The organism is Undibacterium sp. RTI2.2, from assembly GCF_035018705.1.
Classification (GTDB): domain Bacteria; phylum Pseudomonadota; class Gammaproteobacteria; order Burkholderiales; family Burkholderiaceae_D; genus Undibacterium.
Window position 1 is genome coordinate 57,672 of the sequence record NZ_JASJXN010000016.1, and the last position, 52,594, is coordinate 110,265.

The following is a 52,594-nucleotide window of genomic DNA, read 5'->3' on the forward strand; positions in this document are numbered from 1 at the left end:
TGGTGGATGCTTCTGCGATGGCGCAAACCGTCGGTGCTGTGGTGATGGGGTTGCGTGATTTTGGTCCGGTACCGATGGCCGGCGTGATTGCTAATCGGGTAGCATCAGTAGGGCATGCCCGGATGGTGGCTGACGCGATGCAGAAAATTCCTTCACCTGCGATGTCGATGCTGGCGAGCTTGCCGCGCCAAGAGCAAGCTTTACCTGAGCGTCATTTAGGGTTGGTCTTGCCTGATGAAGTCGCACAAATCGAACAAATTTTAAATGCGCAAGCCGATCAGCTGGTATTGGATTTGGATGCATGGAATGCTTTGCCACTGACGCAATTTGAGCAAATCATATCGTCTGAAAAAACACCGGAGCTTTTAAAAGGTAAGACCATCGTCATCGCTCGAGATGTTGCTTTTGCGTTTATCTATCCCGCCAATCTAGTATGTCTGCAAGCCCTGGGCGCACAGATAATATTCTTCTCACCGCTGGCAAATCAATCCGTGCCGCCAGATGTAGATGCGGTATATCTGCCCGGCGGCTATCCTGAACTTTATGCAGAAACCTTGAATCAAGCTGAGCAATGGCAAACGTCGATACGCGCCGCGCATGCGCAAGGAATGCCAATTCTGGCGGAATGCGGTGGCATGATGGCATTGACCGATAAGCTTATTTATCAGACGAGTGAAGTAATGAACGATCAGCCAAATAGTCCGCAAAATACCGCACAAAAAAACACTTGGAACATGGCAGGCATCATCCGTGGTCAGGTTGTTATGCAAAAACGCTTGGCGGCCTTGGGCGCGCAAGCATGGGTGAGTAAGCATGGTGAATTACGCGGGCATACTTTTCATTATTCACGCTTTGAGACCAGTTTGGCGCCAGCACATCACACGATCAAGCATGCTAATCAAGAGGCAGGTGAGGCAATTTATCGTGACGGTAATTTATTTGCTTCATATTTTCACGCTTACTTCCCATCAAATCCAGTCGCCGTTGCCCACCTGTTTTTAGGAGAGCCGATATGACGCGCACTCTGGTTTTTGGTGGTGCCCGTTCCGGTAAAAGTGCTTATGCCGAACGCCTGGCAAGTGCTTCTGGCAAACCAGTAATTTACCTCGCCACTGCACAAGCGGGCGATGCCGAAATGCAGAGCAGGATCGCACACCATCAGGTACAGCGCCCGGCTGAATGGGTGACGGTGGAACAAGCTTTATTACTTGCAGATGCGATCACCCGGCACAGCACAGCAGACAATCTTATTCTGGTAGATTGCCTGACCCTGTGGTTATCGAATTTATTATTCGCCGAGCAGATCGACTATCCTGATGTTGGAAAAATTATGCCGCCGGATATCTTTACCGAGCAACGCAGCTTGTTTTTAAACATCTTGGAAGCTTGCGCCGGAGATGTGATTATGGTTTCTAACGAAGTCGGTATGGGCATCATTCCCCAAGGTGCAATTTCGCGTTGGTTTGTTGATGAGGCAGGGCGCTTGAATCAAGCTGTTGCCGCGCAGTGCGAACAAGTGACCTGGGTCGCCGCAGGTTTGCCGTTGCATTTAAAATCTAAACATTAAATTCGGTTTCTTTAACCCGATATCACTAATGTTACCAATACCAACAACAACGCCGATTACGCCAATAACCCCAATATCATGTTAATGCTGACTTCCAGTCTGGTTTTACTTTGCGTTGCGCTAGGCCTGGCGTTGGACACCTGGTTGGGAGAGGCGCGGCGCTGGCATCCGCTGGTGGGGTTTGGCAACCTGGCAAACCTGTTTGAATCTTACTTGAATCGTCCCAACGCCAATCGACTGATCGGTGCTTTGGCTTGGTGCTTGGTGGTCTTGCCGATTGTTGGTCTGGCACAGGCGCTGCTAATCTGGTGTACGCACTTCAACCTTTGGCTGGCTGTGGTAGCGCATACCGTCTTGCTGTATTTATGCATAGGCTTACAAAGCTTGCGCGACCACGCTGAGCCGATTTTCCGTGCGCTGATCAAAGGTGATTTAGCCGAGGCCCGACTCCGCACGTCTTACATCGTCAGCCGCGATACAGCGCAGGCGACCGAGCAGGATTGTTCTAAAGCGGCGGTAGAGTCGGTGTTAGAAAATGGTTGTGACGCCGTGTTCGGCACGCTGTTTTGGTTTGTGCTTCTGGGCGGCGCTGGCGCAGTGTTGTATCGTCTGGCAAATACGCTGGATGCTATGTGGGGTTATCGCACGCCGCGCTTTTTACGCTTTGGCTGTGTCGCCGCTCGCATTGATGATGGTCTCAACTGGATACCTGCAAGACTCACTGCGATCTCTTACGCTGTTTTGGGCAATACGCAGCTCGCGTGGCAATGCTGGCAGAAACAAGCACCTCAATGGCCTAGCCCCAATGCAGGGCCAGTGATGGCAGCCGGAGCCGGTGCGCTGGAGGTCACGTTAGGTGGTCTGGCTAGTTACGACGGCGTGCCAGAACAACGACCAACTTTAGGTGCGGGTAAACCGCCGATGGCGCGGGATATTCCAAGAGCATGGCTGTTGGTGCGCAACGCCAGCTTGTTATGGCTGGGTTGTTTGACCATCGCCGCGACTCTGCTGAATAGATAACAAGGCACATTTTGGTATGCTAGAACATGGCGGCAATCTACGTGATGCGATTACTCATTTTGGTCGGCCGCTAGCGGAGTGGTTAGATTTATCGACTGGCCTGAATCCGCATTTTTATCCGGTATCGCCAACATTATTGACCGCGAATGCCTGGCACCGTTTACCTGAAAAATCTTTGGCATTAAGCCAGGCTGCCCAAGCATTTTATGGCGCGCCAGCGATGCTAGCCGTAGCGGGAACGCAAGCCGCAATTCAGGCTTTGCCCTATCTTCGGCCAGCATCTAAAGTCGTAATATCGGCTCCGTCATATGCCGAGCATGCACATCAATGGCGGCATGCGTATAGCCTGAACGGGTATAACGAATATCAACGACATGAGGTCCGTGAGCTAGCTTACGACCAATTAGCAACAGCAATTGCCGACGCGGATGTAGTCGTAGTCTGCAATCCTAACAACCCGACTGGCGCAACTATCACGCAAGATATTCTGTTGGACTGGGCAGCACAATTAGCACGTCGGGGTGGGTGGCTGATCGTGGACGAAGCCTTTGCTGATACGACACCAGCCATCAGCGTTGCTGTCTTTGCCGATCGTCCAGGTTTGATCGTACTGCGCTCCATTGGTAAATTTTTTGGTCTGGCAGGATTGCGACTCGGCTTTATCGCCGCACAAATAGATTTGCTCCAAGCTTTAGAAAATCACTTAGGACCTTGGACCATCAGCGGCCCCGCACAAGCGATTGCCTGCGCCGCATTCAATGATCACGACTGGCAAAATTCAACCCGCATCCGCTTAGCTGCACAGGGCGAACGTCTGAGAAGACTATTGCAGTCACATCACATCAACTGCAGCGGCACGGATTTATTTCAATGGTGTAGCGAGAAAAGTTTAAGCTGCGATGCCGAATTATTTTGGCAGCGCATGGCAGAGCAAGGTGTATGGCTGAGACTATTTCGCACATCGGCGCGCGGAGTGCGTTTTGGATTGCCTGCTGACGAGGCTGGTTGGCGGAGGTTGGAGCAGGCGTTGCAAGTAATGTAAAGAATATACGTCTTGTATTAGCGTTATAGTAATATCTTGCATCGCACAACGGTAGCCATCGAAGGTGATGTGTTTTGATGTGTTTTGATGTGTTTTGATATGTTTTGATATGTTTATAAGTAACATTCAAATCACTCTATCGTAAATTGATAGTTATAAAAATCTGCCTAATCTATTTTCTGAAAACAAGAACAACCAATGACCCAAACCTCCAACAACTTAGCCACAGAATCTTGGGCGATTGCCGATCTCCTGCGTGGTGATTTCAAACAAAGCCAGTATGGGCGCATCATTTTACCGTTTTGCCTATTACGTCGCTTAGAGTGCGTATTGGAAGCGAGCAAAGACGCGGTACTGGCTGAGTATCAAAAAGTGCAGGGGATGAATTTGCCGGAGGAGGCGCAAGAGAAATTAATATTGCGTGCGACTAAAATCGGTACTGAATCACTAAGCTTCTATAACACCTCCAAAATGGATTTGTCCAAGCTTGGCGAGAGCGGTATCAAAGCTAATCTGGAAAGTTATATCCAAAGCTTCTCCAAAGATGCCCGCGAGATTTTTGAGTACTTTAATTTTGCTGAATTCATCGGTCAACTCAACGATGCGAACTTGCTCTACAAAGTGGTACAAAAAGTCCGTACCATCAATCTCAGCCTTAACGCCGTTTCCAATCATGATATGGGTCTGGTGTTTGAAGAACTCATCCGCCGCTTCGCTGAAGGCTCCAACGAGACAGCGGGTGAGCACTTTACCCCACGCGATATTGTCCGCCTGACGACTTCTCTAGCGTTTATGGAAGACGATGATGCGTTGACTAAGCCCGGTATTATCCGCACTATCTACGACCCTACAGCAGGCACAGGCGGCTTCTTGTCAGCAGGGATGGAATACGTGCATGAGCTGAATCCTAACGCCGTCATGCGCGCTTATGGGCAAGAACTCAACCCTGAAAGCTACGCCATCTGTAAAGCCGATATGCTCATCAAAGGGCAAGAGGTCGGCAATATCAAGCTTGGCAACACGCTCTCCAACGACCAGCTGTACGCCGATAAGTTTGATTACATGCTGTCCAATCCGCCGTTTGGTGTTGATTGGAAAAAGATCGAACAAGAGATCATTGACGAACACCATCACAAAGGCTTTGATGGTCGCTTTGGTGCGGGTTTGCCAAGGGTATCGGATGGCTCCTTATTATTCCTCCTACATCTCATTAGCAAACTACGCGACGCCAAGGACGGCGGTGGCCGTATCGGTATCATTCTGAATGGTTCACCGCTGTTTACGGGTGGCGCAGGTTCGGGCGAATCAGAAATCCGTCGTTATATTCTGGAAGCCGATCTATTAGAGGCCATCGTCGCCTTGCCGACTGATATGTTCTACAACACCGGCATCGCTACTTATGTCTGGGTACTATCGAATAAAAAAGCCAAAGATCGCAAAGGCCAGGTGCAACTGATCAACGGCGTTAACCTTTGCGGCAAGATGCGCAAATCCTTGGGCAGCAAGCGCAATGAGATGAGTGCCAATGACATCGCCACCATCACCCAATGCTTTGGCAAGTTTGAAGTCGTCGATGCGCGTGAACTAGATAAACCTGCCGAAGTCAAAAGCAACCGTGGCCGCCAGTCAGCAAACCCAAAGACTGAGGCTGCCAAAACCTTTGCTGCCAAGATTTTTAAAACCTATGAATTTGGCTATCGCCGCATTACGATAGAACGTCCCTTACGCCAGTCCTATCAATTCTCAGACGACCGCATCGCCACGCTGCGCTTTGAGTCAGGCGCACTCAACAGCATCATGCAATGGGCTTATGCCGAGTTTGCACAACTACCGGCTGCAACGTGGAGCGATGCCCCAGATTGCCCTCACTATGGCGATCTAAGCCAGCACGAAGAAGCGATCCGTCGTTACATCAAAATCCATTTCGCTGATCTTAAAGAAAAGCAAATCAAAGACCTGCTCAACCGCACTACCTGGACCAGCGCCAAAGCAAGCCTGCTCAAAGCCCAAGCACTGCAAGCACAAATCGGGAGTGCACAGTTTGATGATATGAACGACTACGATGATGCGATTGCCAAAGCCGCTAGGGCAGCGGGGATCAGCCTCGATGCTAAAGATAAAAAAGTGATCGAGTCTGCCGTTAGCTGGAAAAACCCAGAAGCCAAAGCAGTCATTAAAAAAATTCATAAGACCAAAGCCGACCCGATTTACGGCTTGTTTAACGTCGATGGCAAAACCATCGAATACAAAGCCGATGGCGACTTGCGCGATTTTGAAAACGTTGCCCTCGATCCGTCTAAAACAGTCAACGAGATCAACGAAGCCTACTTCAAAAAAGAAGTTCAGCCGCACGTACCAGACGCCTGGATCGACGCCAGCAAAAAAGACGATAAAGACCAGCAAATCGGCATCGTCGGTTATGAAATTCCGTTCAACCGCCATTTCTACCAATACCAACCACCGCGTAACCTAGCAGAGATTGACGCCGATCTGGATGCTGTGAGTGCGGAAATCATGAAGCTGTTGCAAGAGGTGCATTCATGAGTAAAAACCTTGCAAAGGAAGATCAGCCCGACTTCTCCGAAGTCGTCCACCTGATCGCCGCAGCACGCCAACACGCCTATCAAGCCGTCAATACCACCCTGATTGACTTGTACTGGCAAGTAGGTGCCTATATTAGCAATAAGATCAAAGCAGCAGAATGGGGCGATGGCGTGGTGGATGCGCTGGCGAAACATTTAGCGGTGACCCAGCCCAACTTGAAAGGTTTTACGCGCCCTAATTTGTTTCGCATGCGCCAATTTTATGAGGCTTATCAAGGTGATCAAATTGTCTCGGCACTGCTGAGACAATTGCCATGGACACACAATCTCATCATTCTGAGCCGTAGCAAGCATCCTGAAGAACGGGTTTTTTACCTCAAGACGGCGGTACAAGAGAAATGGTCGAGTCGTGAACTAGAGCGACAATTCAACACGGCTTTGTTCGAGCGCATGGTGTTAAATCCCGCAAAACTCTCAACAAGCTTGAGAGAAACGCAACCAGAAGCCTTCAGCGTTTTCAAAGACAGCTATGTCGTTGAATTTCTCAATCTGCCGCAAGACCATAGCGAAGCCAACTTACAGCAGGGCTTAATCAGCAAGCTCAAGCAATTTCTGATCGAACTCGGGCGCGATTTCTGTTTCGTTGGCAGTGAATATCCCGTGCAAGTGGGCAAGCAAGACTTCGCGCTCGACCTGCTGTTCTTTCATCGTGGCTTGAATGCCCTGGTCGCGATTGAATTGAAAGTCGATCGTTTTAGTCCAGCCCACTTAGGACAACTCAACTTCTACCTCGAAGCCCTGGACCGCGACCACAAAAAGCCGCACGAAAACCCTGCCATTGGCGTATTGCTGAGCGCCAGCAAAGACGATGAAGTGGTCGAATACGCCTTAAGCCGCAGCTTGTCACCTGCAATGATTGCCGAATACCAAACCCAGTTGCCCGATAAAAAACTACTGCAAACGAAATTGCATGAGTTTTATCTGCTCAATGTTGCGCAGGGGGAGGGGCTATGAGTCGGTATAAGGCTTATGCGGAATATAAGGATTCTGGGGTTGAGTGGATAGGTAATTATCCCAGCGAATGGGAATTAACTCGCGTTAAATTTGAGTCGTATGTAAAAGCTAGAGTAGGTTGGCACGGGTTGAAATCTGACGACTTTACAGATGAAGGCCCTTATTTAGTTACAGGTTCTGATTTTAGAGGGCCACAAATTAAATGGGAAGATTGCTATCACTGTGATTTGTCTCGCTAAGAACAAGATCCCTATATTCAGTTGAAAAATGGCGACTTATTGATAACAAAAGACGGAACAATAGGCAAAGTGGCTTTAGTTTCTAATTTGAACGGAGATGCCACACTTAATAGCGGGGTTTTTGTTGTCAGGCCATTAGGAGGTCGCTATATAAGTAAATTTTATTTTTGGCTTCTTCATTCGAGCGTGTTTACCGCTTTCGTTGATTTTAATAAAACTGGCAGCACAATTGTTCACTTATATCAGGACACTTTTGTAAATTTTCGTTTTGCAATGCCTCATCTAATCGAGCAAGAAAAAATCGCCAATTTCCTCGACCACGAAACCGCCAAGATCGATACGCTGATCGCGAAGCAGCAAGAGTTGATCAAGCTGCTGAAAGAAAAACGGCAGGCGGTGATTAGTCATGCCGTTACCAAAGGCCTCAACCCCAACGCCCCCATGCGCGACTCCGGCGTAGAGTGGTTGGGTGAAGTTCCGGCGCATTGGTCAGTTTCGTCTATTGGATATCATGCTCAAATTTCGACGGGCGCGACTCCTGATCGAACAAATTCAGAATATTGGAATGGTGATATTCCATGGATAAAAACTGGCGAGGTGCGGTATAACGAAATATTTGAAACCGAGGAATATATTACTGAACTTGCGATTTCAAACTCATCAGTCAAAGTGTCGCCAGCAGGGACTCTCCTCATGGCGATGTACGGCCAAGGTGTGACACGAGGTCGTGTAGCAATATTGGGAGTTCCAGCGACATACAATCAAGCGTGCGCCGCAATAAACGCTAGTGAGAGATTTTTCAATCAGTATTTACGGTACTACTTCATGAGTGCGTATCATGCAATTCGAGATGGCGGGAACGAAACTAGCCAAATGAATCTAAACGCAGATATTGTTGGCAAGTTCAAAGTAGCGATTCCTGATCTTGAGGAGCAGCATCAAATCGTCGAATTTCTAGACAGGGGGTTGGAGAGATTGGATAGCTTAATAGAGCACGCTGTATCCGCGATTGATCTCATTCAAGAACGCCGCACAGCCCTAATCTCCGCTGCCGTCACCGGAAAAATCGACGTACGCGATTGGCAGTCACCCAGCGATGCGGCCACCGCCGTCTAAACATGTTTAATTGATTGAAGCATTTATCAGAGATTTGATTCATGAGCAAAGCCAACGAACTTACCTTTCAAAACGACATGATCGCCCAGCTACAAGCCAACGGCTGGCTACTCGGCAAAGCAGAGCAGTACAACCGCGAACTGGCTTTATATCCCGAAGACGTGATCGGCTTTGTCAAAGATACGCAAGACGAACAATGGCAAAAGTTTTGTGCTTTGTATCCGGTGCAGCCTGAGCAAAAGTTTTTGGAGCGCTTGGCGCAGCAATTGAATAAGGCCGACCCGAATGCTGCGAATAAAGAAATCCGCAGCTTTGGTACGCTGGGTGTATTGCGGCATGAACTCAAAGATCGTGGCACGCGCTTTTCTTTATGCCAGTTTGCGCCTGAACATGATCTTAACCCCGATACGCTGGCGCGCTACAAGCAGAACCGCTTGCGCGTCGTACCTGAGGTGACTTACAGCCCGTGGGCGACCGCTGCGCATCTGGCAGAAACGGGTGTCCAAGCCAAAGAATGGCGTATTGATCTGGTGTTATTCGTGAATGGTATCCCGGTCGCGACGCTGGAACTGAAATCGGAATTTAAGCAAGCGGTACACAATGCGATGAAGCAGTACCGCAGCACGCGCTTGCCTGTTGATCCCGTCACCAAAAAGCCAGAACCGCTGCTGACCTTTAAGCGCGGTGCGTTGGTACATTTTGCGGTGAGTCAGTACGAGGTCTATATGACGACCCGTCTGGAGGGCGATGTCACCTTCTTTTTGCCGTTTAACAAAGGTACGCATGATGGCGGCGAGGGGAATGATGTACCTGCTGACGTCAATCAATATGCGACCGATTATTTGTGGAATGAAGTTTTAGTCCCTGACAATCTGCTAAAAATTTTGAGTCGCTATGTGCATTTGCAGATTGAAGACAAAGAAGACTGGGAGGGGCGTAAGTATAAAAAAGAAAGCCTGATCTTCCCGCGTTATCACCAGTGGGATGTAGTGAACAAATTACTGGCCGCCGCCAAAAGCGAAGGGCCGGGGCAAAAGTATTTGATCCAACATAGTGCGGGTTCGGGTAAATCTAATTCGATTGCCTGGGCTGCGCATCAGCTTTCGTCTTTGTACGACGCCAATGGCGATAAGTTATTTCATTCGGTGATTGTGGTCACAGACCGTACTGTGCTGGATGCGCAATTGCAAGACACGATTGCCCAGTTTGAGCAAACTGATGGCGTGGTTGGTCGTATCAATAACCAAGAGGGCGATGGTTCTAAATCAGAAAAACTCGCCAAAGCCTTGGAAAGCTCGCAGCCGATTATTATCGTCACTATACAAACCTTCCCGTTTGTGCTGCGTGCGATTGAAAACAGCGTCAGCCTGAAAGAACGTAACTACGCCATCATCGCTGACGAGGCACACTCATCACAAACCGGCTCGACTGCAAGACAGCTTAAAGAAGTATTGATGGTCGATGGTACGGCCACCGACGAGGACGAGTTGACGACAGACGATATCCTTGACGCGGCTGTTGCCTCGCGCCGTGCGTCGAAGAATCTGACTTACTTAGCTTTTACCGCCACCCCTAAAACCAAGACCTTGGAGCTGTTTGGCCGCCTACCTCGCCCGGATGAAGCACCTTCTAAAACCAATAAGCCCGAAGCCTTCCACGTCTACAGCATGCGCCAGGCGATTGAAGAGGGCTTTATTTTGGATGTCTTGAAGAACTATACCAATTACAAAGTCGCCTATAACCTAGCGATGAAGATGAAGGACGCTGACCAAGAGGTCGAAAGCAAAAAAGCCAAGGTCAAACTCAATCAATGGGTGCGTTTGCATGATCACAACATCAGCCAAAAGGTGATGGTGATTGTCGAGCATTTCAAAACCCATGTGATGGGTTTGCTAGGCGGACAAGCGAAGGCGATGGTAGTGACTAGCTCACGCAAGGAGGCCGTGCGTTATAAGCAGGCGTTCGACAAATACATCACCCAGCAGGGCTACCAAAAAATCCATGCTATGGTGGCGTTCTCGGGCGAAGTGGAATTTAACGATAAAGATCCAAATTCAGATTTCGTGATCGGCGCGAAATTCACCGAAACGAATATGAACCCCAATCTCAAAGGTCGCGATATGCGCAAAGCCTTTGATACCGACGATTACCAAGTGATGATTGTCGCCAATAAGTTCCAGACCGGTTTTGATCAGCCTAAGCTGTGCGCCATGTATGTGGATAAGAAGCTGGGCGGCGTCGAATGTGTGCAAACCCTGTCGCGCTTGAACCGTGTTTATCCCGGCAAGGCGGCAACGGGTACGTTTGTGCTGGATTTCTTTAACGAGCCACAAGAGATTTTAGAGGCGTTCCAGCCTTATTTCCAAACCGCCGAGCTGGCCGATGTCTCTAATCCGAATCTGATTTTTGATCTGTACGACAAATTACGTGCTGCGGAGATTTTTACCTGGTCCGAGGTCGAGCAATTCTGTGAGGCCTTTTTTGTTAAGAGCAAGAGTAACGCCGCCATCGCCAATATCTGCAAGCCCGCGGTCGAACGCTGGCAAAAGCGGTATAAGCACGCTATAGAGGCATATAAGCAAGCCAAAGAGATGTTTGAACGCACAAAGAAGTTTAACGATGCGGTATTACTCGCGAACGCAGAAAACAGCTTCAAAGACTGCAAGAAGGCCAAGGATGCCTTAGAGATATTTAAAAAAGATCTTGGTACCTTTGTCCGCTTCTACGAATTTATGTCGCAGATCGTCGACTACAACGACAAAGACCTGGAAAAACTCAGCCTCTATTCCCGCAATCTACGTCCTATGCTGCGCGAAACGATGATGGATGAGGATGATATTGACCTGAGCAGCATCGTTTTGAGCCATTACCGTGTATCTAAAATCCGGCAGCAGCATTTGATCATGCAGGAGTCGGATGAGTATAAGTTGCTACCGGGCGACGAGGCGGGTACGGCCAAGGCCAAAGACAAGCAGGTCGAGTTTTTATCGCATATCGTGCAACGCCTCAACGAGTTGTTCATTACCGATCAACTGACCGAAGCAGATATGGTGAGCTACGCCAACACCATCAGCGACAAGGTACGCGAGAACGAACTGGTGATGCACCAGATAATGAGTAATAGTCGCGAGCAGGCGATGCTGGGCGATTTTTCTAAGGCCGGGTACAACGCAATAATGGACAGTGGCGCAGCGCATCATAATCAGATGATGCAGCTCTTATCTGATCCTGTGAAGGGGAGCAAGTTTCTTAATGTGGTTTTTGATATTTTGACTGGGACACTGAAGTGATTCTAGTGATGAGTCGGATATGAGTTTGAAGTTTGAACATTAAAAAAGGACTGACAGAAATAAATCTGCAGTCCTTTTTCTAATTGGTCGGGGCGAGAGGATTCGAACCTCCGACCCCGTGCACCCCATGCACGTACGCTACCAGGCTGCGCTACGCCCCGACACTGAGGGGAAGATTATAGTGCATGCTTAGTTTTTTTTCCATGACAAATTTGGGTCGTTTTTGCGAGGTTTAGTTTGTGGATACGAAAGACCTTGAATGAAGTTGCTGGCTTTCGCTTACTATTGAGTGGGCCTTAATTTAGCTAAATTTGACTAAATTATTTTCACGCTTAAGCAAAACCTGTGACAATAGTGTTCTTGTTGCTGCATCTATATTGCGGCCTTCGCCGATCAATTTTAAATATGAAAGTGTAGAACAAAGTATGTCCATCAAAATTAGTCAAAACTTTGACGCGGGTGCTATTGAGGTTGTGAGCGCGGTGCAGGCTGATGCGATTGAATTGAAGTTGCGTAAAGATTCGCATGCTGATATCGCACAATGGTTTTACTTCCGCTTGCAAGGGGCACGTGATCAGGATGTGGTGATGCGTGTATTGAACGCGGGAGACTCTACTTACCCGGCGGGTTGGCAAAATTATCGTGCGGTAGCAAGCTACGACCGCGAGAACTGGTTCCGTGTGGACACCGAGTTCGACGGTAAAGTGATGACGATCAGCCATTCACCAGAATTTGATAGTGTGTATTACGCTTATTTTGAGCCGTATAGCTGGGAACGCCATTTGGCGGTATTGGGTAGCGTTGAGCAATCACCTTTGGTTCGTGTAGAAGATTTAGGGAGCACTGTCGATGGCCGCGATTTGAATATGATCGTGGTCGGCGATCCTGCTGCGACAAAAAAAGTCTGGATCATCGCACGCCAGCATCCGGGCGAGACAATGGCCGAGTGGCTGGTAGAGGGCACTTTAAACGCCTTGATCGATGTTGCGAATCCGATTGCGCGCCGTATTTTGGATCAGGCCGTTTTGTATATCGTTCCGAATATGAATCCAGATGGTTCTGTACGCGGTAACCTGCGCACCAATGCAGCGGGCGCTAATTTGAACCGCGAGTGGATGACCCCATCGTTAGAAACTAGTCCGGAAGTTTTTCATGTGAAAAATAAAATCCATGAAATTGGTTGTGATTTGTTTTTGGATATCCATGGTGATGAAGCCTTGCCATATAACTTTGTCGCTGGCAGCGAAATGTTGGCGGGCTTCAGTGAAAAACAGGCGGCTGATCAGCAAGCATTTGTAGATAGTTTTGTGGCCGCTAGCCCAGATTTCCAAACCAAGTTTGGTTACGAGGCGAGCAAATATAACGAAGATGTATTGAAGCTGGCTTCCAAGTACATTGGTCACACTTTTAAATGCGTATCTCTGACTTTAGAATTGCCATTTAAAGACAACGCTAATTTGCCAGATTTAGAAGTCGGCTGGGATGGTGCTCGTAGTATGAAATTGGGTGAGGCGATGTTGCAACCAATTTTAACCGCATTAAATAATGTAAAGAAATAGGCTTTAACACCAAGCTTGAACAATAACCGAAATGATCAGGGTACAGTGACAGTATGGGCATAGAGATCGAACGTAAGTTTCTGGTAACGAATACTGACTGGAAGCAGCAAGGGCAGGGCGTTCATCTATGCCAGGGATACATATGTTCAGACCCTGGTCGTATCGTGCGGGTCAGGATAGAAGGTGAGCAGGCAATGCTCACTATTAAGGGCAAGACTGAAGGGATTTCTCGCGGTGAATGGGAATACCCCATCCCTGTTCAAGATGCTAGAGAATTACTCTCTGGTTTGTGCGCACAGCCTTTAATTGAAAAATACCGTTACCGGATTTTGTACCAAGGTTTGATGTGGGAAGTCGATGAATTTTTGGGTGACAATGCCGGGCTGATTGTGGCAGAAGTCGAACTGGAATCTGAGTCGCAAGCGTTCTCGCGTCCAGCGTGGTTAGGTGAGGAAGTTAGCCATGATCATCGCTATGCGAATGCGAATTTGCTGAAACATCCATTCTGTCAGTGGTAACAATGGCGCCCTGGCGCGCCTGCTCCTATGTTTGAGCGAGCGGCGGGGCAAAAGTCCGGCAAGCTGCTCACAGACCAATTTTTATGGCGTTTGAATTCTAAAAAATGCCATAAATCAATATACTCCCCTTAACAATTGGTAAAATTCATCTACAAGCCAGATTTTATATGGACAACTAGAATATACCTAGTGGGAGTATATTTATTGGGAATATTCTTTTATCACGTTATTTATTACGCAAAAGTACAATCATCTGCATTAATAACGGCGAGAAATTGACTCTGCAACGCAGGCAGGCCGGTCGCTGCTTTCACGTTCTATGGTGACTTCCCAAGTCATTTGCGCCCCATCTTTGATGTCTTCTACGCTGAGCAAACGCATTTTTGCGCGGACTTTGCTACCGGCTGGCACAGGCGAAACGAAGCGTACTTTGTTTAGCCCGTAATTGACTCCCATTTTGACGTCGGTCATGGTTATCGCATTTTGCATCAGCATCGGCAGCAACGATAAAGTCAAAAAGCCATGCGCGATCGGGCCACCAAATGGCGATTCACGCTTGCTGCGTTCGACGTCGATATGTATCCATTGCAGATCACCAGTCGCTTCGGCGAAGGTATTAATTCTTTGTTGGGTAACTTCTACCCAGTCAGACGTCGCTACTTCTTGACCTACCAAGGATTTCAGTTCGGCTAAATTGTGTATCTCACGCATGTTGTCTCCTATCAGTTTTATTGTTTTAGTTAATTCAATGACGTAGGTATGTTTTTTTCGAATTGCTACTCGACTATTGTGTCACAGGACGCCTGCCAAACATTCCCATTCCCTTGACCGTACAGACCAGCTGGCCGTGCTGATTTGTCGCACGCCACATGGTAACGACAACGCCACGATCTAGTTTGGAACTTGATGAGCGACTTTCTAATGTCTCTGCTGTGACGGTCAATGTATCGCCGGGTCGCACTGGCAGTATCCAGCGTATTTCATCCAAGCCTGGAGAGCCCATGCTAGTAGAGTCGTTTAAAAAACCATCGACTACGAGGCGCATGATGATGCCGCAAGTGTGCCATCCACTTGCAATCACACCGCCAAAGATGGACTCGCTAGCGGCGTCTTTATTGATATGAAAAGGTTGGGGGTCAAATTGTTGTGCGAAGTGAATAATCTCTTCCTCAGTCAAGGTGCGTTGACCTAATTGAATGACATTACCGGGGATGAAATCTTCGAAGTACCATTTGTAGGTTTTTGCGGTCATGTGCGTTTCCACTCAGGGTGATATTGCAATTCATGCTGACAATAGATAAATAACAGAAAAATCGACGACTTTGCCCGAGGTTTTTTTCAGAGCAAAGTCGTCAACAATGTCAAATTCGCGCAACGTTATTATGCAGCATGTTTAAAACCAGGCTGTGCGACAAATCGCGCAAGGTGGTGATCGGTGTCGCCCAAAGAAAGTTCTATCATCGTCAAGCGCTTAAACATGTGCGCAGCTGGCAACTCATTGGTAACGCCCATACCACCATGCAATTGCACAGCGCTTTGACCGACAAATCGCGCCGCCTGACCGACCCTTGCTTTCGCGGCAGAGACGGTACGACGACGTTCTTCTATATCGCTGGACGATACTTTAACAGCGGCCAAGGTTGCCATTGAACGCGCTTGTTCCATCTCCATAAACATCTCAGCCATGCGATGTTGCAGAACTTGGAATTTACCGATAGGCACGCCAAACTGCTGGCGGGTTTTTAAGTAGTCCAAGGTGGCGTTGGTGATTGCTTCTATCACACCAACTGCTTCCGCGCACAAAAGTGTAATGCCATAGTCCGATGCCGCATCCAATAATTCCCAGCCTGCTGCTTCTGTACCTAACAGGGCGCTCGCTGACACTTTGACGTGGTCAAAACTGATATCCGCCGCGCGATACCCGTCTATTGTGCGGTAATCACGACGACTGATACCAGCCGCTTTAGCATCGACGATAAACAGACTGATACCGGCTGTATCGCGCTGATTACCGCTACTACGAGCAGAAACGATTAGGTGATCGGCTTGCGCTCCATGCAAGACGATCGTTTTTACGCCGTTCAAGACAAAGCCATCTGCATTTTTAGTGGCGGTGGTAACGATATCGAACAGGTCGTGACGCGATTGCTTCTCTGCCAGAGCTGCGGCTAATTTGACTTCGCCACCAGCAACTTGCTCCAGAATTGCTGCATGTGAGCCAGCTTGCTTTAAAAATTCTGCACCTAATACAGTCGCAAAATATGGCTCAATCACGATGCCACGACCGAGCTCTTGCATTACGATCAGCATATCAATCGCGCTACCGTCAAAGCCGCCTTGTGCCTCTGGAATAGGCAATGCCATAGCGCCCAATTCTGCCAATGCGGACCAGGCGGTATCTGATACACCAGCCTCGGATCGAATGATGTGCTTACGTTGTTCGAAGTTATAGTCTTTGGCGACCCATCGTTTGATCGCATCGGCAAACTGTTGCTGTTCTTGCGTTAAGCTGAAATCCATAGTGTTCTCCTCACAGACCCAAGATCATTTGGGTGATGATATTTTTTTGTATCTCGTTAGAGCCGCCGTAGATCGATGTCTTACGGAAGTTGAAGTAATACGAGGCCAGCGGGGCAGCATCGTCGTCACCCATGACGCTGTTTTCTGTCTCACCGTGCATAAACGCAGGATCAAACGGCAAGCTGTAAGGGCCGACAGCTTCGATCATTAATTCAGTCAGACGTTGCTGGATTTCTGTACCTTTGATTTTGAGTAATGAGGCTTCTGGTCCCGGACGGCCACTGTCTTGCGAAATCACACGTAGAACGGTGATTTCTAAGGCCATCAATTCGATTTCTAAACTAGCGACTTTGCTTGCGTACACAGGATCGTCGATTAACGGCTTACCATTTTTTTGATGTTCGGCAGCGACGCGCTTCAGGAACTCTAATTCACGTTTCGCACGTCCCACCGCCGCGATATTGGTACGTTCGTGGCCGAGCAAATATTTGGCGTAAGTCCAGCCTTTATTTTCTTCGCCGATCAGGTTTTGTACTGGCACTTTAACGTTATCGAAGAAGACTTCATTCACTTCATGATCTTCATCCAGCATGATGATAGGGCGAACGGTAATGCCTGGTGTTTTCATGTCGATCAGCAGGAAAGAAATACCTTCTTGCTTGCGACCACCGGAGTCAGTACGCACCAGACAAAAAATCATATCGGCATGTTGCGCCAAGGTAGTCCAAGTTTTTTGGCCGTTGACGATGTAGAAATCACCATCACGCTCGGCACGAGTTTTGAGTGAGGCTAAATCGGAGCCTGATCCTGGCTCGGAGTAACCCTGACACCACCAGTCATCACAATTCAGAATACGCGGTAGGTAATGGTCTTTTTGTGCCTGATTACCAAAGGCCATAATCACCGGAGCGACCATATTGACGCCGAATGGCAAGATCGCTGGTGTGCCAGCGCGGGCGCATTCTTCTTCAAAAATATGACGTTGTGTTGCAGTCCAGCCTGTGCCGCCAAATTCTTTTGGCCAACCAGTGCCAACCCAACCTTGCTTGGCAAGGATTTTGTGCCAACGCACAAAGTCTTCACGTGACATACGCTTGTGGTTGAGCACTTTTTGCTTTAAATCAGCAGGCAGATTTGCCTCTAAATAGGTTCTTACTTCATCACGGAAAGACAGGTCTTCCGCCGTGTAATTCAAATCCATGTTGTCTCCTCTTGTTATCGTAATCTGGTGCAATTTGCTACTGTTGGATTGGCGTGCCCGGTCAATGGCATGCAGAAAAACAGAAAAAAGCACGACCGTTCCAAACTAATTGTACAACGGAATCAAAATAAGGTGGAAAGCAAATAATCGGTTTTTTTCGGGTCACATTATTCTTAAAATTAGCTTCAAATTAACTTGAAATTATGTTGATATGGTAATGAAAACGGTAATAAAAAAGCGAAACATCTGTTTCGCTTTTTTAACTACTTCATCAACTATTCTTAACTGACAATTTAGATTTTCAATGAAAATGCTCAGACCCTTGCGGTGGAGCATCGTCCGGCATCTCTGCATGCACCAGTTCTGCTTCGGCATCTGCAAACAGAGGTGCGTGACAATCGTCGCAAAATTCCATCGCAAAAATATCCTCGATTTTATGAATATCGGTAATTCCGCATTCAATCAAAATCTCTGGGATTTCGCCTATGCATAATTCGCCTGTCGGATTATCGATTGCATTGACCTGGTCATCCGGTTGATACATCGGCCAGACAGCGCCATAGACAACCTCGGGTTCTTTTTTGAGGATAAAGCTGATGCGATATTCGTCTACTTGCGCCGGGCTATCTTCTTCACTAAAACCCGCCACAACCACTTTTAGTTCGCTGGCCTCTATCTCTAAAGTTTGCGTTAAATAGAATACGGCAGAGCGTATCAACGCAGGACGGATTTTGATATCAGCCTCACGGCAAGCGGTATAAAACGCTTCCGGCATCAGTAAATCAATATTGCACCCTGGTAGCAAGCGAGTCATGATTGGTGATACTTGCTGTTGCCATTGATCCAGTGCGGTCGCTTTGGCTTGTACGCAATCAAACGGTGATTCTATCGCTTGCCATTGGAATAAAGGCTGTCCTTGCGGCACAATCACTGCGGCCAACAAGAATCGTATATCGGCTAAAAACGGAATCACCGAGAGCAAATCTGTCGGATGTTGCGGTGGCAAGCCTTTCAATTGCGCCATCACCAAACGCTCTAGCAAATCGGATGTTTCGCTATGATTACGTGGTAACTGATCTAGTGAGTACAAAGTCGGTACCAGATGCAGCTGTGCCTGATTGGTCAATAAATGGGTCTGCAAATTTTTTGCTAACAACGCAGCCTGCTCTGAAGGGACCACACCGTGCGCCATTTCAAAACGCGTCCATGCCAACACCGGTGCGGTAATTAGTAAAGCTTCATACATTTTGCCTTCGTACTCAAAAGGATGCGAGGTACTCAGCGCCTCTAATGTCTCGATAAAGACTTCGTAGGCTTCTGGATGATGCTGGAATAAATGTTCAGCCGCTGCATCGAGTATCGGATGATGGTTCTTGAGATTTTTTGTGACCAGATCATCCAGCTGAGCTTGCCAGGTATAGTCTTCAATACGGCTGGCAGACTGCGCGACAGCCACGGCCAGATTAATCAGGCGTTGGCTTTCTACAGATAATTTACTACGTTTTTTTTGTGGTGGTCGGCGCATCAGATTCTTAAGTTTTCTTGTTGTATTGTGTTTTACCAAATAAGGCTTCTTTGGCTTTGTCGTCTAAAAGTGGTTTGCGTAAATCGGCTAATACTTTAACGCCGCGTTGCACCGCAGGGCGGGCATCGATCGTATCAAACCAACGTTTTGTGTTGGGGAAATCAGCCCAGTCTATCCCTTGATTGGCCGCAGAACGCGCCCATGGATAAGTCGCAATGTCAGCAATAGTATATTCATCACCAGCAAGATAAGCCGTTTGGCTTAATTGTTTTTCTAGCACACCATATAAACGTTTAGCTTCATTAGTATAACGATCCACCGCATAGGCAATTTTGGTCGGTGCATAAATGCGGAAATGATGGGCCTGCCCTAGCATAGGGCCAAATCCACCCATCTGAAACATCAGCCATTGCAAGGTCTGGTATTTTTCGCGGTCAGTTTTACCAAGTAATTTACCGGTCTTGCCAGCCAGATATAACAAAATTGCACCAGATTCAAATAGAGAAATCGGCTGTCCGTCAGGTCCATCCGCATCCACAATCGCGGGAATTTTGTTATTTGGAGAAATCGCCAAAAACTCAGGCTTAAATTGGTCTCCGGCACCAATATCAACAGGAATCGCCCGGTATGCCAAACCACATTCTTCCAACATGATATGAATTTTGTGACCGTTAGGGGTAGGCCAAGAGTAGACATCGATCATTAGTGTGCTCCATCAGAAAAGGTTAGCCAGCTAAAAAACTTTGACCCTATTATGCAGAGGTTTGTGATTTTACGCACCGATTTGAATCAGCAATGTTTTTTGAGTAAAAATTTATATCTTTCTGAAACAGATCGTCCAATGATTCTGAGCCTTCTGGCACGATATTGGCCTGTAACCCGCATTATCATTGGACATTCCATTTGAAATTTTGATCAAACTAAATTTGCTCGAGCCAATTGCGTCAGCTATGTCGTTCCGCTTTGTGCGTTTGGATCTTCTAGGCAGCTTGTCAGTCGTCGCTGATGCTGACTGTGATGCTACACGACATGATCATGTTGAACGTCAGCATATTCTGCGGCGCAAGCCATCAGTCACGCAGGATTTAGACGCGATAGAAACCAATGTCACCATTTTTTCTGATCCAAATCCAAGCAACAATAGCAGTCAATATAGCAGCGAGAAAAACGCCGGCTGGCAACACCAAAGATGACCTCTCCAAGTTAGGTATCAGTATTCGTTCTGTAATAACGGCAAAGAGCGGCAATATGGTGCCTAATAGCCCAGATGCCTGCGCCGCACTGTTCCTAAATGGCGCCATCGCTGCGGCTTGGCCGCAAGACTGGTGAATGGCATGAGCAAAGATATACAAAAAATACGGCAAGATCACGAGCCATTGGTCACTAGTTTTCGCCAGAACGATCACGATCATGCCAAATCCGGCAATTAGCCCGATTACACTTGCCCGGCAAATAAGTTTTTGTATGCCGATTTTAGGTAGTAAGCTGCGGCAGCATAAAGTGCCTGCCACATACAATAGCGAGCACAACGACAGCATGCCGCCATAGTCAACGACGCTCCAATGACAACGGTCGATTAACAGAAATGGCGATTGCGTCAGAAAGATGTACTGTCCTAGATACGAACATGCAGTTAGTGCCGTGTACATACAAAATACAGGATGCATTGCGATACGCCGCCATTCCAGCACGATCGCCTTATTTCGATGATCAGCCAAAGGTGCCAGCGACGCTATAACGCAGCGCGGTTTACGCAGGAGAACATAGCCCCAGGCAAGTGCCGCCAAAGTAGCGTAAGCCACGAGAGCCCCAGCCAGTCCTTGATACTCAATCAGATATCCGGCGAGATACAGTCCAACCAGACCAACCAGACCGAGCAGAGCGAAATAGAGGGACAGGACGCTTACCGCATGCTCGCCCGCATAGTGATCGCGTATCATTGCGCGTGCGCAGACGCCAGCGGCAGCGATGCCTGCCCCTTGCGCGAAACGGAGTACGAACAATTGCCAAGCCTGCGCCAAAAAAAAGCAAGCTACCGACGCTAGCGTCAACATCGCAAGCCCGGCCAGTAGAACCTTGCGCCGTCCCCAACGATCAGCCATCGTTCCCCAGATCAGTTGGGTCGAACCAAAGCCCAGAATCAAGCTTGAAAATACCCAAGTAACTGCTACTCCCGGGATGATCTTTTGCATCAATGGTAGCGTCGGCAAAATCAACGCATTACCAAACGAATACATTGACAATAGCAAAACCATGAAGCCGTGAAATTCTAGCCGCGACATACCTCCGGGAAGCTTAAGCATCTGAAGGTCGTCTAGGTCTGAGCTTCTAAACGGCTGCAGCCGCCGTAGACTGACCGATTTAAAACACGCCAATTATTACCATCTCTAAAACAATCAAATCGAATCATGTCATATGCCTTAAAGTCCAAACGCAAGGTTTCTGGCGCGGCAGAGCGATAGCTCTTCCAGATGTCTGTGTCAGGTTACGATAGCAGAAACTTGTTAGCTTTGGTTTTTTAGCTTGATCTGAGTGCGAAACTCCAACATGTCATCGAAATAGCAGAAATCCGGCGCAGGTAATTCTAATACTGGCGATCGAGCGATGAAATCGCTGAGCATACGCTTGCGTACTTGGGCAAATTTTTCTTGTTCAGCAGGATCAAGGTCTGACAAAAAATAATTGAGCGTGCTATGAAATTGATATTTGTCATGTCCTTCTGCACGGAATTGTAAGGTGTCAGCCAGCCGGTCACGCAAGGTTCTGATTTTTTGATTCTCACTCCGGTTTATTGGTTCTAACAGGATGTTATACGGGTTGGTTTGTAGTTCAAGAGCGAGCGGTCGCATGATAAACGGCGTTTTACAAGCGAGATCAAAGCGCTGTAATTTCTTCAAGAACCACGCATTGCAGAATTCTTCACTGGCATCTTTGGGCAAATCCTTTGGGAAGTTATAGCTGCGTTGCGGAAATGAAATACCTTCAAAAACAGTCATGTGATAGCTCGATGCGGGCAATACAGCAATGCGCTTTGTCAACCCGCTGCGCATCAGGGCACATTGCATATCGAGCATTGCCATGAATGTTTCGCTACGTTTGTCGATACGCGAAATAATCGTGTTTCCGGCCCAGCGTGCCGGTGAGCCGTCAGCATTAAATTTTGGCGCATCGCTGGGGCGCTGGCCAAAAGCTGCGCCTGTCGCACCGAACGCCCATGCTGGACTAGTCAGAGCGAGCGCACCTATTTGCAAGGCACTGCGACGCATTGGTAAATGTTGCATAAGATTCTTTCTTGATTAAACAGACTGGCGCGGCAGGAAGTACAAACCGACCGCGCTCAGTGTATGAACTGGTGATGCGCCACTGGATGGCACATCAACTCATCAAAATTGCATTACCACCGGTAGGTCAGGGATGCCTGGAACTGTCGCGCGAAGATAGGTCGTGCATAAATTGCAGTCGCAGTCCCTTGTCCAGTGAGACTGTCTGTGCGTGGATTACCCTCCGTCAGACCCGTTGAGTTGGTCGCATTCTTGACCGAAAACTGAGCTTCCCATGCTTTGAATGGGATACGTACGCCCAGGTCAAGTATTGTGTACGCATTGAGTGCGGTCGTATTGGCATAATCAACATAGCGTTTTCCTACAAAGGTCGCAGTAGCGCTGAATTCAACATCTTGCTCACCGAAAGACAGATTGAGCACAGGCTGAATACTTGCCATTGCTTGCGGTATTTGGGTGATCTGTTTGTTGTTGTATGCCGCACCAGATGAGCCGGTGGTGAGATTCGTCAGGCTTTTAGTCAGTGGTTGCTGGTAAGTCAGGTTACTGTTGACAGAAAATATGCGCGAGGCACGCCAGTTCAATTCCAGCTCGAGACCTTTGGTCTCTGTCTCACCGATCAGTGGCAAAGTTTGGATCAGACCGGTTGCCTGATTCAGGATGATGCCGTTCAAAGACAGGCGATTGAAATGGCTCCAGAATCCGGTCGCAGAAAACGACAATGGCCCTGAGTATCTCCATCCGGCCTCAGCCTGCTGAATATCAGTGACAGGATTAGTCTGCAACAGATAAATATTCTGCAAACGCGGGAATCGTACCGACTTAGTAAAGCGGGCAAACAGCTGCTGCGTATTGTCCGGTTTATAGGACGTACCCAGCGTCCACGAAGTACCGCGCAGAGTTTCGCTCTTACTGGTTGTAGCACCAGTGAAACCACCGACATTATTGTCAGCCAAGGTATAGGCATTTTGTTGATTCTGGGTTCCAGTACCGAAATTTTCGCCTTGATCAGTGAAAATTGTTTGACGTACCCCAGCGTCCACGCTCCACAGCGGAGTTACTTCCCAAGAATCGGCAATATAGGGTGAGACATAGGTGCCGCTTGCGTGGCCGCCTGCATCGCCATTGCCGTAACGAACAAAACCGTTTTCGGTCACTGATCCGACCACGTTGCCGCTCGCATCATAAGCGAGCACATCCAGTGCCTTCGCCTGGCTGCTGACGTTGGTCAAAATCGTATTGGGCATGCGCCGTTGTGTGAAATCGAAATGGCTGTAATAAAGACCAACAGATACATCGTGCTTACCTAAAGGGGTCTCAAATAATTTGTTCAGCCGGATATCGTCGGTGATCGACTTAAGACTGGTGTCAACGGCCGTTAGCTGGCTTTCCAGTACGAGTCCATTTCCAGAGGCGGGATTGTACGCAATACGTTGCCCATTACTGCCGAACTGGTTGGCCAGCACATAACCCACGCTGGTGACGGAGTTGCCAAAGGCATTGCGTGCGGTAGTCAGATTATTGGACAGGTAGGTAGTTGCGCCCTGCGGTGTTGCCCCTGAAAAAACGGCGTCATAAGTGACGTCAGCTTGCACGGCTCCTAAACGGTTGCTCAGATTCCAGCCTTGACCCAGCTTCTGTTCCAATGTGCTGTTGAGCTGTTTCAGATCCGTATGGATACCGTCACCCAAATCGCGTTGCATGTTACCTGCCACGCCATTATTCATCGTGCGGATCGTATAATTACGGAAGTCATTGGAGTTCAGCGTGCCCGTGCCAGCGTCCAATTGGCTATTCAATGAGACCGATGGATTACGAGGGTCAAACAGCGGAATCGCTGTATAAAATGCTGTGCGGTCGTTCAATGCTTTCACTTCAAAATCAAAGTGCCCGTCCGGGAGTTTAAACGTCATGCCAGCAGTTAATTGACCTCCGCGGTCAGCCGTGTAACCAGGCTCGCGCCAGCCTTCGTCTTTGCGATAAAAGCCGCCGACTGCATAGCTGATTTTGTCATTGATAGGACCGGAGACACAACCGTCATACCGCTGAGTATCGTGGCTACCCAGCGTCAGACGCAACGCGCCTTCGGGTGTGTCAGAACCTTTACGGGTGATGATATTAACGGTACCACCAGGGGCATTGTTGGCAAAAATTGGCGACGTTCCACCACGTACAACTTCTACTCGCTCAGTCATTAAATCCAGACGATACAGCGTGTCGATGTTGAAATAGGATTCTTGCGGCTCGTCAAACAGGGGTAAGCCATTTTCCTGCAATTGCACGTAATACCATCCACCTCCAGGCAGACCGCGTGCATAGATATTCTGACCACCACCCTGGCCACCAGAAGCCTCGACTGAGAAGCCCGGCACCCGCTTTAACATATCAACAGTACTGGTTGACGCATCCCGTTGCAATTGACCTTCGTTCAAGGTCGAAATAGCGAAAGGAGCATTGAGTTTCGAGCGACCACGCGCGGTGCCGGTCACCACCACTGATTGCATATCGTCAGTCGCCGCCGCCACTTTGACGTCCGCAGTTTTTGCATTTGTGCTTGGGATGTCTGCAGGTGGCGTGGCAGGTGATGCATAAGCTAACTCCGCTGCGGAGGATAGGAGCGCTGCGGCGTACCATCGGCGCTGGACGTCAGTAGATAAAAAGGCCATTTAAAAGTCTCCGGAAAGATGGGGAAAGCATTATTATGCGTGACGCATATTACATATTCGTGACATGATTTAAGTTTAAAAATGGATCAGTTTTATGACAAAGTAAGACAGTTCGAGTACGATGCAGACCCTGTGGGACATAGTAATCAAGTGTTTATGTCCGTAGCCTGTCTACCCATCCTGGAAATACATGCCTAGTCATTTTTCTGAAGATAAAATGCGTTGCCCAATTTACTTAAATGTCTGGCATAAACAGGCGGGATCAATAATTTCTGAGGCAATATCAGGACTCACGCAAAACCGCCCAAACTGGGTTGCAGCTTCTTGCTTGGATAATTTTGCATAAGTTCTATATATGATGGGTGTTATTTTGGAACCACTATCCGACAATGAACGCACGGTCTTGAATCTTGTGCGTCTGCACGGCTCAATGCCACGCGCCGCAGTCGCTGGTGCGACGAAATTAACCCAACCATGGGTGCATCGCCTGGTAGATCAGTTGTTGTCCAAGGGGCTACTGCTGGCCAGCGCCCCTCGCAAAGGAACACGTGGACAGCCCAGCGTAACTCTATCGGTTAACGTGCAGGCGGCGTTTTCTATTGGCGTTGCTCTGGGTACCGATAGTGTGGACATATGTCTGGCCGATCTGTCTTGCCAGGTGATTGAACACAAACATATTGAACATCCCGCATCTGACCGGGATGCAACGCTGGCAACGCTTGCGTCGTATATCGAACAAATTCTTGAAAAGCACGACATAAAGTCTCAACAAGTGGTGGGTATGGGCTTATCTATTCCGGGGTTTTTCATCGAGAACAGTCTTCAAATCAATGCCCCCGAAACACTGCGCGAGTGGTCGTTGATAGAACTCGCTCCGCTAGTAAGCAAAGCGGTGGGCATTCCGGTCACGATAGAGAACAATGCAACAGCTGCGGCAATCGGAGAAAATCTTATCGGCGTCGGTCGCTGGGCACGCACCTTTTGCTACCTCGACTTTGGTTATGGATTTGGCTCTGGTCTTATTATCGACGGACAGCCTTACCACGGTAGAAACGGCAACGCCGGTGAAATCATCTTCAGCGTGCCAGGCGTCGACTCGGCGCGACGTCCGGCATTACGATATTTGCTGGAGGTATTACGCATCAATGGCGTGCAAGTTGAATCGCTTGCTCAGTTGACTAAAACATTTGATCCAACTTGGCCGGGCGTTAGCAACTGGTTAGACGAGGTCAAGCCATCACTCGATCAGGTAGTCAACGCGATGGCCGGTCTATTCGATCCTGACGCAATTGTTTTTGGCGGTGCGCTACCACCGGTTCTAGGTAAACAGTTGATAGAGAACACGACTTTATGGCGGTCACAGCACCGGTATGGGGTAGCCCCATCCGAGCCGCATCTTGTCTTAGCGGAGGGCGGCGTTCAAACCCAAGCTTTAGGCGCAGCATTGGCACCACTATGGGAACATTTTTATCATTAAGCCCTGCTTCTGGGGTGTCCCGTATCATCATCACTGACGAATTTATGATAGCCAGATAAATTTTAGGCATATGTAGAAAAATAGTTCTAGATAAGCTGTTCTAGAAAATATATTCTACTTCCATCGATAAAAGATCAATGGAACTTTCATGTCTATCACCACTGCTAAATCAAGCAAGAAAAAATCGGCTAGTGCCCCCAAGCCAACCGCGGCCGAACTGGATTTGCTGCGGTTGATCTGGCAGCTAGGTCCAGCCACGGCAAAGCAGGTACATCAGATCGCCGTACAAGACCGGCCAGACATGGCGTATGCGACCGTTTTGCGTCTCATGCAGATCATGCATACCAAAGGTTTGCTCAACCGCGATGAGAGCCAACGCTCCCACGTCTACGCCGCTGCCCAGGCACAAGATTCTCTGCAAACCAATTTATTGAAAGAGTTAATCCATAAAGCGTTTTCAGGTTCTGCAAAAGATTTAGTAATGGCGGCTTTGCGTGGTCATGTCAGCAAAGAGGAGAGGGAAGAGATACAAAAGTTTTTGCATGGAGATGAGAAATGATGGATTTCATCAAATCGCTACTGTATCCGGCATTGTATTTTTCTGATTCGGAGTTTGGTAGCAATGTTAGCTCTGGTTTTGCCACTATCCACACATGGGTTAGCGCCATTGGCTGTGCGCTGATTCACTTCGTCTGGCAAGGGTGCATCATTGCTTCTACTACTGCTTTTTTATTGATGATTTTTAGAAATGCCAGACCACAAATCAGATACTCCATCAGCTGTTTTGCTTTGATCTTATGCGTCATTTTGCCAACGGCTATGGTGATTGATCGGCTTCATTCCTCTGGAGCGGCAGTTCAAAATGTCAGTCTGAGCAATGCCTATCTCGATCTCATGCCAGATACTTTGTCTACCCAGAGATTTGCCAGCTATTTGCAATCTAATTTACTTTGGATCGTTCTGTGCTGGCTAGTCAGTGTGATTATTTTAAGCTTTCGCATGGGTATGGGTTTGTTTTGGATCAGCAGATATACGGATACAAAACGCAACTTGCTATGCAATCAGGCAAATGCACATTGGCAAACTAGACTTACTACATTGGCAAACCAGTTTGGCGTGCGTCGTGATATTGGTTTGCGCGTGGTGGATGATTTAAAAAGTCCGATCACAGTTGGCTGTTGGCGACCATTGATTCTTGTGCCAGCCTCGCTAATGACAGGTATGCCAGCACCGTTGCTAGAAGCTTTGTTAGCGCACGAGCTTGCGCACATTAGTCGCTTTGATTACGTAGTCAATCTGGTTCAAAGTTTGATTGAAATGCTGTTGTTCTACCACCCGGCCGTGTGGTGGATATCAAAACAAATCCGTATAGAACGTGAATAAATTGCGGATGATCTAGCCGCAAGAATACTAGGCGAACCGCGGCGTCTGGCTCTTGCACTTCAAGAATTGGATCTCTTCCAATTCTCAACCCCTCAACTGGCCCAAGCGGCTCATGGAGGACATCTTATGTCTCGTATCAAACGATTATTGCGCCCGGAAGTACAGCCGATTAACTGGAAAGCAGCAATGTCAGTAGTTACTTTATCTGCAGTTTGTTTAAGTGTGTATGCACATTCAGCTTCGCACGCTAATCCGCAAGCTGATCCAAATACTAGTGGTGTTGTTAAATCAAATGCCGCAAAACAAGCTAGCAGCGCGTCAACACACAAAATAACTGATACAATCATTGATTTAACAAGTGTCATCCAGAATATCCAAGTGACTCCCTGGCAAAGGGTGAGGAAGGTAGCGTATATATGTCCGTATTGATTGATCGTGATGGCACCATCAAACAAACGAAGCTAGATAAAACGAGTGGTTTTCCTGCTTTGGATGAGGCGGTATCAAAAAAATTATTAGCCTGCACCATGAAAGCAACTCCGGGGAAAGTTGATGGCAAGTCACGATTAGCATGGGTCAAGGTTCAGTATTTTTGGAGACTCGATTAAATTCGATGTGCTAATTAATTAGCTAGCTAGAGAAGTTCATCGGCGTAGTGCTTGCTTTAAAAAGTAGGGCATAGATTGGCATTATGTACGATGAGCTTTTCGTTAAATGGTTACAACTTTGCTACTTGGTTGTTGCTGACGTAATACTTGGTATTCAATACTTGATATCGGACTTAAAGTGCTCAAACTCATATTGTCTTTTTTTATTATTTTAGCTTGCACTAACAATAGCGATGCTTCGCAGTTGCCAGAGTATCCGTTCATCCACACAAGCGGTTTTGCTTATGCCAAAGTGCAGCCAGACTTTGGCGAAATCTTGTTTGAGATTAACGTTATTGATACTGATCCAGATGTGGCTTTTAATAATGCTGCAGCCCGCATAACAGATATAAAAACCCTGTTGGCACAACAAAATATTGCAGAGAACGATATCGTCATCCGTGATTTAAAAAGAAGTGTTAGCAAGACTGACGGTAGCCAAAGCCCATCTACTTCGCTGGTCGAATTGAGCAGTAATATATATATCAAAGTACGCGACCTGAGTCATTGGCAAGCCATCATGTTGCCGATATTAAAGTTAAAAAATCTGGATAAGTTTGGTACGGCGTTTGACATTAGCGAACGTGGAAAAATTGAACTGGATTTAGCCGGTGAGGCGATCAAAGATGCTCAACGCAAGGCTAGTAGTTTGGTGAATATTGCAGGTAAACGCCTAGGTGCAGTCATGGCGATTTCGGAAAGCCGCATCAAAAGTTTAGGCTCATCTTTTGGTGTTGTTAGCGAGAATACGTACTCGCAAGATGGCGATACACGTCTTCAAACCGTAGGAGAGGATTTGTTGCGTGTGCCACCAATCAAATTACAGGCAACGATTGATGTAATGTTTGAGCTAAAGCCTAAGTCGATTAAATAATTAATATCTGCTAACGCAGTGCTACTAACAGCCAATTCCATCTGTATCATTCATTGAAAATTTTTTGAGGAATTTGAAATAGAATATCCAATGATTCTAAGCCTTCTGGCACGATATTGGCCTGTAAGCCTTATGATCATTGGACATTCTATTTGGAGGCTTCTAAAAACATCATACTCGAGCACGTCGCGTCGTCGTAAATCCCAGCAATACCGGTGTATTGCTGCGTCGAGGTTGCAACTCTGCCTAGCGTTGCATCTCGATTAAGGGATTTTTAGAAGTTTTCAATTGAAATTTTTATTAGGCTAAATACGGTTGAACAAGTTCACTAAGCCATGTCATCCAGCTCCGTGTACGTTTGGGTAAGTGGCGGCGGTTGGCATAAAGTAGGGATAGAGGCATTGCCTGTGCCGTATAGTCACTGAGCACTTCGATCAAACGGCCTTGTTGAATTAGTTCTCGTGTGCCTATTTCTGGTGCCTGAATGATGCCAAAGCCCGCTAAGCACGCGGCTTGATAGGCGTCGCTGTTATTGACAGTGACGGTGCCCGACATGGTAATGGTTTTTGTTTTACCGCCATCCGTATATTCAAAGCCAACTGGCTTGCCGCCAAAGTTGCTGGTGTAGTGAATCAATTTATGCTGTGCCAGATCTTCCAGCTTATGCGGTGCGCCGTATTTTTGTAGGTAAGCAGGGCTGACGCAATTAATCTGTCGCAAATTTCCTAGCGGACGGGCGATCAATGCGCTGTCCGTTAGAGTGCCAACCCGCATTACACAATCAAAACCTTCCCGTATCAAATCAACCCGGCGATCGGTGCTGCTTAACTCCACTTCGAGTCTCGGATGCAGTTGTAAAAATTCTGGAAGGTGCGGAATGACGATGTTTCTGGCGAAGGCACTCGGCAAATCCATCCGTAAACGTCCGCTAATCTGCCCGTCGCCTTGCTGGAATAACGTTTGGAGCTCTTCCATATCTACCAGCATGTCTTTGCTGCGCTCATAAAATAAGACGCCGTCTTGCGTCATTTGTACGTTGCGTGTGGTGCGATGGAGTAAACGCGTCCCAACCAAGGCTTCTAATTGTTTTACCGCAGTCGAGATACTCGCTTTGGGCAAACCCATACTATCTGCGGCTTGGGTAAAACTGGCCAACTCTGCCACCCTTACATAAATTTGCATGGCTTCTAAACGATTCATCTGGGACTTCCTTTATTTTTGGACCTTCTTGATATCAATTAGATTAGGTTTGTAATTTGATTGTTCGCTATAAGTGAACAGTGCAATCATTTAACGCATCTTTATTAGGGTTATTCTAGTCTATAAACTCGCTTCATCCCATCTGATATGGGCAATCCCAATTGGAGAACATGATGAATGCAGTCAACAAACCCTACACTGAACAAGCTAAAAAACAATCTGGCGCAATAACTAAGTCGTCAACGGAGGCAAAAATCGCCCTCATCACTGGCGGTAGTCGTGGCCTTGGCAAAAGTGCTGCCATAAAACTGGCGCAACAAGGCGTTGATATCATCCTCACTTATCAAAGCAAGCAAGCGGATGCTTTAGACGTCGTCGCACAGATGAAGGCAATGGGTCGTAATGCTGCGGCGTTGCAGTTGGATGTGGGTAACGCATCGACTTTTGCTGCATTCGCAAGCCAAGTTTCGCAGATATTAGAGCGGCAATGGCAGCGTCAGCAGTTTGATTTTTTGCTTAACAATGCTGGCGTTGGCTCGCACGCGGCGATTGCGGAAACGACCGAAGCGCAATTCGACAATCTGGTCAACATCCACTTTAAAGGCGTATTTTTCTTGACCCAACATTTGTTACCCTTGATCGCAGATCACGGACGCATACTCAATGTATCAACTGGTTTGACCAGATTCGCACTTCCTGGCTACGCGGCTTATGCGTCGATGAAGGGTGCTATTGAAGTATTGACGAAATATCTAGCAAAAGAGCTGGGACCTCGAGGGATTACTGTCAATGTCATCGCTCCAGGCGCGATTGAAACTGATTTTGGTGGCGGTGCAGTGAGAGATAATGCACAGCTCAATAGCTTTGTCGCAAGTCAAACTGCCCTCGGAAGAGTAGGGCTTCCAGATGACATCGGTGGTGCAATCGCTGCTATTTTGTCCGAGAACAGTGGCTGGATAAACGCGCAGAGAATTGAAGCGTCCGGTGGGATGTTTTTATAATTATTCGCTCTTTGCTTAATGCAAGAATGCAGCACTAATTAGCGGTTATCTGAAAGCGTATATTGGCTTGTTTATTACTTGAAAATGAACAAGCCAATTCCGTAAAATAGGGATAGAGACAACACAAAGAGATTCATTTTTAGCGTTCGCTGTCTATGAAATCGGCGTTATATTAAGTCTGATATCGCCGCGCATCACAGCGCAAAGATTTTAAACTTCACGGCTAAAATGCATCACCCAATTGGTTTCCCAAGTCGCGCCTTCGTCGTCAGAAAAAGCCTGCTCCCAGCGAGGCATATCCGGCGCGGATTGTGTCCACAAAAATCGAACTAAAATTGTTTTGTCGTTAAAACTATCGGTGGCGTAAAACGTACCGACGCCATTGTCGAATTGCCCTACCATCGGGGTGTCCAATTTGCCTGGATGACGTCCATCTAACCACCATATTGACCACAATCCACTTGCAGGGTCATATGAACGTATGGTTGCAGCACGATAGGTCCCATCTGGTAGCAGGAGCATATTGTCGTCAAAATTACCGTGGCCGCCCAGAATTTTCTGAGTAATTGTCGTGCCAGCAAACTCAATCCATTCGTCATTGTTTGAAAGTCGTTCTTTTAGACGCTGGTGCTTTACTGTCCAGCGGCCGATAAAGAAGTCGAAATCGGATGCCGTCGACATCTTCGTGGAGGTTTTCATTTTGTTCCAATCATTAATGTATGTTCCGCGAGGGATAATTTGGTGATAAAACGATAGAATATCGATCATATAGGACAATTTAAGGCCTATTAAATATTCTCATCTTTCTGAAATTTATCTATGGCACAAGCCGCAACTCGCGTACTCGCGGTATTGGAATTGCTTCAAACGCACAGACAATTAAGCGGCGCTGAGCTTGCTGAGAGGCTCGGATTAGACCGACGTACTCTGCGGCGTTACATCGTGACGTTAGAAGAAATCGGTATTCCGATCATGGCCGAGCGTGGGCGATATGGCGGCTATTCGCTAATGCCAGGCTACAAGCTACCACCGATGATGTTTACGGATGATGAAGCGCTGGCCTTAGCATTGGGATTGCTAGCCGCACGCAATTTAGGCTTCTCAGAGGCGGCTCCTGCCGTTGAGAGTGCCAAAGCGAAATTAGAACGAATCATGCCTGCTAGACTGCAACAACGATTGAAAGCAATTGATGAAGCAGTTCAACTTGATTTGGCACATGTTACCGCGCCAGATGACAATGCCGTACTGGTGACGTTGAGCGCTGCCACGATGTCGCAACAACGCGTTTATATACGGTATTGTTCAGCACAAGCCCATCAAAGTGAACGGAACTTTGATCCGTATGGTTTGGTTTTCTATTTGGGTAATTGGTATGTGGTCGGACTGTGTCATTTGCGTGCCGGAATAAGGACATTTAGACTTGACCGTATCAAGACCATAAAGCTGTTGAGTGAATGCTTTCGACGGCCTGTTGAGTTCAACGCGCTGACACATTTGCGCGAATCAGTCGCAACTATCCCACGTTCATTCTCGAATACAGTCTTACTGAAAACTGACTTAAAAACTGCTCGAGGCCATTTATTTGATGCGATCGGATTGTTAGCGCAAACTGATTCAGGCGTAATGCTGTACAACCAGTCCGACGATTTAACTTGGTTCGCTCGGCAACTTGTCTCGTTACCTTTTGATTGGGAAGTACAAAGCCCGTCAGAGCTGCGGGATACAGTTGTCACGTTGGCAAAACAGATTTTGCAATCTGTTTAGTTCTTTGTAGACTAACAGCGACCAAATCATTCCAGTTAGCTTGTGCTGGCTCAATGTATTTTCTGGTTTCCAAAAGATCGAGATCATTCGCGTCAATGCGAGAGAATGTGGAAACTTTTAATGACACCACCGGTGCGCCAATATATAAGTAATTAAGACGCTGACCGTCGACAAGAAAATACTAAATATAAATTCGCGTAAATGTATTGGCCGGTTTTTTCGGCGATTTTCGGCGAAGTTGATTAATTCACCGATGACTAGTATGCAGCTAAATGTCGAGATAAATATACATAGGATCATCGACAAAGCTTCAGTGTCGGTTAAGTTGCGGCAGTGCGTGATAGAGAGATTGGCGATTTTAAATGTTTTGTCGAATCCAAATAACTCGAATAAACCGGCAGTAATCGTGATCGTGACGACGACCAAGGGAATGAACCAGGTCAGAAAATATTTGTCCCGGACGGCATCGTTGATTGCTTTGATACATCCAAGGACATACGCAATCATGAGAGCCTCTTGTTGGATTGATCTACGGAGCGATTAAAGTGGAAGTGAGTTTTAAACAGGTGGAGTCCAAATACAGAATGACGTGCCAAGATTCGATACATGTTCACCGAAATTTACTCATGACAAAATTTTCAGGACACCTAATTTGTATCCTAACAGTAATTTTATGAAAAATAATAGTGCTCGGGCCATTCTTGCCCTCCATCTCTCGGTACTGTTGTTTGGCAGTGCAGGCGTTTTGGGTAAAGCTCTGGCTGCGACATCCTTGGTATTGGTTTTTGGACGTACTTTATTTGCTGCCTTAAGCTTGCTGCCGATATTGTTGATGCAGAGACAATTGTCTTTGGGTGGAGTGCCTAAAACAGTGATCTTATGCGGACTATTGCTCGCGGTACATTGGCTGAGTTTTTTTGCTTCACTGAAGGTGGCTCCAGTCGCTTTTGGTTTGATTGGCTTTGCAAGTTTTCCCTTATTCGTGGCTTGGTTGGAGCCTTGGTGGTTTAAGGAGAAACGGCTTGGACGTGATTGGATCGCGGCGTTAGCGGTGGTAATCGGTATGGCGGTAATGGTGAGCGACGCTGGACTGTCTGCAGATGGTTTGGCTTTACATGGCGACGCGGTACTTGGTTTGTTGTTGGGTGTGATGTCGGGTTTGAGCTTCGCCTTATTAGCACTGGCGAATCGGTGGCAGGGCGAGGCGATTCCGCCATTTAAGCTGGCCTTTTTACAAAACAGCGTCGCATGTCTAAGTCTGCTGCCAATGGTGATTTTTTACGATGCTGTTACCCATATCTCGCTTGAAGTATGGTGGGGATTGGTTTTGCTCGGCGTGGTGTTTACAGCCTTGTCACACGGTCTGTTTATGTTTAGCTTGCGTCACGTCTCGGCCCGGTTTGCAAGTCTATTGACTTCGCTAGAACCAGTGTATGGAATTGCACTGGCGTTTTTTATCTTGAATGAAGCGCCGTCAGTTAGGACGATGGTCGGTTGTCTGATCGTGTTGCTGGCGACGACGGTGGCAACTTATTGGCATTCTCGGGTAGACTTTTTCGAAGTGAATAAGAAGGAGATTTAATATACTCCCCCATTCAATATTAAAAATATTAGCTATAGTCCAAGTATCTATTGGACTACTTATATATACGTGGTAGGAGTATATATTTTCCTATTGCGTAGTTTGGATGCTGATTAATCGAGATTTCCATTATGCACATCAGCGGATCTATTTGAGTGCTGACGGCGTATTTCGCTCATTTTTGAGGTCCTTCGTTGCTCATGGCTGTCCATGAGCGTCTTATTGACAACAAGCGCGCATCAGAACTGCCGCGAGAGTGCATCCGTCAACATCTCAAATCCTAATAGAAATTTTCGGCTAAAAAAAAGCGTGTCGCTCTAAGTAGAGCCGACACGCTTTTTGGATTATGCCTTACGGTCTGATCAGATGATTAATTACGAACGGGTGATAGGCAAGCTCAATTCTTCGCCGGGCAACGACATATGTTTTGCCAGTTCTAATTTAGCGATGGCATTGCGGTGCACTTCATCTGGACCGTCGGCCAGACGCAAGGTACGGTTGCCTGCCCATTGTGCTGCCAATGGGAAGTCGCCCGATACGCCGCCTGCGCCGTGCGCCTGAATTGCCCAGTCCAGTACCTGTTGAGTCACATTCGGCGCTAATACTTTGATCATGGCGATTTCTGCCTGGGCAAACTTATTACCGACGGTATCCATCAGGTACGCTGCTTTCATCGTCAACAAACGTGCTGTATCGATCTGAATACGGGATTCTGCTATCCGCTCACGCCAGATACTTTGCTCCGAGACTTTTTTACCAAAAGCGACCCTGCTGTTCAGACGTTTGCACATGAGTTCCAATGCGCGTTCTGCGACGCCGATGGCGCGCATACAGTGGTGGATACGACCAGGGCCAAGACGACCTTGAGCGATTTCAAAACCACGACCTTCACCCAACAATAAATTGGATGCTGGCACGCGTACGTTTTCAAACAAAATTTCGCAGTGGCCATGGGGCGCATCGTCATAACCAAAAACCGGCAGAGGACGTACTACAGTAATGCCAGGTGTTTTGGCATCAACCAGTATCATCGATTGTTGTGAATGACGTGCCGCATTGAAGTCAGTTTTGCCCATCAAAATGTACACGGAGCAGCGTGGATCGCCCGCGCCAGAGATCCACCATTTATGACCATTGATCACATAATGATCGCCATCCCGGTCGATGCGAGTTTCAATATTAGTGGCGTCGGATGAGGCGACGCCAGGTTCTGTCATGGCGAACGCGGAGCGGATTTCACCTCGCAGCAAAGGCTCTAGCCATTGTTTTTTATGTTCTTCGGAGCCATAGCGTTCAATGGTTTCCATATTGCCGGTATCGGGAGCAGAGCAATTGAATACTTCCGGCGCCCAACTGACTTTACCCATGATTTCGCACAACGGTGCGTAATCCAGATTGGATAAACCTTCTGGCGCACGTGCCGATTTTGGCAAGAACAGATTCCACAAACCTTGCTCACGTGCTTTTGGCTTGAGGTCTTCAATGATTTTAGTAGCAATCCAGCGATTGCCTTTTTCTGTGCCGTTGCGGTCGATTTCTTCTTTGTAGGCTTTCTCGTTCGGATAGATATGCTGATCCATGAACTTGAGTAATTTACTTTGTAGTTCCTTGCAACGGTCTGAGTATTCAAATTCCATGCTTGTCTCCTGATGGGTTTGTCTTGCTGTTATTGCTGCTATCGCTGAAACTGTGCTTTTGTTTTAACTGCTTGCGGTATTTTTAAGGCTAGTCAGAAATTGCGCGTTTGTGTTGACTACTTATTGACGTAACTCCAACCTAATTCCGCCATTGGCCGTGCGGCTTCACCAGATTTTTTGGCTTGCGCGCTGGATGCTGTGCCATCGACATAGCGCTTCATAATGCCTTGCAAAATACCTGCCATGCGGAACATGTTATAGGCGAGATAGAAGCTGAAATCTTCCTGACGTATTGTTTTGCCAGTTCGTTCACAATATTTCGCGATATATTCTTGTTCGCTCGGAATACCTAGCGCTTGATGATCCAGACCTTTGGTGCCCCGGAACTGTCCGGCGGTAACATGCCAACTCATGCAGTGATAAGAGAAGTCTGCCAGCGGATGGCCGAGGGTAGATAATTCCCAATCCAATACCGCCAAAATACGGGGTTCAGTTTTGTGGAACATCATATTATCCAGACGATAATCGCCGTGAACGATGCTGGTGTCGTCGCCAGGCGGAATGTTATTTGGCAACCAAGCAATCAGGTTGTCCATTGCCTCAATTTTTTCGGTTTCTGACGCTTTGTATTGCTTGGTCCAGCGATCAATCTGGCGCGCAAAATAATTGCCTGGGCGGCCATAGTCTGACAAACCAATGGCGGCATAATCAATCGTATGCAATTGCGAGATAACGCGGTTCATCTCATCATAAATCTCGGCTCGTTGGGATGGCGTCATACCCGGCAAGGATTGATCCCATAGGACGCGGCCATCGACAAATTCCATGATATAAAAAGCGCGACCGATGACGTCTTCATCAGTACACAGTGCATATTGTTTAGCCGCGGGGAAACCCGCCTTATTCAAGGCATTCATTACCTTGAACTCGCGTTCAATTGCGTGTGCGGAGGGAAGTAATTTAGCGACCGGACCAGGTTTGGCGCGCATCACGTAGCGTTGATTTCCGGCGGTGATTTTGAAAGTAGGGTTCGACTGACCGCCTTTGAATTGCTCTACGGTCATTCCGTCTGCAGCTTTTGCATCAAAGCCTTCAACATGCTGGCGCATGTAATCAGCCAATGTAGCCACATCAAATTTTTGACGATCGGCGACGGGCATTGTGCCCATAAATTCTTCAAACATCTTGTCTCCTATTTCACTGCAGTTGAGTGTTTTTATTTTATGCGGACTGACGCCTGTCACTTTAGCTAAGGTAGTGCTCCTATCCTTGGGACGGCACAGTCGTCTTGACTGCGCTTTGCTGTAATGATTTTAAGTCAGTTCTATTTATAAAACTATTTTAGCTTAAAAAATCGTACGTCCGTACTATTTTTATTTTCTGGTCGACGAGAGCGAAAAAAATCCAAAAAAAACCCGGCTGAAAGACGGGCTGATCGAGATCACTGGCCTACTAGATTCTGGTTCTAATGAAAAGTATGCAGTACATTGAGCATGCCATCGAGTCCTACGAAGTTAAGCGCTACATCAGCTTGCGCTCTGACAACGGGTTTTGCCCGAAAGGCAACTGACATGCCTGAGATACTCATCATTTTCAAATCATTGGCACCATCACCCATGACGATGACTTGATCGGTGGTGATACCCATTTCGGCGGCGACACGTTCTACCGTATTTTGTTTTTCTATTGCGTCGACGATGCCACCTATGACCTTACCGGTCAGTTTGCCTTGATCAATTTCCAGCACGTTGGCATGGGTATAGTCCAGGTTCAAACGAGTCTTCATGCGGTCGGTAAAGAAGGTAAATCCACCAGAGACCAGCAAGGTTTTTAAACCTGCTTGCTGTACCGTCTTCAGCATCTTTTCTGCGCCTGACGACAACTGTAAGCGCTCCTCATAGACTTTTTGCAACGCGCCTGCATCCAGACCTTTTAATAGAGCAACCCGACGCGTCAGGCTTTCTTGAAATTCAATTTCACCACGCATGGCAGCTTCGGTTATTTCTGAGACTTGTGGTTTTAGCCCTTGCATATCAGCGATTTCGTCGATGCATTCAATCGTAATCAGGGTGGAATCCATATCCATCGCGACCAGCTTAAAGTCGGCTAAGGTGCGAGATACATCGCTAAAAGTCACATCAAGATGCGCTGCCAGACAATCTGCTTCAATTTGCGCTTTCAGCACGTTAAGCTCTTTATCGCAGCGCAGATTGTCGAGGCGGACGGCATGCGTTCCAATCGCAAGAATGCGTTCTGCATGCGTGACGCTAGCGATATGCTTGATCAGCGCAAGATCACTTTTTAAAATTTGCCTTAAGCCTTGTATCGTTAAATGCATTTTTATTCTGAATTGATATGGATGGATTTTGGTTTATATTTTTAGCTTAATGCAATGCGCGTAAGGTTGCTTTGATTTTTGCAACCCGTGCTGCCAAGTCTGGCATATTGGCAGTAATGCGCAATTTGTCCTGACCATTAATTTTAATATGCTTATTTTTTTGTACTAACTCGATAATCTTCATCGCATCAATCGGCGGTTTGGGTTCGAATTGCAAAGTGGCTGCTTCGGTATGTGCATCAATTTTGATGATACCTAAAGGTTTGGCCGCGACACGCAGTCGGTGCGTTTCTAGCAAAGATTTGACCGGTTCTGGTAATTTACCAAAACGATCGATCATCTCTTCTTGCAAATTGTCGATGGCATCTTGTTTGGTGCAATTAGCAAGGCGCTTATAGATGGAGAGACGCTCATTCACATCACCACAGAAGTCGTTTGGCAATAGGGCAGGGATGTGCAGATTGATTTCTGTCGTGCTAGATAGTGGCGCTGCCAGATCTGGCTCTTTACCATTTTTGAGCGAGCGTACGGCCTCATTGAGCATGTCTGAGTAAAGCTGAAAGCCGATCTCATGCATTTCGCCAGACTGGTTATCGCCTAAGACTTCACCCGCACCGCGGATTTCTAAATCGTGCATTGCCAGATAAAATCCGCTACCCAGTTCTTCCATCTGCTGAATCGCTTCCAGCCGGCGATCTGCTTGTTTGGTCAGGGTTTGTACGTCGTTCACCAGCAGGTAAGCATAAGCTTGATGATGTGAACGGCCCACACGTCCGCGCAGTTGATGCAGCTGTGCCAGACCAAATTTATCCGCTCTGTGCATGATGATGGTGTTCGCTGTTGGAACGTCGATACCAGTCTCAATAATCGTGGTGCAGAGCAAAATGTTATGGCGCTGGGCGACAAAATCACGCATGACTTTTTCTAGATCGCGCTCATGCATTTGACCGTGAGCGACAACGACGCGTGCTTCTGGAATTAGCGTTTCCAGCATGGATTTTCGGTTTTGTATGGTATCGACTTCATTGTGCAGGAAATACACTTGTCCGCCGCGTTTTAGCTCGCGCAGGCAGGCCTCGCGTATGACAGAATCGTTCTCGCTACGCACAAAGGTTTTGATCGCTAGTCGTTTTTGCGGTGCCGTCGCGATGATGGAGAAATCACGCAAGCCTTCCAGTGCCATGCCTAAAGTACGTGGAATTGGCGTAGCAGTCAGTGTCAATACATCGACTTCTGCGCGTAACGATTTAAGTGCTTCTTTCTGACGCACACCAAAGCGGTGTTCTTCGTCAATAATCACTAATCCCAGACGTGAAAACTTGACATCATTAGACAGTAATTTATGAGTGCCAATCACGATATCCAAAGTGCCGTCGCCCATGCCTTTAATTGCAAGAGCGATCTCTTTACCGGAGCGGAAACGCGACAATTCGGCGATTTTTACAGGCCAGTTAGCAAAACGATCGGCAAATGTCTGTGCATGCTGTTCCGCTAATAGCGTGGTCGGCGCAAGGATGGCGACTTGTTTGCCGCCCATGACCGCGACAAAGGCGGCACGTAAAGCGACTTCTGTTTTACCAAAACCAACGTCGCCGCAAATCAGTCTGTCCATTGGTTTGCCGGACGTCATATCGCCGATGACGGCGGTGATGGCAGCGGCCTGATCAACGGTTTCTTCAAAGCCAAAGCTGTCGGCAAAGGCTTCGTAATCTTTGTGTGAATACTCGAACGCATGGCCTTGGCGCAAAGCGCGGCGTGCGTAGAGGTTTAATAACTCTGCGGCAGTATCGCGAATTTGTTGCGCCGCTTTACGCTTGGCTTTTTCCCATTGACCAGAACCCAGACTATGCAAAGGTGCATCATCGGGCGAAGCGCCGGAGTAGCGGGAGATGACATGCAACTGAGATACAGGTACATAAAGCTTAGTATCTTTGGCGTATTCCAGATGCAAAAACTCGGTTTCGCCTTCGCCCAGATCCATACTGATCAAGCCCATGTAGCGACCGATACCGTGATTGCTGTGTACCACCGGATCACCGATTTTGAGTTCGGACAAATCACGCACCAAGTGCTCGACCTGAGTGACGGCTTCTTGCTTTTTGCGACCAATGCGCTTGCCTGATCCGGCGTATAACTCGGCTTCAGTGATGAAGGCAACGCCATCGGCTAATATAAAGCCCGAATGCAAGGGCGCAACGCCCAGCATGAGTTTGTCGCTGCCTGTGATGAAGTCATCATAGCCTTCACACAGCGTCAGGCGGATATCGTATTCATTGAAATATTGTTGCAGCGTCTCGCGTCGGCCCAAGGTTTCCGCGCAGATCATCACGCGTTTGTCTGTTTGTAGCAAAAAAGAGCGCAAATTGGTGAGCGGATCATCGGCGCGACGATTAACGGCAATATCGGGCAACAGACCAGAAATTTCTGAATTGGCCTTGGACGCAGCGTCACCAGTCGTTATCACCCAGCGCGACAATGACTTCAGCTCAGTAAAAAAATTCTCGTCACTTAAGAAAATCGATTCTGGCGGCAAGACTGGACGTTCTCGGTCGGATTTGAGAAATTGATAACGTGAGCGGGTATCTACCCAAAACCGCTGGATCGCTTCATCAATCTCACCAATCAGTGTGAAGTGCGTATGTTTTGGCAGATAGTCGAATAAGGTCGCACTTTCTTCAAAAAACAGCGGCAGATAATATTCAATCCCAGCAGACGCAATACCGTTGCCGATATCTTTGTACACCATGGAGCGCGAAGGGTCGCCTTCAAAGGTCTCACGCCAGCGACCACGGAACGCCGTGCGAGCCGCTTCGTCCATCGGAAATTCACGCCCTGGCAATAAACGCACTTCACGCACCGGATACAAAGACCGCTGCGTGTCTGCATCAAAGGTACGGATGGTTTCGATGCTGTCACCGAATAAATCGAGTCGATACGGCAGGACCGAGCCCATAGGGAACAAATCGATCAAACCGCCGCGCACTGAGTATTCACCCGGCGACATCACTTGCGATACGTGGGTATAACCTGCCAGCGTTAACTGCGTTTTAAGCTTGGCTTCATTCAGGGTTTCGCCCTGTTTGAAGAAGAACGTATAAGCAGCTAAAAACGAGGGAGGCGCCATCCGCACCAGCGCTGTGGTAGCAGGTACCAGCAAGACATCACAATTACCAATTTGGATTTCATGCAGGGTCGATAATCGTTCCGACACCAGATCCTGGTGCGGCGAAAACGCATCGTAAGGCAAGGTCTCCCAATCAGGCAGCAAATGGCAGCGTAGCGTCGGCACAAACCAGGGGATTTCATCCAGCAGACGTTGCGCATCTGCCGGATTGGCGACCACCACGCTCAGCATGCGCTGCTGCGCTTTGAGTGCAATTGTCGCTTGCGCTAATGCATAAGCGTCGGCGGAACCATGTAATGTGGGAAGTACAAAGCGATTGCCCGCTTTCGGAAGCGACTTAACGAGATCAAATGACATTGCGGAGTTGGTTGGCTATTCTGTGTGGCTGGGGGTATCGCACTATAAAATAGGAGCATGGTAACAATTGATTAATATTGAAACTATTACTGTTCATGCCCGCAAATGCGTTTTGCCACCAAGATGTTGGAGGTTAAAATGTGTCTCAATTATAAACGAAGCTGAACCAGCTTTTTTGGAGCATCCTGCTTTGATGACATCTGTCCCGAAAATTACAACACCAACGGCTCCAGTGACTTACTTTGCGCTAATCCCCGCCGCAGGTATTGGCGTCCGCATGGGTGGCGCTGTGCCTAAACAGTACCTGACCGTCGCCGGTCAAACCATTTTGCGTCACACGGTGCAGGCATTTTTGGCTTCACCGCCGATCAGCCACACCTATGTAGTGGTCAGCGCGGAAGATGTTTATGTGGAAGAGGCGCTGGCCGGACTGGATAAGGTCAGCATCCTGCGCTGTGGCGGTGCGACACGGCGTGAAACCGTGCGGAATGGACTCGATGCTATAGAGTCACATAACAAGCTCAATGGCAAAATCGGCGGACAAGATTGGGTACTGGTCCATGACGCGGCACGTCCGGGATTGACGCCGGCTCTGATCAGCAAGTTGATTGAGCAAGTCGGCAACCATACAACCGGCGGTTTACTGGCGCTACCGGTGGTCGATACCGTCAAACGTGTGGCCAATGGCAAAGTCACGACGATTAGCCGAGACGGTTTGTGGCTGGCACAAACGCCGCAAATGTTTCGGCATGCTGCGCTGAGTGCTGCGTTAGATGCAAGCTTCCACGCCGCAGTCGAAATAACCGACGAATCCAGCGCGATGGAAGCTACCGGACAGGTTCCTATACTGGTAGAAGGACATGCCTGTAATCTGAAGGTGACCTTGCCGAGTGATCTGACTTTGCTTGAATCCTATCTGATTTCTTCTTAAAGCGTATATTTATACTGGGATGTAGTATTATTTATTGTCCATGTAATATATGGACATCAATGCCATTTTCTGCCTATACTCCCCATAATTTGACATATTTTGTATTTTGAGAATGCTATGACTGAACCATCGAACAGAATTGAAGCTTCCGCTGAAACACCTGCCTTTCCGCCATTCAGAATCGGCCAGGGATACGATTGCCATGCCTTAGTAACAGGGCGTAAATTGATTATTGGCGGTGTCGATATTCCACATACAACCGGTTTACTTGGGCATTCGGACGCGGATGTGTTGCTGCATGCAATTACGGATGCATTGTTTGGGTCAGCTGCTTTGGGAGATATTGGCCGCCATTTTCCAGATACCGACAAACAATTTGCCGGTGCGGATTCGCGCGTGCTCTTGCGTGAAGCGGTTGCACGTTTGCGCAAGGCCGGCTATCAGGTGGGCAATCTCGATGCGACCATCATCGCTCAAGCACCTAAAATGGCCCCTCACATACCCAGTATGGTTGCCAATATTGCCGCAGACTTACAAATCAGCATTGCCCAAGTCAATATCAAAGCAAAAACCAACGAGCGTCTTGGCTACCTTGGCAGGGAAGAGGGCATCGCCGCAGAGGCAGTGGTGCTGGTGTTTCGTAACTGACGGGACTACACTGAATAAAGAATCATTGACTGGAGAACAAAAAATGGACAAACAAAACCTGAAAGATTTGCTGAAGCAATTACACGAAGGTTTGCAAGAAGGTGCAGGAACGGCCGGGCAAGAGGGCACACAAGTAGTGGATACGGCAGATGTCGAACTGAGATCGTTGTTAAAAGAACTCAGTAATGATATTCATCATGTTTTAGATAAAGATGACAGCCCGGACGATCCGGTCTTTGCCGCCTTAAGCGAAAGATCGCAAGAACTATCAGCAAAATTTGCAGCGCAACATCCTAAGCTGGAACCAGTCTTACGTGAGCTTGGTGGTATGTTAGAGAAAATTGGGATTTGATTTTTAACATCTGATTTTTGAAGTGAGTAAAAATAAAAAGCCCGAAGTCAATTCGGGCTTTTTATTTGGGTATCGACATAAAGCGATGCTGATATCCGTAATCTGTCGCTGCCATTTTCTATCACTGGCATCGCTCATTTTTTACAGAGTTAAGTGACAGATCCGTTGTTTTTAATGAACTTCCATAATCCGCCAATCACCAGCGAACCAACTCCTGCACCAACGCCCAGTAAAACAATCGCGTTAAGATGATTGTGAATCAATGGGATATTGCCAAAAAAGTACCCACCCAGCACCAACGAAATGACCCAGATCGCAGCACCTGCAATATTAAATAGTTGAAATTTAGAAAAAGTCATATTTGAAACGCCGGCAATGAACGGTGCAAAGGTACGAACCACAGCAATGAACGGCGACATGATGAAGGTAACTCCGCCATGATTCTCATAAAACGTATGAGTTTTTTGCAGCGCGGAACGATTGAGCCATTTATAATTTTTGGCAAATACTTTCTGTCCGATCGCATGACCGATCCAGTAGTTGATTGTGCTGCCAGTAACAGCGGCGATAAATAATAGTGGTATCAGTACGCCAGCATGCAATGTGCCGGTAGCGCAAAACGTGCCGCTGATGAAGAGTAAAGGGTCTCCCGGAAGAAAAAATAACGGTAGTACCGCCATTTCTAAAAATACGATGGCAAATATGACGCCATATACCAGTGCGCCATATTGATCGCTAATGGCTCCGAGGTAATGATCAAAGTGCAAGACGAGGTCGCTCAATTGCGTGAAGTTCATTTTTTCCTCAAATTTAATTATTCTGAATCAAGCTAAGTCACTCAGATCACTCAGACTTAATGTTATTTCATCTTACTCACAATATTTTATGTAATCCCTTTTGTCCATATCCAATTGATCATGACCATCAATACAAGGGATATTAAGTAACTGAATAAGTGACTGAATTAAGTTATCCTGAGTGCATAACGATCATTTAATTTATTACAATTTCTGAGGGGAATTTGAATGGCTTCTTTATCTCTGCGTAACAAGCTCATTGCTATTTGCGTTTCTATCGTGATGCTGGGGATGTTTTCTATCGTTCTGGCTAATTTCTTCACTACCAAGTCGCGCATGTTGGAGTCGTTGAATAGTCAGATGGCTCAGCTCTCGCAGAATAATGCGACAACGATTGCAGAGTGGGTCAGGTCACAAAAAACAGTCGTCTCCTCGATCAAGCTCGCAGTCGATGCTCCCGATCCTATTCCTGCCTTGAAAGCCGCACAACAGGCTGGTGGTTTTGATCTTTCCTATATCGGCTATGCCGATAAACATCATGCTTTTTCGGAGCAACGGACTCGCGCTGCAGACTACGATCCGACTGCCCGTCCGTGGTACATCAAGGCCGCTCAGATCAACGGTCCTGTTGTGACATCTCCTTATACCAGCGCTAGCACCGCTAAATTATTGGTGACTTTTGCCGAGGCAATCGGATCGCCAGGTCAAGTATCCGCCGTCGTGGCATCGGACGTATTGCTAGATTCGGTTGTCAGCAATGTGAAGGCAATTAAGCCGACGCCAAATAGTTTTGCGTTCTTGGTTGATAAGACTAAAGGCAATATCATCGCCCATCCTAACCAGGACTTGATGCTAAAACCCTTGGCAGACATGGATCCTTCACTATCGGTCAAACGTCTGGATGAAATCAATACATCAAAAGGAAGTAGTGAAGTCAGTTTTGGCGGTCGTCAGGATCTATTATATGTAACGCAGATCGCGGGCACCGATTGGTTGCTGGCGATTGCGCTGGATAAGTCCGAGGCGACACAGGTACTGAGCGCATTGCTGGTTTCTTCTGCAGTAACAGCGATTGTATTGACCGTATTAGCGGTGTTGCTGTTGACCGTCTTGGTGTCCCAATCACTCAAACGAATGGCGTTGGTGCGCGACGCAATGACTGAGATAGCCTCGGGTGATGGCGATTTGACTCGCCGTCTTGATACCGAAGGAGGGGATGAACTGGCGCAAATTTCAAATGCGTTCAACCGTTTTGTTGATAAGATCGAATCGGTCTTAATCGAGATACGGACGGCCAGTGAATCAGTCAAAGGCGCATCAGGCGAGATTGCTGCTGGCAATGCCGATTTGTCTTCGCGTACCGAAGCGCAGGCCGGCTCATTGGAAGAAACCGCCAGCACGATGGAAGAGTTGACCTCAACAGTCAAAATCAATGCCGAGAATGCCCATCAAGCAAATAAACTTGCCGTATCTGCCTCAGATGTTGCTGCCTCTGGTGGTAAGGTCGTGGCGCGCGTCGTGGAGACCATGGGTTCTATTAAAGATAGCTCACGTAAGGTTGTCGATATTATTGGCGTCATTGATGGCATTGCGTTTCAAACCAATATTCTGGCGCTGAATGCTGCGGTTGAAGCGGCTCGTGCCGGTGAACAGGGGCGTGGCTTTGCGGTAGTCGCGTCCGAGGTGCGCAATCTGGCACAACGATCTGCCGGTGCAGCAAAAGAAATCAAAGCGTTGATTGGCGATTCGGTGGATAAGGTGGATGTCGGAAGTGCGCTGGTGGATGAAGCTGGCAAAACGATGCAAGAGATTGTGTCGTCTATTCAACGCGTGGCTGACATCATGAACGAGATTACCGCAGCTAGCCAAGAGCAAAGCACCGGCATTGAAGAGGTTAACGGTGCGATCACCCATATGGACGATATGACGCAGCAAAATGCCGCCTTGGTAGAGCAAGCGGCGGCGGCGGCACAGAGTCTGCAAGAGCAGGCGGTCAATTTATCGAAAACAGTTGCCGTTTTTAAGCTGGGTAGCAATGAGGTTGTAAAACGTGTGGAAACACAGAGTAAATTAAATAGTAATAAAAGCAAGCAACAGCTGCTGATCAAGTAGGTTTGATTACGTTCTCAACAATGAGAACGTAATCAACGCAGTAAAATTTGATAGTCAAGTTGACAGGCAATATAACCTGCAAATAAATTAAAAAATAAACCTAAAAAAAATCTAATTGGAGTGAGACATGAACATGAAATTGCGACCTGATCGAAAGGTATTACTTGTTTCGCTAATGTTGCTTAGTGCTGGCATCGCCGGTTGTGGAGAAATGCAACCGCGTGCATCAGATTCTGGTGCTCCGGTTGTTATCGCCAAGCCGATCAGCTGCGCAGAATTGGGCGCGATGACAGTTTTACCCAAATCGATCTCGTTGCCAACAACGGGGGCCGTGATCACCAGTGTGATGACGATTGCGGCAGCCGGTTCCGGTGCAACGGCAGTTGGCGAATATTGTAAAGTCATCGGCGCGATTAATCCGGTGGATTCCACTGCACCACAGATTAAATTTCAGTTAAATCTGCCGACGGCCTGGAACAACAAGGCCATGATGTTTGGTGGTGGGGGCTATAACGGCACTATTGCTACAGGTCTCGGTAATGTGCCAGCGGGACCAGTAGATAAATTGTTGCCCTTAGGACGTGGCTATGCAACATATGGCAGTGACTCTGGTCATCAAGCGTATGCGAATGGAAGTCGTGATGGCACGTTTGGAGCCAATGACGAGGCGTTAAAGAATTTCTCCAGCGATGCACTGAAAAAAACGCACGATGTTGCAACCTACTTAATTCAACAACGATACGGGGTGGCACCAGCAAAAACGTATTTTGCTGGTGGATCTACCGGTGGTCGAGAAGCACTCATCGCCGTAACCAATTGGCCTAAAGACTTTGATGGTGCGATTGTTCTGTATCCCGCCTGGAATGCTGCGAGTCTAGATTTGCAGTTTGGGCGTATCACCCGAGAGCTCGCCAAGCCTGGCGCCTATTCCAATCGAGTCAAACGGAAAGTGCTGTATGACGCTGCGATGGCAGCTTGCGATAATCTGGACGGGGTTGCTGACGGCTTGATTAGCAATATCGCCGCTTGTAACGTGACGTTTAATCCTGCGGTCGTGCGTTGCGTCGGAGGCGCTGATACGGGCGACACTTGCTTATCGGATGCGCAGATCGCCGCATTTAATGTTGTCAATACTCCGCTGACACTGAATTACAGATTGGCAACAGGCGAAACACAGTACCCTGGCTTTAATACTTGGGGCACAGACTTCGGCATACCTAACAAAAGTCCGCTACAACCGACCGTCCTGACCTTAGCCTATGGTACCGAGCAACCTGCCAACCCTATGCCGCTAGTGACCGCCAGCACAAGCCCACCTTACGGAAGTACCTTCTGGGATCAATGGGTGAAGTATTTCGTCACTCGTGACGCTAGTTTTAACAGCTTGCTATTCGATCCGCAAAATCCGGGCGCTTACCAGTCACGCGTGATCGCACTAACTACAATTCAAGATGTGACTCAATTTGATCTCTCGGCATTTAGAGCTAGGGGCGGAAAAATATTGATGGCACATGGGATGGCAGACGCATTAGTTAGCACCAGAGCCACCGAGCAATACTATGAGCATGTGAAACAAGTCATGGGTACAACAAAGGTCGATAGCTTCATGCGTTATTACGAAATTCCAGGTTATGGTCATGCTGTCAGTAGTGTCTTCAATGCCTCATGGGATTCATTAACCACACTGGAGAACTGGGTTGAACACAACACACCACCATCACCGCAAATAGTCGCTGACAGTGCCGGCGTACCGGGCCGTACCCGGCCCTTGTGCGAGTATCCCAGCTGGCCAAAATATGCAGGGCAGGGTGATATGAATTTGGCGACAAACTATGTTTGTTCGGTCAAGTAGGGCAGGAATCGAACACCAAATCATGTTGAACATATTTTAATGTCGAATCTGGAGAAAGATAATGAAAACTACAGCACGAGTAAATAGGTTAATTTCCTCTGGCTTGTTAGTCGCCTTATTTTGTTATGTGGGACTCGCTGTACCTGCTGTCGCAGCAGAAGCTACGGTGAAAGTGACGCCCTTAGGTAGCCACGACGGTGAGTTTTGTGCAGCTGACCGTGCCTTGATTTTTGAAGATCCCGACGGCACTCGCATTCTTTATGACGCCGGTCGGACCGTACGAGGTGGAACCGATGTGCGACTTGGCAAAATTGATGGTGTTCTTCTGAGTCATGTACATGGCGATCATCTCGGCGACATCCATCAGGCGACTGCGAATGCTGGATCATGCTCTGCGCCTGATTTTTCTGTGAAAAGTATTCCTTCGTCGGTGATGGAAGAGGTAGTCTTGAACAAAAAGGCCAAACTATTCGTCGGCGGTGAGATGGCCAGTTTTTTCTCACGCAGAATTAAAGAAGCAGGAGGGACTACCGATCTTGTCCAGCTGGTCCGGTTTGGTGGACAGAGCAAAATCGGTGGTATTAAGATTGCCAGTGTGACTGCGGCGCATTCCAACGGACTGGATTCTAAATTTCTGGCAGCGCCACTTTCAGAAACGCTGTCGACTAACGGTCTGACCGCATATGTCGGCCCGGCTGGCGGCTATGTGCTGACATTTTCGAACGGTTTAGTTGTCTACCTCTCTGGCGATACCGGCATCATTGCAGATCAGGAGGCCGTTGTGCGACGCTTTTATAAAGCCAAGCTGGCAGTGTTGAATATTGGCGGTACGTTTTCAACCGGGCCACAAGAGGCAGCCTACGTAATTAATGATCTGGTGAAACCGAATGCGGTGATCGCATCACACGCAAATGAGGCAGCGACTAAGGACGGAAAATTAATCGAGGGTAGCAAAACCATGGAATTTAGAACTGCGGTAAAAGTGCCAACCTACATTCCTTTAAGTGGCAAAACTATGGAGTTTGATAAAGACGCTAAATGTGTTGCAGGTTGCTAAGCTTCCATTTTTCTTCTAATTATTCAGCTGGTAAAGAATAAAAAAATGGAGTGCTTAATGGCACTCCATTTTTAATTTCAACAATAAAAAAGAATTACAGACGTCCGCTGATCGTCACAAACAATTGACGTGGAGCACCAGTCAGCAAGGTCTGGAAAGTACCGGTTGGATCAGAGGTAGTAAATCCATTCGAGCCAATCGTACTGAAATATTGCTTGTCCAATAAATTCTCCACATTCACTTGGATAGAGAAATCTTTCAGACCCATAAAGTTCTTTTGTTTGTAACCCGCAGACAAATTCATGATCACGTAAGAAGGAACCTGTGCATCATTGGTGTAGGTATAGAAGCGCTTGTCTGTAAATTTACCTCCCAGTCGCGTGAACCAAACTGGATTTTCATATGAGACTTCTGTCTTAAACATCACTTTTGGTGAGTCAACGACTTGCTTACCTTCGATATTGACGACTTTTCCGTTGTCCAGATAGTTAGATTTATATTGCGAATTGTTGTACGTCAGAGAGTTAAACCATGACCAATCTTTCATCAAAGTCCACATCGCCGCAGCTTCTACACCGCTAGTCTGAACTTTACCGACGTTGACGAAGGTGCTAGGGCAACCGACAATTCCTGCACAAGTTGCCACCTGCAACAGACGGTCATCAAAGTTAGCGTAATAAGCAGCGACAGAGCCGACCAGATTGTCGCGTTTAAAGCGATAACCCAGATCAAGCGTAGTTGAAGTCTCTGGTTTAATCGTTGCAGAGCTTAAATTAAACGCAGTTTGAGTTTGTGAGAAAGGACCGTTAACGCCCGGTTGGTAAGCGCGCATATTTTGAGACAAGCTAGTGAACAGCTCGTCATTTTTATTCAGCGAGTAGCTCAAGCCCAATTGCGGTAAAAACGTCTTTTTCGCTACAATTTGACCTGCCGCACGTGTACCGATTAGACTAGTCGAATCAATCGTGACTTTCGGTGTTTTAAAACCAAAGTTCAGCTTTAATTGATCGGCCATTAAAGAGACCGTGTCTTGCGCATAGAACTGGGTCGTGGTCGTCGTAAAGTCTTGTTTGAATCCAGTGCTGGTCGGATTACTTAAGAAATAATTCGTATCTTGCGGTCCGCTGACGTTATAAAAATTTCTGGTCAAAGTATGCAGACTACGCTCGCCCCAAAAACCAGCATTCACTGAATGTTGGCCGACGTCCCAAGTGATATCAGAGATCAATCCATCGCGACTAATCGAGTATTCGGTCGTGCGAATCGAAATAGGGATACCGTTAGTAGAAGGCGTGTAGGGTGTGTACCAATGGCCTTGTCCCTCGTTACTATGATGGTAAACCGTCGTTTTTAAATAAGTCGAATCACCTAACTTATTGTCCATCGTAGCACCAAATAAATAATCTTTACGCAGACCGCTACCCAGATAATACGCATCGTCCAGACTATTTACACCGCCGGTAAAGATCCCTTTTGCCGCGTTGACGGCTCGTTGCCAATCAGGTTGATAGTTGTCCCAATTATAGCCAAGACGCTTAACCATTTCTATGGACATATCTTGATAGTCAGTCTCGCGACGATCAGAATAATTAAAAAAAGCCGTTAGTTTATTCTCGCCAAAAACATGAACCAGTTTTGAATTGAATTGATCCTGATCTTGCGGACCCGCGCCTTTCCATTTGTCTGCACGTTGACGTGTAACGCTAAAATACGCTTTGGTACCAGTAGATAACAGACCGGTATCAACACGTGCAAAGGTGCGGTAGGTGCTGTCACTGCCAACTGTTTGCGCTGCAGTAAAACCCATATCGTTCGTCGGGTCAGACGAGAAGAATTGAACCGTGCCGCCTAAGTTACTAGTTGATGCTGTGCCTACGGCACCAGCACCTTGAGACAACGTCACTCTACCGATATTTTCAGAAGAAATCGCACGGCTAATATGAAGGCCGTTGTTATTGCCGTAGCTCATGTCACCCAATGGCACATTGTCTAAGGTAAATCCCATTTGATTCTGATTGAATCCACGTACGCTGAAACGGGGTCGATTTGTTTTAGGTGCAATAAGTGACGGTAGGAGATCGAGCACTGGCGTGGGGGTAGTTCTGTAAGTCAATGATTTCATTAAGGTTTCAGCTCGTTGTTTTTCATCGGTTATGTGGCGTCAAACTGTCGCCGGTTTTAGCTATTCACTGCATTTATCGTCGGTACCAGTGAAGGCATCAAATCTGCAGCGTAACGCTCCACTGGAAACCTAAAAACTCCCCGTAAATTGATACCGCTTAGGCGCGTCGGAGCGATCTTGGCCATAATGTCTGCCTCAATGATTTGCCGTCGATTTGCCCAGCGATTCACTACTCCCT

At 47.6% G+C, this 52,594-nt stretch carries 44 protein-coding genes and 1 tRNA gene (1 of these 45 running past the window's edge); 25 read left to right on the plus strand and 20 right to left on the minus strand.

What is annotated here, in order from left to right; all coding sequences use genetic code 11:
- The 8 genes from QN395_RS10745 to QN395_RS10780 form a co-directional block, all read left to right on the plus strand.
- Nucleotides 1–1,016: the 3' portion of a cobyrinate a,c-diamide synthase gene (locus QN395_RS10745; RefSeq protein ID WP_323491983.1), read on the plus strand. Its footprint begins 355 nt before the window's first position; 1,016 of the gene's 1,371 nt are visible here — the last part of the coding sequence; the start codon falls outside the window, past its left edge; the stop codon is at nt 1,014–1,016.
- A complete protein-coding gene (gene cobU / locus QN395_RS10750) occupies nt 1,013–1,567 on the plus strand; it encodes a bifunctional adenosylcobinamide kinase/adenosylcobinamide-phosphate guanylyltransferase (RefSeq protein WP_323491982.1) in 555 nt (184 codons plus the stop codon). Before QN395_RS10745 ends, cobU begins: the two co-directional genes overlap by 4 nt.
- A gap of 78 nt (nt 1,568–1,645) precedes the next feature.
- A complete protein-coding gene (cbiB, locus tag QN395_RS10755; RefSeq protein ID WP_416352051.1) occupies nt 1,646–2,587 on the plus strand; it encodes an adenosylcobinamide-phosphate synthase CbiB in 942 nt (313 codons plus the stop codon).
- Nucleotides 2,588–2,603: 16 nt separating this feature from the next.
- Nucleotides 2,604–3,629, plus strand: coding sequence for a threonine-phosphate decarboxylase CobD (cobD, locus tag QN395_RS10760; RefSeq protein WP_322118854.1), 1,026 nt, complete (start codon nt 2,604–2,606; stop codon nt 3,627–3,629).
- A gap of 198 nt (nt 3,630–3,827) precedes the next feature.
- Nucleotides 3,828–6,173, plus strand: a complete 2,346-nt coding sequence (locus tag QN395_RS10765) for a class I SAM-dependent DNA methyltransferase (protein WP_323491981.1) — start codon at nt 3,828–3,830, stop codon at nt 6,171–6,173.
- A complete protein-coding gene (locus QN395_RS10770) occupies nt 6,170–7,186 on the plus strand; it encodes a PDDEXK nuclease domain-containing protein (protein WP_322118856.1) in 1,017 nt (338 codons plus the stop codon). Before QN395_RS10765 ends, QN395_RS10770 begins: the two co-directional genes overlap by 4 nt.
- Nucleotides 7,187–7,446: 260 nt before the next feature.
- Nucleotides 7,447–8,541 (plus strand): restriction endonuclease subunit S, encoded by a 1,095-nt coding sequence (locus QN395_RS10775; protein WP_323491980.1) that lies wholly within the window; start codon nt 7,447–7,449, stop codon nt 8,539–8,541.
- A gap of 41 nt (nt 8,542–8,582) precedes the next feature.
- Nucleotides 8,583–11,831 (plus strand): type I restriction endonuclease subunit R, encoded by a 3,249-nt coding sequence (locus QN395_RS10780; protein WP_322118858.1) that lies wholly within the window; start codon nt 8,583–8,585, stop codon nt 11,829–11,831.
- Between the two features lie 84 nt (nt 11,832–11,915).
- Here QN395_RS10780 and QN395_RS10785 read toward each other — a convergent pair.
- Nucleotides 11,916–11,992 (minus strand) — tRNA-Pro (locus QN395_RS10785).
- Nucleotides 11,993–12,256: 264 nt separating this feature from the next.
- Between QN395_RS10785 and QN395_RS10790 the strand changes: the two genes are divergently transcribed.
- Nucleotides 12,257–13,390, plus strand: a complete 1,134-nt coding sequence (locus tag QN395_RS10790; protein WP_322118859.1) for a M14-type cytosolic carboxypeptidase — start codon at nt 12,257–12,259, stop codon at nt 13,388–13,390.
- 53 nt (nt 13,391–13,443) lie between these two features.
- Nucleotides 13,444–13,908 carry a CYTH domain-containing protein gene (locus QN395_RS10795; RefSeq protein WP_322118860.1) on the plus strand — a complete coding sequence of 155 codons (465 nt, stop codon included), beginning with the start codon at nt 13,444–13,446 and terminating at the stop codon, nt 13,906–13,908.
- Nucleotides 13,909–14,166: 258 nt separating this feature from the next.
- Here QN395_RS10795 and QN395_RS10800 read toward each other — a convergent pair whose 3' ends face one another.
- From QN395_RS10800 to QN395_RS10840, 9 genes are all read right to left on the minus strand, one after another.
- On the minus strand, nt 14,167–14,619 hold the full coding sequence (locus tag QN395_RS10800) for a MaoC family dehydratase (RefSeq protein WP_323491979.1): 453 nt from the start codon (nt 14,617–14,619) through the stop codon (nt 14,167–14,169).
- Between the two features lie 73 nt (nt 14,620–14,692).
- Nucleotides 14,693–15,160, minus strand: a complete 468-nt coding sequence (locus QN395_RS10805) for a MaoC family dehydratase (RefSeq protein ID WP_323491978.1) — start codon at nt 15,158–15,160, stop codon at nt 14,693–14,695.
- Nucleotides 15,161–15,288: 128 nt separating this feature from the next.
- On the minus strand, nt 15,289–16,428 hold the full coding sequence (locus tag QN395_RS10810) for an acyl-CoA dehydrogenase (RefSeq protein ID WP_322118863.1): 1,140 nt from the start codon (nt 16,426–16,428) through the stop codon (nt 15,289–15,291).
- 10 nt (nt 16,429–16,438) lie between these two features.
- Nucleotides 16,439–17,629, minus strand: coding sequence for an acyl-CoA dehydrogenase family protein (locus QN395_RS10815; RefSeq protein ID WP_323491977.1), 1,191 nt, complete (start codon nt 17,627–17,629; stop codon nt 16,439–16,441).
- 301 nt (nt 17,630–17,930) lie between these two features.
- Nucleotides 17,931–19,154 (minus strand): DUF2863 family protein, encoded by a 1,224-nt coding sequence (locus tag QN395_RS10820; protein ID WP_322118865.1) that lies wholly within the window; start codon nt 19,152–19,154, stop codon nt 17,931–17,933.
- A gap of 7 nt (nt 19,155–19,161) precedes the next feature.
- Nucleotides 19,162–19,857, minus strand: coding sequence for a glutathione binding-like protein (locus QN395_RS10825; protein WP_322118866.1), 696 nt, complete (start codon nt 19,855–19,857; stop codon nt 19,162–19,164).
- Between the two features lie 382 nt (nt 19,858–20,239).
- Nucleotides 20,240–21,457 (minus strand): MFS transporter, encoded by a 1,218-nt coding sequence (locus tag QN395_RS10830; protein WP_322118867.1) that lies wholly within the window; start codon nt 21,455–21,457, stop codon nt 20,240–20,242.
- Nucleotides 21,458–21,658: 201 nt separating this feature from the next.
- Complete coding sequence (locus QN395_RS10835) at nt 21,659–22,435, minus strand: DUF1868 domain-containing protein (protein WP_322118868.1); 777 nt, start codon at nt 22,433–22,435, stop codon at nt 21,659–21,661.
- 113 nt (nt 22,436–22,548) lie between these two features.
- Nucleotides 22,549–25,101, minus strand: a complete 2,553-nt coding sequence (locus QN395_RS10840) for a TonB-dependent receptor (protein WP_322118869.1) — start codon at nt 25,099–25,101, stop codon at nt 22,549–22,551.
- A gap of 355 nt (nt 25,102–25,456) precedes the next feature.
- On the opposite strand from QN395_RS10840, the gene QN395_RS10845 reads away from it, so the two are divergent.
- The 6 genes from QN395_RS10845 to QN395_RS10870 all read left to right on the plus strand — a co-directional run bounded on the left by QN395_RS10845 (nt 25,457) and on the right by QN395_RS10870 (nt 29,482).
- Nucleotides 25,457–26,578: an ROK family protein gene (locus tag QN395_RS10845; protein ID WP_322118870.1), complete on the plus strand. Its 1,122-nt coding sequence runs from the start codon at nt 25,457–25,459 to the stop codon at nt 26,576–26,578.
- 148 nt (nt 26,579–26,726) lie between these two features.
- Nucleotides 26,727–27,137 (plus strand): BlaI/MecI/CopY family transcriptional regulator, encoded by a 411-nt coding sequence (locus QN395_RS10850; RefSeq protein ID WP_323491975.1) that lies wholly within the window; start codon nt 26,727–26,729, stop codon nt 27,135–27,137.
- Nucleotides 27,134–27,961, plus strand: coding sequence for a M56 family metallopeptidase (locus QN395_RS10855; RefSeq protein WP_323491974.1), 828 nt, complete (start codon nt 27,134–27,136; stop codon nt 27,959–27,961). The genes QN395_RS10850 and QN395_RS10855 overlap by 4 nt, the downstream gene beginning before the upstream one ends.
- 126 nt (nt 27,962–28,087) lie before the next feature.
- Nucleotides 28,088–28,390: a hypothetical protein gene (locus tag QN395_RS10860; RefSeq protein ID WP_323491973.1), complete on the plus strand. Its 303-nt coding sequence runs from the start codon at nt 28,088–28,090 to the stop codon at nt 28,388–28,390.
- Nucleotides 28,378–28,569, plus strand: a complete 192-nt coding sequence (locus tag QN395_RS10865; protein WP_323491972.1) for an energy transducer TonB — start codon at nt 28,378–28,380, stop codon at nt 28,567–28,569. Before QN395_RS10860 ends, QN395_RS10865 begins: the two co-directional genes overlap by 13 nt.
- Before the next feature lie 178 nt (nt 28,570–28,747).
- The gene (locus QN395_RS10870) at nt 28,748–29,482 is read left to right on the plus strand and encodes an SIMPL domain-containing protein (RefSeq protein WP_323491971.1); all 735 of its coding nucleotides are present in this window, start codon (nt 28,748–28,750) and stop codon (nt 29,480–29,482) included.
- 300 nt (nt 29,483–29,782) lie between these two features.
- Here the strand turns inward: QN395_RS10870 and QN395_RS10875 are convergent, their stop codons facing one another.
- On the minus strand, nt 29,783–30,682 hold the full coding sequence (locus tag QN395_RS10875; RefSeq protein WP_322118874.1) for a LysR family transcriptional regulator: 900 nt from the start codon (nt 30,680–30,682) through the stop codon (nt 29,783–29,785).
- Nucleotides 30,683–30,852: 170 nt separating this feature from the next.
- Between QN395_RS10875 and QN395_RS10880 the strand changes: the two genes are divergently transcribed.
- Nucleotides 30,853–31,683 (plus strand): SDR family NAD(P)-dependent oxidoreductase, encoded by an 831-nt coding sequence (locus QN395_RS10880; RefSeq protein ID WP_416352052.1) that lies wholly within the window; start codon nt 30,853–30,855, stop codon nt 31,681–31,683.
- A 210-nt stretch (nt 31,684–31,893) separates the two neighbouring features.
- Here QN395_RS10880 and QN395_RS10885 read toward each other — a convergent pair whose 3' ends face one another.
- Nucleotides 31,894–32,382, minus strand: a complete 489-nt coding sequence (locus QN395_RS10885) for a DUF1579 domain-containing protein (protein ID WP_322118875.1) — start codon at nt 32,380–32,382, stop codon at nt 31,894–31,896.
- A 120-nt stretch (nt 32,383–32,502) separates the two neighbouring features.
- On the opposite strand from QN395_RS10885, the gene QN395_RS10890 reads away from it, so the two are divergent.
- Nucleotides 32,503–33,447, plus strand: a complete 945-nt coding sequence (locus tag QN395_RS10890; protein ID WP_323491970.1) for a YafY family protein — start codon at nt 32,503–32,505, stop codon at nt 33,445–33,447.
- Between the two features lie 117 nt (nt 33,448–33,564).
- Here the strand turns inward: QN395_RS10890 and QN395_RS10895 are convergent, their stop codons facing one another.
- Complete coding sequence (locus tag QN395_RS10895) at nt 33,565–33,954, minus strand: hypothetical protein (protein WP_323491969.1); 390 nt, start codon at nt 33,952–33,954, stop codon at nt 33,565–33,567.
- Between the two features lie 166 nt (nt 33,955–34,120).
- Here QN395_RS10895 and QN395_RS10900 point away from each other — a divergent pair, with 166 nt between their 5' ends.
- Nucleotides 34,121–35,029: a DMT family transporter gene (locus QN395_RS10900; RefSeq protein WP_323491968.1), complete on the plus strand. Its 909-nt coding sequence runs from the start codon at nt 34,121–34,123 to the stop codon at nt 35,027–35,029.
- 374 nt (nt 35,030–35,403) lie between these two features.
- Here QN395_RS10900 and QN395_RS10905 read toward each other — a convergent pair whose 3' ends face one another.
- The 4 genes from QN395_RS10905 to mfd all read right to left on the minus strand — a co-directional run bounded on the left by QN395_RS10905 (nt 35,404) and on the right by mfd (nt 42,485).
- The gene (locus tag QN395_RS10905) at nt 35,404–36,666 is read right to left on the minus strand and encodes an acyl-CoA dehydrogenase family protein (protein ID WP_322118879.1); all 1,263 of its coding nucleotides are present in this window, start codon (nt 36,664–36,666) and stop codon (nt 35,404–35,406) included.
- A 116-nt stretch (nt 36,667–36,782) separates the two neighbouring features.
- Nucleotides 36,783–37,850 carry a phosphotransferase gene (locus QN395_RS10910; protein ID WP_322118880.1) on the minus strand — a complete coding sequence of 356 codons (1,068 nt, stop codon included), beginning with the start codon at nt 37,848–37,850 and terminating at the stop codon, nt 36,783–36,785.
- A gap of 281 nt (nt 37,851–38,131) precedes the next feature.
- On the minus strand, nt 38,132–39,004 hold the full coding sequence (serB, locus tag QN395_RS10915; RefSeq protein WP_322118881.1) for a phosphoserine phosphatase SerB: 873 nt from the start codon (nt 39,002–39,004) through the stop codon (nt 38,132–38,134).
- Nucleotides 39,005–39,050: 46 nt separating this feature from the next.
- Entirely contained in the window at nt 39,051–42,485 is a 3,435-nt protein-coding gene (gene mfd, locus QN395_RS10920) for a transcription-repair coupling factor (protein ID WP_323491967.1), read from the minus strand.
- A gap of 193 nt (nt 42,486–42,678) precedes the next feature.
- On the opposite strand from mfd, the gene ispD reads away from it, so the two are divergent.
- The 3 genes from ispD (at nt 42,679) to QN395_RS10935 (ending at nt 44,416) form a co-directional block, all read left to right on the plus strand.
- Nucleotides 42,679–43,416, plus strand: a complete 738-nt coding sequence (ispD, locus tag QN395_RS10925; protein ID WP_322121569.1) for a 2-C-methyl-D-erythritol 4-phosphate cytidylyltransferase — start codon at nt 42,679–42,681, stop codon at nt 43,414–43,416.
- Between the two features lie 117 nt (nt 43,417–43,533).
- Nucleotides 43,534–44,064, plus strand: coding sequence for a 2-C-methyl-D-erythritol 2,4-cyclodiphosphate synthase (gene ispF, locus QN395_RS10930; protein ID WP_322118883.1), 531 nt, complete (start codon nt 43,534–43,536; stop codon nt 44,062–44,064).
- Nucleotides 44,065–44,107: 43 nt separating this feature from the next.
- The gene (locus QN395_RS10935; RefSeq protein WP_322118884.1) at nt 44,108–44,416 is read left to right on the plus strand and encodes a DUF4404 family protein; all 309 of its coding nucleotides are present in this window, start codon (nt 44,108–44,110) and stop codon (nt 44,414–44,416) included.
- A gap of 149 nt (nt 44,417–44,565) precedes the next feature.
- On the opposite strand, the gene QN395_RS10940 is transcribed toward QN395_RS10935, so the two are convergent.
- Nucleotides 44,566–45,213 (minus strand): VTT domain-containing protein, encoded by a 648-nt coding sequence (locus QN395_RS10940; protein WP_322118885.1) that lies wholly within the window; start codon nt 45,211–45,213, stop codon nt 44,566–44,568.
- Between the two features lie 228 nt (nt 45,214–45,441).
- On the opposite strand from QN395_RS10940, the gene QN395_RS10945 reads away from it, so the two are divergent.
- From QN395_RS10945 to QN395_RS10955, 3 genes are all read left to right on the plus strand, one after another.
- Nucleotides 45,442–47,325: a methyl-accepting chemotaxis protein gene (locus tag QN395_RS10945; RefSeq protein WP_322118886.1), complete on the plus strand. Its 1,884-nt coding sequence runs from the start codon at nt 45,442–45,444 to the stop codon at nt 47,323–47,325.
- Nucleotides 47,326–47,452: 127 nt separating this feature from the next.
- Complete coding sequence (locus QN395_RS10950; protein ID WP_322118887.1) at nt 47,453–49,177, plus strand: tannase/feruloyl esterase family alpha/beta hydrolase; 1,725 nt, start codon at nt 47,453–47,455, stop codon at nt 49,175–49,177.
- A 61-nt stretch (nt 49,178–49,238) separates the two neighbouring features.
- On the plus strand, nt 49,239–50,234 hold the full coding sequence (locus QN395_RS10955; protein WP_322118888.1) for an MBL fold metallo-hydrolase: 996 nt from the start codon (nt 49,239–49,241) through the stop codon (nt 50,232–50,234).
- 94 nt (nt 50,235–50,328) lie between these two features.
- Here the strand turns inward: QN395_RS10955 and QN395_RS10960 are convergent, their stop codons facing one another.
- Together QN395_RS10960 and QN395_RS10965 are read right to left on the minus strand one after the other, a co-directional pair.
- Nucleotides 50,329–52,356, minus strand: coding sequence for a TonB-dependent receptor (locus QN395_RS10960; protein ID WP_323491966.1), 2,028 nt, complete (start codon nt 52,354–52,356; stop codon nt 50,329–50,331).
- Nucleotides 52,357–52,412: 56 nt separating this feature from the next.
- Nucleotides 52,413–52,594: hypothetical protein (locus QN395_RS10965; RefSeq protein ID WP_323491965.1), on the minus strand; the 182-nt coding region annotated here is incomplete at its 5' end.

Excerpts from the sequence above, each read along its gene's own strand:
- QN395_RS10905 (WP_322118879.1), bottom strand. The coding sequence starts at position 36,666 with ATGGAATTTGAATACTCAGACCGTTGCAAGGAACTACAAAGTAAATTA.
- QN395_RS10945 (WP_322118886.1), top strand. The coding sequence starts at position 45,442 with ATGGCTTCTTTATCTCTGCGTAACAAGCTCATTGCTATTTGCGTTTCT.
- QN395_RS10805 (WP_323491978.1), bottom strand. The coding sequence starts at position 15,160 with ATGACCGCAAAAACCTACAAATGGTACTTCGAAGATTTCATCCCCGGT.
- QN395_RS10895 (WP_323491969.1), bottom strand. The coding sequence starts at position 33,954 with ATGATTGCGTATGTCCTTGGATGTATCAAAGCAATCAACGATGCCGTC.
- QN395_RS10840 (WP_322118869.1), bottom strand. The coding sequence starts at position 25,101 with ATGGCCTTTTTATCTACTGACGTCCAGCGCCGATGGTACGCCGCAGCG.
- QN395_RS10960 (WP_323491966.1), bottom strand. The coding sequence starts at position 52,356 with ATGAAATCATTGACTTACAGAACTACCCCCACGCCAGTGCTCGATCTC.
- QN395_RS10830 (WP_322118867.1), bottom strand. The coding sequence starts at position 21,457 with ATGCTTAAGCTTCCCGGAGGTATGTCGCGGCTAGAATTTCACGGCTTC.
- QN395_RS10790 (WP_322118859.1), top strand. The coding sequence starts at position 12,257 with ATGTCCATCAAAATTAGTCAAAACTTTGACGCGGGTGCTATTGAGGTT.
- QN395_RS10780 (WP_322118858.1), top strand. The coding sequence starts at position 8,583 with ATGAGCAAAGCCAACGAACTTACCTTTCAAAACGACATGATCGCCCAG.
- QN395_RS10820 (WP_322118865.1), bottom strand. The coding sequence starts at position 19,154 with ATGCGCCGACCACCACAAAAAAAACGTAGTAAATTATCTGTAGAAAGC.
- mfd (WP_323491967.1), bottom strand. The coding sequence starts at position 42,485 with ATGTCATTTGATCTCGTTAAGTCGCTTCCGAAAGCGGGCAATCGCTTT.
- ispF (WP_322118883.1), top strand. The coding sequence starts at position 43,534 with ATGACTGAACCATCGAACAGAATTGAAGCTTCCGCTGAAACACCTGCC.
- QN395_RS10810 (WP_322118863.1), bottom strand. The coding sequence starts at position 16,428 with ATGGATTTCAGCTTAACGCAAGAACAGCAACAGTTTGCCGATGCGATC.
- QN395_RS10825 (WP_322118866.1), bottom strand. The coding sequence starts at position 19,857 with ATGATCGATGTCTACTCTTGGCCTACCCCTAACGGTCACAAAATTCAT.
- QN395_RS10955 (WP_322118888.1), top strand. The coding sequence starts at position 49,239 with ATGAAAACTACAGCACGAGTAAATAGGTTAATTTCCTCTGGCTTGTTA.
- cobU (WP_323491982.1), top strand. The coding sequence starts at position 1,013 with ATGACGCGCACTCTGGTTTTTGGTGGTGCCCGTTCCGGTAAAAGTGCT.
- QN395_RS10910 (WP_322118880.1), bottom strand. The coding sequence starts at position 37,850 with ATGTTTGAAGAATTTATGGGCACAATGCCCGTCGCCGATCGTCAAAAA.
- cbiB (WP_416352051.1), top strand. The coding sequence starts at position 1,646 with ATGTTAATGCTGACTTCCAGTCTGGTTTTACTTTGCGTTGCGCTAGGC.
- QN395_RS10940 (WP_322118885.1), bottom strand. The coding sequence starts at position 45,213 with ATGAACTTCACGCAATTGAGCGACCTCGTCTTGCACTTTGATCATTAC.
- QN395_RS10770 (WP_322118856.1), top strand. The coding sequence starts at position 6,170 with ATGAGTAAAAACCTTGCAAAGGAAGATCAGCCCGACTTCTCCGAAGTC.
- QN395_RS10890 (WP_323491970.1), top strand. The coding sequence starts at position 32,503 with ATGGCACAAGCCGCAACTCGCGTACTCGCGGTATTGGAATTGCTTCAA.
- QN395_RS10795 (WP_322118860.1), top strand. The coding sequence starts at position 13,444 with ATGGGCATAGAGATCGAACGTAAGTTTCTGGTAACGAATACTGACTGG.
- serB (WP_322118881.1), bottom strand. The coding sequence starts at position 39,004 with ATGCATTTAACGATACAAGGCTTAAGGCAAATTTTAAAAAGTGATCTT.
- cobD (WP_322118854.1), top strand. The coding sequence starts at position 2,604 with ATGCTAGAACATGGCGGCAATCTACGTGATGCGATTACTCATTTTGGT.
- QN395_RS10815 (WP_323491977.1), bottom strand. The coding sequence starts at position 17,629 with ATGGATTTGAATTACACGGCGGAAGACCTGTCTTTCCGTGATGAAGTA.
- QN395_RS10800 (WP_323491979.1), bottom strand. The coding sequence starts at position 14,619 with ATGCGTGAGATACACAATTTAGCCGAACTGAAATCCTTGGTAGGTCAA.
- QN395_RS10885 (WP_322118875.1), bottom strand. The coding sequence starts at position 32,382 with ATGAAAACCTCCACGAAGATGTCGACGGCATCCGATTTCGACTTCTTT.
- QN395_RS10880 (WP_416352052.1), top strand. The coding sequence starts at position 30,853 with ATGATGAATGCAGTCAACAAACCCTACACTGAACAAGCTAAAAAACAA.
- ispD (WP_322121569.1), top strand. The coding sequence starts at position 42,679 with ATGACATCTGTCCCGAAAATTACAACACCAACGGCTCCAGTGACTTAC.
- QN395_RS10850 (WP_323491975.1), top strand. The coding sequence starts at position 26,727 with ATGTCTATCACCACTGCTAAATCAAGCAAGAAAAAATCGGCTAGTGCC.
- QN395_RS10865 (WP_323491972.1), top strand. The coding sequence starts at position 28,378 with ATGTCCGTATTGATTGATCGTGATGGCACCATCAAACAAACGAAGCTA.
- QN395_RS10860 (WP_323491973.1), top strand. The coding sequence starts at position 28,088 with ATGTCTCGTATCAAACGATTATTGCGCCCGGAAGTACAGCCGATTAAC.
- QN395_RS10875 (WP_322118874.1), bottom strand. The coding sequence starts at position 30,682 with ATGAATCGTTTAGAAGCCATGCAAATTTATGTAAGGGTGGCAGAGTTG.
- QN395_RS10765 (WP_323491981.1), top strand. The coding sequence starts at position 3,828 with ATGACCCAAACCTCCAACAACTTAGCCACAGAATCTTGGGCGATTGCC.
- QN395_RS10950 (WP_322118887.1), top strand. The coding sequence starts at position 47,453 with ATGAACATGAAATTGCGACCTGATCGAAAGGTATTACTTGTTTCGCTA.
- QN395_RS10900 (WP_323491968.1), top strand. The coding sequence starts at position 34,121 with ATGAAAAATAATAGTGCTCGGGCCATTCTTGCCCTCCATCTCTCGGTA.
- QN395_RS10855 (WP_323491974.1), top strand. The coding sequence starts at position 27,134 with ATGATGGATTTCATCAAATCGCTACTGTATCCGGCATTGTATTTTTCT.
- QN395_RS10845 (WP_322118870.1), top strand. The coding sequence starts at position 25,457 with ATGATGGGTGTTATTTTGGAACCACTATCCGACAATGAACGCACGGTC.
- QN395_RS10835 (WP_322118868.1), bottom strand. The coding sequence starts at position 22,435 with ATGCAACATTTACCAATGCGTCGCAGTGCCTTGCAAATAGGTGCGCTC.
- QN395_RS10935 (WP_322118884.1), top strand. The coding sequence starts at position 44,108 with ATGGACAAACAAAACCTGAAAGATTTGCTGAAGCAATTACACGAAGGT.